51 protein-coding genes, 4 tRNA genes, 3 rRNA genes and 1 pseudogene (1 of these 59 cut by a window edge) are annotated in these 57,229 nt (G+C 62.3%); 27 read left to right on the top strand and 32 right to left on the bottom strand.

Features of this window, described 5'->3' with window-relative positions:
- On the top strand, positions 1-701 hold the 3' portion of the coding sequence (locus AC1DYO_RS23085; RefSeq protein WP_477266784.1) for an AraC family transcriptional regulator. 271 nt of this gene lie to the left of the window's left edge; only the last 701 of its 972 coding nucleotides appear in the window; its start codon lies beyond the left edge, outside the window; it ends in the stop codon at positions 699-701.
- A 166-nt stretch (positions 702-867) separates the two neighbouring features.
- Entirely contained in the window at positions 868-1,299 is a 432-nt protein-coding gene (locus AC1DYO_RS23080) for a DUF4437 domain-containing protein (RefSeq protein ID WP_477266783.1), read from the top strand.
- Between the two features lie 29 nt (positions 1,300-1,328).
- On the opposite strand, the gene AC1DYO_RS23075 is transcribed toward AC1DYO_RS23080, so the two are convergent.
- The 7 genes from AC1DYO_RS23075 to AC1DYO_RS23045 all read right to left on the bottom strand — a co-directional run bounded on the left by AC1DYO_RS23075 (position 1,329) and on the right by AC1DYO_RS23045 (position 8,047).
- Positions 1,329-2,432 (bottom strand): ABC transporter ATP-binding protein, encoded by a 1,104-nt coding sequence (locus AC1DYO_RS23075; protein WP_181059676.1) that lies wholly within the window; start codon positions 2,430-2,432, stop codon positions 1,329-1,331.
- Positions 2,432-3,535, bottom strand: coding sequence for an ABC transporter ATP-binding protein (locus tag AC1DYO_RS23070; protein ID WP_477266782.1), 1,104 nt, complete (start codon positions 3,533-3,535; stop codon positions 2,432-2,434). Before AC1DYO_RS23070 ends, AC1DYO_RS23075 begins: the two co-directional genes overlap by 1 nt.
- The gene (locus tag AC1DYO_RS23065) at positions 3,532-3,768 is read right to left on the bottom strand and encodes a hypothetical protein (protein ID WP_477266781.1); all 237 of its coding nucleotides are present in this window, start codon (positions 3,766-3,768) and stop codon (positions 3,532-3,534) included. The genes AC1DYO_RS23070 and AC1DYO_RS23065 overlap by 4 nt, the downstream gene beginning before the upstream one ends.
- On the bottom strand, positions 3,765-4,724 hold the full coding sequence (locus tag AC1DYO_RS23060; RefSeq protein ID WP_477266780.1) for a carbohydrate ABC transporter permease: 960 nt from the start codon (positions 4,722-4,724) through the stop codon (positions 3,765-3,767). The genes AC1DYO_RS23065 and AC1DYO_RS23060 overlap by 4 nt, the downstream gene beginning before the upstream one ends.
- Position 4,725: 1 nt before the next feature.
- On the bottom strand, positions 4,726-5,631 hold the full coding sequence (locus tag AC1DYO_RS23055) for a carbohydrate ABC transporter permease (RefSeq protein ID WP_477266779.1): 906 nt from the start codon (positions 5,629-5,631) through the stop codon (positions 4,726-4,728).
- A 67-nt stretch (positions 5,632-5,698) separates the two neighbouring features.
- Positions 5,699-7,015 carry an ABC transporter substrate-binding protein gene (locus AC1DYO_RS23050; protein WP_477266778.1) on the bottom strand — a complete coding sequence of 439 codons (1,317 nt, stop codon included), beginning with the start codon at positions 7,013-7,015 and terminating at the stop codon, positions 5,699-5,701.
- 360 nt (positions 7,016-7,375) lie between these two features.
- The gene (locus AC1DYO_RS23045; RefSeq protein WP_477266777.1) at positions 7,376-8,047 is read right to left on the bottom strand and encodes a TetR/AcrR family transcriptional regulator; all 672 of its coding nucleotides are present in this window, start codon (positions 8,045-8,047) and stop codon (positions 7,376-7,378) included.
- Positions 8,048-8,330: 283 nt separating this feature from the next.
- Between AC1DYO_RS23045 and AC1DYO_RS23040 the strand changes: the two genes are divergently transcribed.
- From AC1DYO_RS23040 to AC1DYO_RS23030, 3 genes are read left to right on the top strand one after another with little or no spacing between them, the layout of a single operon-like run.
- Positions 8,331-9,527: a Tm-1-like ATP-binding domain-containing protein gene (locus AC1DYO_RS23040; protein ID WP_477266776.1), complete on the top strand. Its 1,197-nt coding sequence runs from the start codon at positions 8,331-8,333 to the stop codon at positions 9,525-9,527.
- A 10-nt stretch (positions 9,528-9,537) separates the two neighbouring features.
- Entirely contained in the window at positions 9,538-10,392 is an 855-nt protein-coding gene (locus AC1DYO_RS23035; RefSeq protein ID WP_477266775.1) for a phosphoenolpyruvate hydrolase family protein, read from the top strand.
- A gap of 4 nt (positions 10,393-10,396) precedes the next feature.
- Complete coding sequence (locus tag AC1DYO_RS23030; protein WP_477266774.1) at positions 10,397-10,816, top strand: cupin domain-containing protein; 420 nt, start codon at positions 10,397-10,399, stop codon at positions 10,814-10,816.
- 55 nt (positions 10,817-10,871) lie between these two features.
- Here the strand turns inward: AC1DYO_RS23030 and AC1DYO_RS23025 are convergent, their stop codons facing one another.
- Entirely contained in the window at positions 10,872-12,062 is a 1,191-nt protein-coding gene (locus AC1DYO_RS23025; protein WP_477266773.1) for a M24 family metallopeptidase, read from the bottom strand.
- A gap of 364 nt (positions 12,063-12,426) precedes the next feature.
- Between AC1DYO_RS23025 and AC1DYO_RS23020 the strand changes: the two genes are divergently transcribed.
- The 6 genes from AC1DYO_RS23020 (at position 12,427) to AC1DYO_RS22995 (ending at position 18,391) form a co-directional block, all read left to right on the top strand.
- Complete coding sequence (locus tag AC1DYO_RS23020) at positions 12,427-14,031, top strand: ABC transporter substrate-binding protein (protein WP_477266772.1); 1,605 nt, start codon at positions 12,427-12,429, stop codon at positions 14,029-14,031.
- A 272-nt stretch (positions 14,032-14,303) separates the two neighbouring features.
- Positions 14,304-15,290, top strand: a complete 987-nt coding sequence (locus AC1DYO_RS23015) for an ABC transporter permease (protein ID WP_477266771.1) — start codon at positions 14,304-14,306, stop codon at positions 15,288-15,290.
- A complete protein-coding gene (locus tag AC1DYO_RS23010) occupies positions 15,287-16,117 on the top strand; it encodes an ABC transporter permease (protein ID WP_477266770.1) in 831 nt (276 codons plus the stop codon). Before AC1DYO_RS23015 ends, AC1DYO_RS23010 begins: the two co-directional genes overlap by 4 nt.
- Positions 16,114-17,103: an ABC transporter ATP-binding protein gene (locus AC1DYO_RS23005; RefSeq protein WP_477266769.1), complete on the top strand. Its 990-nt coding sequence runs from the start codon at positions 16,114-16,116 to the stop codon at positions 17,101-17,103. Before AC1DYO_RS23010 ends, AC1DYO_RS23005 begins: the two co-directional genes overlap by 4 nt.
- Positions 17,100-17,885, top strand: a complete 786-nt coding sequence (locus AC1DYO_RS23000) for an ABC transporter ATP-binding protein (protein ID WP_477266768.1) — start codon at positions 17,100-17,102, stop codon at positions 17,883-17,885. The genes AC1DYO_RS23005 and AC1DYO_RS23000 overlap by 4 nt, the downstream gene beginning before the upstream one ends.
- The gene (locus AC1DYO_RS22995; RefSeq protein WP_477266767.1) at positions 17,882-18,391 is read left to right on the top strand and encodes an L-2-amino-thiazoline-4-carboxylic acid hydrolase; all 510 of its coding nucleotides are present in this window, start codon (positions 17,882-17,884) and stop codon (positions 18,389-18,391) included. The genes AC1DYO_RS23000 and AC1DYO_RS22995 overlap by 4 nt, the downstream gene beginning before the upstream one ends.
- 17 nt (positions 18,392-18,408) lie before the next feature.
- Here AC1DYO_RS22995 and AC1DYO_RS22990 read toward each other — a convergent pair whose 3' ends face one another.
- Genes AC1DYO_RS22990 through AC1DYO_RS22970 form a run of 5 tightly spaced genes read right to left on the bottom strand, consistent with a single transcriptional unit; the run spans position 18,409 to position 23,446 of the window.
- Entirely contained in the window at positions 18,409-19,191 is a 783-nt protein-coding gene (locus tag AC1DYO_RS22990) for a DeoR/GlpR family DNA-binding transcription regulator (RefSeq protein ID WP_181059722.1), read from the bottom strand.
- Between the two features lie 2 nt (positions 19,192-19,193).
- Complete coding sequence (locus tag AC1DYO_RS22985) at positions 19,194-19,997, bottom strand: HAD-IIB family hydrolase (RefSeq protein WP_477266926.1); 804 nt, start codon at positions 19,995-19,997, stop codon at positions 19,194-19,196.
- A gap of 7 nt (positions 19,998-20,004) precedes the next feature.
- Positions 20,005-21,297 carry an iron-containing alcohol dehydrogenase gene (locus tag AC1DYO_RS22980; RefSeq protein ID WP_477266766.1) on the bottom strand — a complete coding sequence of 431 codons (1,293 nt, stop codon included), beginning with the start codon at positions 21,295-21,297 and terminating at the stop codon, positions 20,005-20,007.
- A 14-nt stretch (positions 21,298-21,311) separates the two neighbouring features.
- The gene (locus tag AC1DYO_RS22975) at positions 21,312-22,769 is read right to left on the bottom strand and encodes a xylulokinase (protein WP_477266765.1); all 1,458 of its coding nucleotides are present in this window, start codon (positions 22,767-22,769) and stop codon (positions 21,312-21,314) included.
- Complete coding sequence (locus AC1DYO_RS22970) at positions 22,769-23,446, bottom strand: beta/alpha barrel domain-containing protein (protein WP_477266764.1); 678 nt, start codon at positions 23,444-23,446, stop codon at positions 22,769-22,771. The genes AC1DYO_RS22975 and AC1DYO_RS22970 overlap by 1 nt, the downstream gene beginning before the upstream one ends.
- 163 nt (positions 23,447-23,609) lie before the next feature.
- Between AC1DYO_RS22970 and AC1DYO_RS22965 the strand changes: the two genes are divergently transcribed.
- The 5 genes from AC1DYO_RS22965 (at position 23,610) to AC1DYO_RS22945 (ending at position 28,060) form a co-directional block, all read left to right on the top strand.
- Positions 23,610-24,992: an ABC transporter substrate-binding protein gene (locus tag AC1DYO_RS22965; protein ID WP_477266763.1), complete on the top strand. Its 1,383-nt coding sequence runs from the start codon at positions 23,610-23,612 to the stop codon at positions 24,990-24,992.
- 66 nt (positions 24,993-25,058) lie between these two features.
- Positions 25,059-25,988 (top strand): carbohydrate ABC transporter permease, encoded by a 930-nt coding sequence (locus tag AC1DYO_RS22960; RefSeq protein WP_477266762.1) that lies wholly within the window; start codon positions 25,059-25,061, stop codon positions 25,986-25,988.
- A gap of 10 nt (positions 25,989-25,998) precedes the next feature.
- Complete coding sequence (locus AC1DYO_RS22955) at positions 25,999-26,832, top strand: carbohydrate ABC transporter permease (protein WP_181059742.1); 834 nt, start codon at positions 25,999-26,001, stop codon at positions 26,830-26,832.
- Between the two features lie 11 nt (positions 26,833-26,843).
- Entirely contained in the window at positions 26,844-27,899 is a 1,056-nt protein-coding gene (locus AC1DYO_RS22950; RefSeq protein ID WP_477266761.1) for an ABC transporter ATP-binding protein, read from the top strand.
- A complete protein-coding gene (locus AC1DYO_RS22945) occupies positions 27,896-28,060 on the top strand; it encodes a hypothetical protein (protein ID WP_477266760.1) in 165 nt (54 codons plus the stop codon). Before AC1DYO_RS22950 ends, AC1DYO_RS22945 begins: the two co-directional genes overlap by 4 nt.
- A gap of 6 nt (positions 28,061-28,066) precedes the next feature.
- On the opposite strand, the gene ggt is transcribed toward AC1DYO_RS22945, so the two are convergent.
- The 5 genes from ggt to AC1DYO_RS22920 all read right to left on the bottom strand — a co-directional run bounded on the left by ggt (position 28,067) and on the right by AC1DYO_RS22920 (position 33,705).
- On the bottom strand, positions 28,067-29,653 hold the full coding sequence (ggt, locus tag AC1DYO_RS22940; protein WP_477266759.1) for a gamma-glutamyltransferase: 1,587 nt from the start codon (positions 29,651-29,653) through the stop codon (positions 28,067-28,069).
- Positions 29,654-29,779: 126 nt separating this feature from the next.
- The gene (locus AC1DYO_RS22935; protein ID WP_477266758.1) at positions 29,780-30,580 is read right to left on the bottom strand and encodes an ABC transporter permease; all 801 of its coding nucleotides are present in this window, start codon (positions 30,578-30,580) and stop codon (positions 29,780-29,782) included.
- Complete coding sequence (locus tag AC1DYO_RS22930; protein ID WP_477266757.1) at positions 30,577-31,488, bottom strand: ABC transporter permease; 912 nt, start codon at positions 31,486-31,488, stop codon at positions 30,577-30,579. The genes AC1DYO_RS22935 and AC1DYO_RS22930 overlap by 4 nt, the downstream gene beginning before the upstream one ends.
- Complete coding sequence (locus AC1DYO_RS22925) at positions 31,485-32,570, bottom strand: ABC transporter ATP-binding protein (protein ID WP_477266756.1); 1,086 nt, start codon at positions 32,568-32,570, stop codon at positions 31,485-31,487. Before AC1DYO_RS22925 ends, AC1DYO_RS22930 begins: the two co-directional genes overlap by 4 nt.
- Before the next feature lie 97 nt (positions 32,571-32,667).
- Positions 32,668-33,705 (bottom strand): ABC transporter substrate-binding protein, encoded by a 1,038-nt coding sequence (locus AC1DYO_RS22920; RefSeq protein ID WP_477266755.1) that lies wholly within the window; start codon positions 33,703-33,705, stop codon positions 32,668-32,670.
- 249 nt (positions 33,706-33,954) lie between these two features.
- Here AC1DYO_RS22920 and AC1DYO_RS22915 point away from each other — a divergent pair, with 249 nt between their 5' ends.
- The gene (locus tag AC1DYO_RS22915) at positions 33,955-34,656 is read left to right on the top strand and encodes a GntR family transcriptional regulator (RefSeq protein ID WP_181059760.1); all 702 of its coding nucleotides are present in this window, start codon (positions 33,955-33,957) and stop codon (positions 34,654-34,656) included.
- Between the two features lie 36 nt (positions 34,657-34,692).
- On the opposite strand, the gene AC1DYO_RS22910 is transcribed toward AC1DYO_RS22915, so the two are convergent.
- Genes AC1DYO_RS22910 through AC1DYO_RS22895 form a run of 4 tightly spaced genes read right to left on the bottom strand, consistent with a single transcriptional unit; the run spans position 34,693 to position 39,618 of the window.
- Entirely contained in the window at positions 34,693-35,994 is a 1,302-nt protein-coding gene (locus tag AC1DYO_RS22910) for an NAD(P)/FAD-dependent oxidoreductase (protein ID WP_477266754.1), read from the bottom strand.
- 2 nt (positions 35,995-35,996) lie between these two features.
- Entirely contained in the window at positions 35,997-37,379 is a 1,383-nt protein-coding gene (locus tag AC1DYO_RS22905; protein WP_477266753.1) for a glutamine synthetase family protein, read from the bottom strand.
- Positions 37,380-37,385: 6 nt separating this feature from the next.
- Positions 37,386-38,669: a glycosyltransferase gene (locus tag AC1DYO_RS22900; protein ID WP_477266752.1), complete on the bottom strand. Its 1,284-nt coding sequence runs from the start codon at positions 38,667-38,669 to the stop codon at positions 37,386-37,388.
- A gap of 10 nt (positions 38,670-38,679) precedes the next feature.
- Complete coding sequence (locus tag AC1DYO_RS22895; RefSeq protein ID WP_477266751.1) at positions 38,680-39,618, bottom strand: GntR family transcriptional regulator; 939 nt, start codon at positions 39,616-39,618, stop codon at positions 38,680-38,682.
- A 236-nt stretch (positions 39,619-39,854) separates the two neighbouring features.
- Here AC1DYO_RS22895 and AC1DYO_RS22890 point away from each other — a divergent pair, with 236 nt between their 5' ends.
- From AC1DYO_RS22890 to AC1DYO_RS22845, 10 genes are all read left to right on the top strand, one after another.
- Entirely contained in the window at positions 39,855-40,919 is a 1,065-nt protein-coding gene (locus tag AC1DYO_RS22890) for a polyamine ABC transporter substrate-binding protein (RefSeq protein WP_477266750.1), read from the top strand.
- A gap of 227 nt (positions 40,920-41,146) precedes the next feature.
- A complete protein-coding gene (locus AC1DYO_RS22885; RefSeq protein WP_477266925.1) occupies positions 41,147-41,989 on the top strand; it encodes an ABC transporter permease in 843 nt (280 codons plus the stop codon).
- 186 nt (positions 41,990-42,175) lie between these two features.
- Complete coding sequence (locus AC1DYO_RS22880; protein ID WP_477266749.1) at positions 42,176-42,967, top strand: ABC transporter permease; 792 nt, start codon at positions 42,176-42,178, stop codon at positions 42,965-42,967.
- Positions 42,964-44,037: an ABC transporter ATP-binding protein gene (locus AC1DYO_RS22875; RefSeq protein WP_477266748.1), complete on the top strand. Its 1,074-nt coding sequence runs from the start codon at positions 42,964-42,966 to the stop codon at positions 44,035-44,037. The genes AC1DYO_RS22880 and AC1DYO_RS22875 overlap by 4 nt, the downstream gene beginning before the upstream one ends.
- 10 nt (positions 44,038-44,047) lie before the next feature.
- On the top strand, positions 44,048-45,322 hold the full coding sequence (locus AC1DYO_RS22870; protein WP_477266747.1) for a glycosyltransferase: 1,275 nt from the start codon (positions 44,048-44,050) through the stop codon (positions 45,320-45,322).
- Positions 45,319-45,669: a cupin domain-containing protein gene (locus tag AC1DYO_RS22865; RefSeq protein WP_477266746.1), complete on the top strand. Its 351-nt coding sequence runs from the start codon at positions 45,319-45,321 to the stop codon at positions 45,667-45,669. Before AC1DYO_RS22870 ends, AC1DYO_RS22865 begins: the two co-directional genes overlap by 4 nt.
- 79 nt (positions 45,670-45,748) lie before the next feature.
- Positions 45,749-46,090, top strand: coding sequence for a cupin domain-containing protein (locus AC1DYO_RS22860; protein ID WP_477266745.1), 342 nt, complete (start codon positions 45,749-45,751; stop codon positions 46,088-46,090).
- A 22-nt stretch (positions 46,091-46,112) separates the two neighbouring features.
- Complete coding sequence (locus AC1DYO_RS22855; RefSeq protein ID WP_477266744.1) at positions 46,113-46,457, top strand: cupin domain-containing protein; 345 nt, start codon at positions 46,113-46,115, stop codon at positions 46,455-46,457.
- Positions 46,458-46,477: 20 nt separating this feature from the next.
- A complete protein-coding gene (locus AC1DYO_RS22850) occupies positions 46,478-47,986 on the top strand; it encodes an aldehyde dehydrogenase family protein (protein ID WP_477266743.1) in 1,509 nt (502 codons plus the stop codon).
- 178 nt (positions 47,987-48,164) lie between these two features.
- On the top strand, positions 48,165-48,947 hold the full coding sequence (locus AC1DYO_RS22845) for a SapC family protein (protein WP_477266742.1): 783 nt from the start codon (positions 48,165-48,167) through the stop codon (positions 48,945-48,947).
- A 295-nt stretch (positions 48,948-49,242) separates the two neighbouring features.
- Here the strand turns inward: AC1DYO_RS22845 and AC1DYO_RS22840 are convergent, their stop codons facing one another.
- The 10 genes and pseudogenes from AC1DYO_RS22840 to AC1DYO_RS22795 form a co-directional block, all read right to left on the bottom strand.
- A complete protein-coding gene (locus AC1DYO_RS22840; protein WP_477266741.1) occupies positions 49,243-49,605 on the bottom strand; it encodes a RidA family protein in 363 nt (120 codons plus the stop codon).
- A 55-nt stretch (positions 49,606-49,660) separates the two neighbouring features.
- Positions 49,661-49,737, bottom strand: a tRNA-Met gene (locus AC1DYO_RS22835).
- A gap of 157 nt (positions 49,738-49,894) precedes the next feature.
- Positions 49,895-50,009, bottom strand: a 5S ribosomal RNA gene (rrf, locus tag AC1DYO_RS22830).
- A 277-nt stretch (positions 50,010-50,286) separates the two neighbouring features.
- A 23S ribosomal RNA gene (locus AC1DYO_RS22825) occupies positions 50,287-53,144 on the bottom strand.
- Positions 53,145-53,600: 456 nt separating this feature from the next.
- Positions 53,601-53,676, bottom strand: a tRNA-Ala gene (locus tag AC1DYO_RS22820).
- 50 nt (positions 53,677-53,726) lie between these two features.
- A tRNA-Ile gene (locus tag AC1DYO_RS22815) sits at positions 53,727-53,803 on the bottom strand.
- Positions 53,804-54,082: 279 nt separating this feature from the next.
- Positions 54,083-55,567, bottom strand: a 16S ribosomal RNA gene (locus AC1DYO_RS22810).
- Together the 16S, 23S and 5S rRNA genes with 3 tRNA genes alongside form the textbook arrangement of a ribosomal RNA operon.
- A 481-nt stretch (positions 55,568-56,048) precedes the next feature.
- On the bottom strand, positions 56,049-56,267 hold the full coding sequence (locus AC1DYO_RS22805) for a type II toxin-antitoxin system RelE/ParE family toxin (RefSeq protein WP_477266933.1): 219 nt from the start codon (positions 56,265-56,267) through the stop codon (positions 56,049-56,051).
- 78 nt (positions 56,268-56,345) lie between these two features.
- Positions 56,346-56,608: pseudogene (locus AC1DYO_RS22800) on the bottom strand (type II toxin-antitoxin system ParD family antitoxin); the annotation flags it as partial.
- A gap of 516 nt (positions 56,609-57,124) precedes the next feature.
- A tRNA-Met gene (locus AC1DYO_RS22795) sits at positions 57,125-57,201 on the bottom strand.
- Between the last annotated feature and the right edge of the window lie 28 nt (positions 57,202-57,229).

Below are 57,229 nucleotides of genomic sequence, written 5' to 3'. Positions count from 1 at the left end.
CGCCAGGCGTGCCGCCCGTCCCGATCGGCCGCTACTCAATCGAACCGGTATGCGAGAACATCTACGACGTCTCCAACGGCTGCGATGGCTGCAAGACTTTGTTGTTCTGCGGCAGCATGCATTTCAACCTCGACGGCTCGCACCCGCTGCTCGACATGATGCCCAATCTGATGCAGGCGCATAGACTGATGACCAACGCGCCGGGCATCCAACATTTGCTCGATGCCATGGCGGGCGAAGTGACGATGGACCGGGTCGGCTCCGGCGGCATTCTGGCGCGTCTTGCCGACGTGCTCGCCGCCACCATCATCCGCTCCTGGGTGGAGAATGGCTGCGGCGATGCCTCCGGCTGGATTGCCGCCGTGCGCAATCCCGATGTCGGCAAGGTGCTCGCCGCCATTCACCTGCAGCCCGACCGTGACTGGACGGTCGAGGCGCTGGCCAGGGTGATGGGCGCTTCGCGCTCGGCCTTTGCCCAGCGCTTCGCCACCGTCGTCGGCGAGACGCCGGCCAAATACGTGCTGCGCGTGCGCATGCATCAGGCCCGGCAATGGCTTACCCGCGACGGTTTGAGGGTGTCGGTGGCGGCGGCGAAACTGGGGTACGATTCGGAAGCTTCCTTCAGCCGCGCCTTCAAGCGGGTGATGGGCGTGGCGCCGAGCCACCTGCGCAACACCGGCGACGGCGACATTCACCCCTGAGATCCTGGCACCCCTGAGATCCTGGCACCCCTGAGATTCGGGAACTCCTGAGATTCGCGACGTCCCGCCAGCCCCTCCGCGGGTTGGAGAAATTGCCAAATCTTTTGGACGGCATGTCATTGCACGCCAACCGAACCGCCATAGTCTGGCAGGCGGAGGAACCGCCATGACCAATCGTTCTGCGTTTCTAGCGCTCGCCATTCTGTGCGTCTTTCCCGCACGGGCCTTTGCCCTCGAGGACAGCTACTTGACGGCCGACAAGATCCCCTATGTCGCCGAGGTGCCCGACCAGCCGCATCGCCTTGGCCCACTATGGGGCGATCGCGCCAAGGGTCCGGCCGGCACCTTGCTGAAAGTTCCCGGCAACTGGCGCGCACCCGTCCATGCACACACCGCCGACTATCGCGCGGTCGTGATCAAGGGACTGTGGGCGCATTGGCAGATGGACGGCGGCAAGGCGACCAAGGTCGAATTACCACCGGGGTCTTACTGGACCCAGAAAGCCAATGAGATGCACGACGACGCCTGCCTGTCGGAGACGGAGTGCGTGATCCTGCTGATCAACGACACGCCCTACGAGACTTACTTCCAGAAATAGTCCGGCAGTACCCGTCGTTCGACCGCAAACTAGCTGGCGTGCCGTAAACTCACGCCGCTGCCCTTGTCGAACAGCACGACCTTGTCCGCATTCCATGCGAAGCGCACCGATTGCTCGATCGCCACATCGGTTCGCGCCGGCACCGTGGCGCGCAGCGTGGTGTCGCCGACCCGCAGAGTCAGGATCTTTTCGACGCCATGGTTCTCGACGTCATGGACGCGCGCCTCGACCGGCGCGCCGCTCTCGAGATAGACGTCCTCGGGACGGATGCCGAAGACGAGCGGGCGCCCCTCCGTCGCCGCGCCCGTCTTGGCTCCCCCAAAAGTCTTGGCCCCGATTGTAAGCGGCAGCTCGAAATTCATCGGCGCCATCACCGCGCGGTTGTTGACCAGCCGGCCGTCGATGAGGTTCATCGGCGGCGAGCCGACGAAGCTCGCCACATAGGTGTCGCGCGGATTGTTGTAGATCTCATGCGGCGTGCCGGTCTGCACGATGCGGCCATGGTTCAACACGCCGACCTTGTCGCCCATCGACATCGCCTCGATCTGGTCGTGGGTGACGAACAGAAAGGTGGCGCCAAGCTGGATCTGCAGGTTTTTCAGCTCGGTGCGCAGCGCCTCGCGCAATTTGGCGTCGAGCGCCGACAGCGGCTCATCCATCAGGAACACGCGCGGCTTGCGCACGATGGCGCGGCCGATCGAGACGCGCTGCATTTCGCCGCCTGAGAGGCGGTCGGTCTTGCGGTCGAGCAGATGCTCGATCCGCAGTGTCTTGGCGGCGCGCGCAACGCGGTCCTTGATCTCGGCATCCGGCAGCCGGCGAATCTTCGGCTTCAACGGGAATTCGAGATTTTCGCGCACCGTATAGCGCGGGTAGAGCGAATACTGTTGCAGCACCAGCGCCACGTCGCGCTCGGCCGCGCCCCAGTCGGCGACATCGACGCCGTCGATAAAGACCTGGCCCTCGGTCGGCTTTTCGAGACCCGCGATCATGCGCAGTGTCGTCGTCTTGCCCGCGCCCGTCTCGCCGAGCAGCACGAAGAACTCGCCATCGCCGATCTCGAGATTGAGCCCGGTCAGTGCGGTGTGGTTGCCGAAGCTCTTGGAAATATTCTTGAGCTGGATATGAGCCATCAGAGCCTCACTTCGAGCGACTTGCCGCTTGCCGTGTCGAAGAAATGCGCCTGCGTCGGATCGATCCTGGCGAAGACCTTTTCGCCCGGGCCGCCGACGAAGCCGCTCTTGGTGCGGGCGCGCAGCATCTTGGAGCCGACCTTGAGGTCGACAATGTCGAAGGAGCCGAGCGGCTCGACGATCTGCGTCTCGACCGGCAGGAAGCCTTCAGCCGCTTCATGGCGCACCAGCACACCTTCGGGCCGGATGCCGAGCGCCAGCTGGCCGCCGGCATGGCCGTTGAGCTTGGACAAAAGCGCGCGCGGGAATTCGAAGCCGGCGGCAGCACCACCGACGGTGACCGACGCCGTATTGGCTTTCTCGGCCACCGTTGCGTCGGCGACATTCATCACCGGACTGCCGACGAACTGGGCGACGAACAGATTGGCCGGATGCGAATAGACCTCGTCCGGCGAGCCGACCTGCTGCAGCACGCCCTCATGCATGATGACGATGCGGTCAGCGAGGCTCATCGCCTCGATCTGATCGTGGGTGACATAGATTGTGGTCGAGCCTTGCTTGATATGCAGCCGCTTGATCTCCGCCCGCATTTCCTCGCGCAGCTTGGCGTCGAGCGCACCGATCGGTTCGTCCATCAGCATCGCCTTCGGACGCCGCACCAGCGCCCGGCCGATGGCGACGCGCTGCATGTCGCCACCCGACAGCGCCGACGGCTTCTTGCCCAGCAGATCGGTGATCTGCAGCGTCTTGGCGACCGAGCGCACTTCCTGATCGATCTCGGCCTTGCTCTTGCGCGTGGCGCGCAGTGGGAAAGCAACATTCTCGTAGACGCTCATATGCGGATAGAGCGAGAACGACTGGAACACCATGGCGATGTCGCGGTCGGCGGCCTTGAGATGTTGGACCGGCTTGCCGTCGATGAGGATGTCGCCGCCGTCGATCGTCTCCAGCCCGGCAATGGCCCGCAACGTCGTGGTCTTGCCGCAGCCTGACTGGCCGAGCAGCACGATGAACTCGTTGTCGTCGATCTTGAGATTGAGGTCCTTGATGACCTGGACGGCGCCGAAATATTTCTGCACGCCGCGAAGCTCGATCTGGGTCAATGCTGTGCTCCCGGATTTCCGGCCCCAGGATTTGCTCCTTGCCCGGTGCCGGCCTTCTCCTCCGGCGCGATCTTCGACGTGATGTTGAAGCCGATCAGGCCGATCAGGATGATGGTCACGCCGTAGCTGTGCAGCAGCATGTTCCAGGGCTGGCAGAGCGCGATGATGCCCAGCACCATCAGGATCTGCGAGCCCGGTTCCAGATATTTCTGGTTGATGGCGCGAAAGCTCATTTGCGGATCGCTCCGAAGGACATGCCGCGCAGCAGATGATTGCGGAGCAGAAAGGTGAAGATGGCGACCGGCAGCAGGAATAGGAAGGTTCCGGCGGCGATCACCGTCCAGTCCGGCAGGCCGGAGCCGATCTGGCTTGGGATGAAGGGCGGCGCCGTCTGGGCACGGCGGCTGGTCATGATCAGTGCGAAGGCATATTCGTTCCACGCCGTGATGAAGCAGAAGACGGCGGTGGCGGCGATGCCGGTGGCGGCCTCGGGCAGCACGATCTTGAAGAAGGCCTCCATGCGCGTATAGCCATCGACGAGCGCCGCCTCCTCATATTCCTTCGGGATCTCGTCCATGAAGCCTTTCATCAGCCAGACCGAGAAGGACAGGTTGAAGGCGGTGTAGAGGATGATCAGTCCGACATGGGAATCGTTGAGCCCGACCGCCCGGTACATCAGGAACATCGGGATGGCGACCACCACCGGCGGCAGCATGCGCGTCGACAGGATGAAGAAGAGCAGGTCTGCCTCTCCCTTCACCCTGAAGCGCGAGAAGCCGTAGGCGGTGAAGGTGCCCATGCCGACCGCCAGTACCGTCGAGGTGATGGCCACGATCAGCGAGTTCATGAAGCGGTTCGGATAGCCGGACCATTGCACCTGGCCCTTGCCGTCACGCACGATCTTTTCGCCGCCGTCGAAGACGACGCGCTCCCACCAGGGAGCGGCTGCATACTCCTCCGGCGACGCCGGGTTGCGCATCTGCGAGCGCTTGGCGAACAGCTTGACGAAGGGCGATATTTCCGGCTGGAAGACGACCGTCGGCGGGATGGTGGTGGCGAGATTGCGCGGCTTGAACGCCGTCGAGGCGATCCAGTAGATCGGCGCCAGGAAGATGATCGTCACCAAAAGGACGGCGACGATAGCGACGCGGTTGAAGCCGATTTCGGAAGAAGTGCGGACTGCGGCCATATCAGCGCTCCTTCACCTTGTTGAGGTATTTGACGTAGATGTTGGTGATGGCCAGCACCATGATCAGCACGATGTAGGCGAGCGCGCAGGAGCGCCCGGTCTGCCATTCCTGGAATGCCATCTTGTAAAGCCGGATCGAGATCAGTTCGGCCGTCGGCTGGCTGGTCAGGATGTATGCGAGATCGAAGGTCTTGAATGCCTCCATGGTGCGGAAGATGATCGCGATCATCAGGATCGGCGCGACCAGCGGCAGCGTGATGCGGAAGAAGGTGTAGAACGGCCCGGCGCGGTCGATCGCCGCCGCCTCGTAGAGATGCTTCGGCACTGCCGAGAGGCCGGCCAGCGACAACAGCATGACGAAGGGCGACCACATCCAGATGTCGGTCAGCGCAACCGCATAGAGCGCCATTTTCGGATCCGACAACCATTCGAAGGTGCCGAGACCGAGCGCATAGTTGATGATGCCGAAAGACGGATCGTAGAGCAGTTTCCAGAACAGGCCGACGACCGCCATCGACAGCATCATCGGCAGCAGCAAAAGCGTCGTCAGCAAGCCCTTCAACGGGATGTCGCGATTGAGCAGCATGGCGACGCCGAAGCCGACGAACAGCTGGCCGGCGACCGAGATGATGACGTATTTCGCGGTGATGGCGAAGTTGGACCAGACATAGGGGTCGTTGAGCAGGTCGCGATAGTTCTGCAGCCCGACAAAATTCGCCGGCGCATTGGTCGACGCACGGAAATCGGTGAAGGAATAGCCCAGCGAATAAATCAGCGGGAAAATGTTGAAGACGATCAGGAACAGGATCGTCGGAATGATGAAGAGGTTGCGGATCGAAATGTCGCTGAGACCGCGTGCAGCGGCCCGCGAGGACGTGTCCAGCGTGGTGATCATCGTGGTCGCCAAGACCCTGCTCCCGTTTCGGAAAAAAGAGCGGAGGAGGCACGGATGCCCCCTCCGCGAGAAATGCTGCTTATTGGCCGCGGCCGTATTTCTTGAAGGTCGCGTTCCAGTCGGCTGCAAGTGCGTCCAGCGTTTCCTTGGCGGTGCCTTCGCCGCCGATCATGTAGGGATAGACGCGCTGGTTGAGCTGCTGCAGCAGTTCGGCATATTCCGGCACCGCCCAGAAATCCTTCACCTTGAACATGGTCTCATAGAAGGCCTTGTTGTACGGCGTGGCGTTCTGGAATTCGGGCGATTTGAGCACGGCGGCGCTGCAGGTGTAGCCGCCGAGTGCCGCCCACTTCTTCTGGGTCTCGTCCTTGATGAACCATTCAAGGAACTTCGTCGCCTCTTCCTGCTTCTTGGAGTAGGAAACGATGGAGATGCCCTGACCGCCGAGGGCTGCGAACTGGTCGCCGCCGGGGCCGGGAGGATTGGCGAAGAAGCCGGTGTTCTTGGCGTTCGGGTTCGACGCCTCGTTGATCAGCGAGGGGAAGAACGCGAAATAGTTCATGCTCATCGCGGCCAGGTTTTCAGTGATCGCCTGGTTGTCCTCGACGAAGAACGACTTGGCCCAGCCTGGAGGCGTGAACTTGTAGAGTTCCTTGTAGGCGTCGAGCGCCGCGATCGCCTTGTCGGAGTTGACGAAACCATCGACCTTGTAGGTCGAATAGTCACCCAGTTCGCCGCCATAGGAAAACAGCGCGTTCTCGAAACCCATCGCCATCGCATCATAGGAATTGTCGGTGTAGATGGCGATGCCGTATTTCTTCTGATCAGGCCGGTAGAAGAATTCGGCGATGTCGCGCAGCGCCTTGAAATCCTTCGGCACGTCGAGATCGTAACCATACTTGGCCTTGAAGGCTTCCTTTTCCTTGGGGTCTTCGAACCAGTCCTTGCGATAGGACCAGCCGACGGCGTCGCCTTCGAGCGGAATGGCCCAGTACTTGCCGCTGCCGCCCGGATATTCGGCATAGTATTTCACCGTCGCCGGTGCCATCACGTCGCCGACCTTGTGCTTGTTGAAGAAGTCGGTCAGGTCGACATAGTGGCCACCGGTCGAGCCGGCGCCGAGCCATTGCGAGTCGCCGACGACCATATCATAGGCGTCGCCATGGGCGTTGAACTCGGTGAAGGCCTTGGTCTGGAAGTCGGGCCACGGTGTGGTTTCCACCGTGATCTTGACGCCGGTTTCCTTCTCGTACTCGTTGCCGAGTTCCTGCAGGTAGTTGGCCGGATCCCATTCCGCCCAGAAGATGGTGAGTTCCTTGTCCTGCGCGTAAACGGACGTTCCGCAGGCAAGCACTAAGCCGATACCAGCAAGCAGGCTGGTCATTGTCTTGCGCATAATGATTTCCTCCCTTGTGCGCATTCTACCTTGTCATGCGAGCCGGCGGTGAAGCCGGCCCTGGTAGTTCCTCCCGAGATCGCGCCTTTCCGGTTCCGGGCCTCCTCGCCCTGCCGGAAAATGGATCGCAGCTCTCACTTTCGATCCGCTTTTTCTGTCCTGATCTGGTATTACCAATTTTGGATAGCCGTCAAGCTCTTTCTTGGACCGCTACCGGAGCTTGTATAACCGGATTCTTCATGTATCTGACTGTTTTCCCTTAATTTTCCTACTCCTTGATATAGGATAGCCTTGTTTTGGCACCTACATCCTGGTTAACATCAGTAGTGGTCGCTCAAATCTGGTCGAACCAGATTGGCGCTATTTCGCCGCTGCCGCCGGCCGAACCGCATCCGATTCCGCCATCGCCGTGCGCACCAGGGCGCCCGCCGCCCATTGCGCGACCGACCGCATGCCGCGGCTATCGAGCCCCCATATGTCCTTCAGCACGATCAGCAATTCGACGCCGAACATCATCGACAGCGCCTGCGCCAGGCGCTTGAATTCGCGCGGCGGCAGTTGCCCCTTGAGCGGCGCAATGGCATCCTTCAACAGCTGGACGCGATGACCGCGCGTGAACTGCGGCTCACCGCCCAGCGTGCCCGCCTGGCGCTGTGCCCACTGGTCGAGCGACAGTTTCAGCGCCGCCTTGAAGGTCGCCTCGAAAGCCTCGATGCGCGGCATGGCGGTGTCGAACAGTTCGGCGACGCGGCGTTGCGGATCTTTCGAGGCCGATTGCCAGGTGAGGATCGGCCCGAGCCCCTCGTCGACCACCGCTTGCACCAAGGCTGCCTGGCTTGGGAAATAGCGATAGGCGGTGGCGCGCGAAACTTCAGCCGCTTCCGCGACTTCGCTGACCGAGGGCGTGACGCCCGCCTGCATCAGCCTTGTCGCCGTCTCCAGCATCAGCCGTTTTGTGCGGGCACGGGGGCCGCGTTCGGCAGCCTCATTGGCTTCGTCGTTCACTGCGGCTTGTTGACGTGAGACATTCATATCAATACGATACGCGCGTCTCAAAAAATTGCAATGGCCTCCCTAGTTTCGGAGTGGTTATGTTGACACTCTACGGCGCCCCCCTCTGTCCTGCCGGACATCTCCCCCACTTGGGGGGAGATCGAACTTCGTCTCCGCTTTCGCCAATCACCAACTTTGCAGAACAAGTGTTGTGGTCCGCGCCAGCCAATCTCCCCCCACGTGGGGGAGATGTCCGGCAGGACAGAGGGGGGCGCCGTAGAGCGCTGCATTCTCATGTGCCAGCCAGCACCGGGAGGCGCAGATGAAGCGCATCTACGTGGTGGGCACGGCCGACACCAAGGGCGAAGAGCTTGCCTTCCTGGCCGATGCGATTGCTGCCACCGACAGTTCGGTCGCCCGCGTCGACATCGGAACGCGCGGCGCCACCGTGCCGGTCGATATTCCCGCCGGCGAGGTCGCGGCACATCATCCCGGCGGAGCCAGCGGCGTGCTCGGCATCGACGATCGCGGCACGGCGGTGGCCGGCATGGGCGCCGCCTTCACCAGCTTCATCCAGTCGCGCGACGACATATCCGGCATCATCGGCATCGGTGGTGGCGGCGGCACATCGATCATCACTGCCGGCATGCGCGCGCTTCCGCTCGGCCTGCCCAAGATCATGGTCTCGACGCTCGCCTCCGGCGACACAGCACCCTATGTCGACGTCTCTGACATCATCATGATGCCCTCGGTGACCGACATGGCCGGCCTCAACCGGCTGTCGCGTGTCGTGCTGCACAATGCGGCGCAGGCGATCGCCGGAATGGCTGCCAAGCCGGCGCCCGCCGCAACCGGCAAGCCGGCGCTCGGGCTCACCATGTTCGGTGTTACCACCCCTTGCGTGACGGCCATCGCCGACCAGTTGCGCGCAAACTACGACTGCATGGTCTTCCACGCCACCGGCACCGGCGGCCGCTCGATGGAAAAGCTGGCCGACAGCGGCCTGCTCGCCGGCGTCATCGACATCACCACGACGGAGGTCTGCGACCTGCTGTTCGGCGGCGTGCTGCCGGCAACCGAGGATCGCTTTGGCGCCATTGCTCGCACGAAGCTGCCCTATGTCGGTTCTGTCGGCGCGCTCGACATGGTCAATTTCTGGGCGCCACCGACCATTCCCGAGAAAGATCGCGGCCGGCTGTTTTACGAGCACAATCCCAACGTCACGCTGATGCGCACAACAGCCGACGAATGCCGCAGCATCGGCGAATGGATCGGCGGCCGGCTCGCCCGCTGCGACGGTCCTGTGCATTTTCTGATCCCGGAAAAAGGCGTCTCGGCGCTCGACATCGAAGGCGGCGCGTTTTTCGATCCGGAAGCCGACGCTATCCTGTTCGACGCCATCGAGCGCACGATCAAGCCGAACGCCACTCGCCGCGTGACACGGCTGCCGCTGCACATCAACGATCCAGAATTTGCTAGGGCCGCAACGGCGGCCTTCCTCGACATCGCCAGACAGTGAGAGCCCAGACATGGCCGCCATACCGCGCAAGGACATACTGAAGAAGTTTAAGGCGATGATCGCCGACGGCGTGCCGATCGTCGGCGGCGGCGCCGGCACCGGCCTGTCGGCCAAGGCCGAGGAGGCCGGCGGCATCGACCTGATCATCATCTACAATTCCGGCCGCTACCGCATGGCCGGACGCGGCTCGGCCGCCGGGCTGCTCGCCTATGGCAATGCCAACGAGATCGTCAAGGAAATGGCTTATGAGGTGCTGCCGGTGGTGAAGAAGACGCCGGTGCTGGCCGGCGTCAACGGCACCGATCCGTTCGTCATCATGCCGCTGCTTCTCGCCGAGCTGAAGACGATGGGCTTTTCCGGCGTGCAAAATTTTCCGACCATCGGTCTGTTCGACGGCAGCATGCGCCAAAGCTTCGAGGAGACCGGCATGGGCTTCGGGCTCGAGGTTGACATGATCGCCGAGGCGCACAAGCTCGACCTTCTGACCACGCCCTATGTCTTTAACCCGGACGAGGCCCGCGCCATGACCAAAGCCGGCGCCGACATCGTCGTCGCCCATATGGGAGTGACGACCGGCGGCTCGATCGGCGCCACGTCGGCCAAGTCGCTCGACGACTGCGTGGTCCAAATCGACGCCATCGCCAATGCCGCCCGCTCGGTGCGCAAGGACGTGATCCTGCTTTGCCATGGCGGACCGATCTCGATGCCGGACGACGCCCGCTACATTCTCGATCGCTGCAAAGGCCTGCATGGCTTCTATGGCGCCAGCTCGATGGAACGGCTACCGGCCGAAGCCGCGATCGCCAGGCAGACGGCGGATTTCAAAGCCGTCACGCTTCACGACCAGAAGAAAAAGAAGGGATGAGACCATGACCGACAAGAGCAAGGTGTTTGTCTACCCGAAGGACGTCAGTGCCTTCGGCTTTGACTGGGGCAAGCTGGCGCTGACAGTGGCGCCGGAAGTGAATGGCGCGACCCGCTTTTCCGGCGGCGTCGTCGACCTGCCCTCGGGCAAGGGCCACACCCGCCACAACCACCCCGGTGCCGAAGAGATCATCTTCGTCATCTCAGGCCATGGCGAGCAGATGGTTGAGGACGAGCAGGGCAACCCGGTTGTCGCCAAGGTCGGTCCCGGCTGCACCATCTATGTGCCGGAAAGCCGTTTCCACTCGACGCTAAACACCGGTGAAGGGCCGATGCAGCTCTTCGTCGTCTACTCGCCGGCCGGGCCGGAACTGATGCTGCGGGAACTGCCGGATTTCAGGCTGATCCCAGCGGGCGGGAAGTAATCGCGAAAGGCCCCCTCATTGGGTTTGGAATGGGGGGTGGGGGGGCTGCCCCCAGCTAGGCCGCCCCACCCCTATTCCATCCCCGCGCCCGATCCCCAAACATCACATAACCGTCGTCCGTCACCGCCAGCGTATCCTCCAGCTTGATGAACCCTCGCGTCGGATGAAGCATGGTCGTCTCCACCGACAGCACCATGTTCGTCTCCAGCGGCTTGGCCGCATAGGTGCCTTCATACGTGACCGGGTGGTTGGTCATCAGGAACGGCGCTTCATGCGTGATCAGGCCCATGCCGTGTGCGAAGAAATCCGTGTAGGGCGCGACCTTCGAGGCCTTCAGCACGCCCTCGGCATGCGAAATCATGTCACCGCCGATTGTGCCTGCCTTGACCTTCGAGAACGCCGCCTGCTGCACCGTCTCGACCTCGGCCAGCAGATCTTCCAGCTCGGCATCCGGCTCGCCCAGAATACCCATGCGGCAGAGGTCGCCGATGTAGCCGTGATAGTTGCCGCCGGAATCGATCGACAGCACTTCGCCCTTTTTCCACGCCTGTGGCGAAGCGGCGCGGTTGTGGCTGGCGCCGAGCGTCAGCAGGCAATATTCGAAATGCGCGCCGCGATTGGTTTCCTCCCGCCTGAGCTGCTCGATCATTTCGGCCTTGGTCGTGCCTTCGCAAGCCCACTGAATGGTGGCCAGCATGGAATCGGTGATCAGCTCGGAAGCGATGCGCAGCTTTTCCAGCTCGGCCTCTGTCTTGATGGCGCGCATGCGCTCCAGCATGTCGGTCGCGTCGATCAGCTTGGCGTCCGGCAGCGCCTTGCGGATCAGCGCATAGGCGTCCGAAGGCAGGAAGGCCGGCTCGATGCCGATGCGGGCGCCGGCCTTGCCGATCTTGCGCACATGCTCGACCGCGAGGTTGGCGGCGTCGAGTGTCCCCCAGCAGGCGGCATGCAGCGTCGGTGTCCAGAACGGGTTGTTCTGGTGTTCCGCACCTTCCATGCGATTGCCGATATAGGCGGCATGGTCCGGCCCGCCCTTCTCATAGACGACGACAGGCAGATAGCGGCTGTGGCCGATCGCATCCATGGCGGCAAAGAAGATGAACTTGTAGCCACCGAGCAGGTATTGCGTGTTGTGCTTGGAGGTCGCGAGCAGAACATCGATGCCGGCCTCTTCCATCAGCCGGTCGACCCTCGCCTGGTCGAACGGGATATTGCTGACGGCATTCTTGCCCGGGGCAATGTTCATCTCTCTCTCCCTGAATTGTCCGGGATCGCCGGGCGCGCTGCGCCCGATCCCTTGGCTGTGGGTCAAATCTGCACTATTTTGTCCACTCTGGTCCAGCCAGAAACAGGTCAAATTGCTTCAGCAGCCGGTCACCAAGTCGTCATTGCTGCACATCAAGGCAATCTGGTCCTACCAGAATATCAGAATGAAAGGTCACCTCTGAAACTGGTCCAGTGGACGAAAATTTCAAAGCCAAGCAAGGATGCGCCAAATCCGTCTCTGGCGAAACCCTTGGCAAGGGCCATAATCGCCGCAAGGATGCTGGCGGGGCCGCCGGCATCAAGGGGCGCGCCCAATTGGGTCGCGGAGAGGACGGAGTTCGATCATGTCAGATATTTCCAGACGCACGCTGCTTTCGGGATCCGCCTTGCTGCTGGCCTCCACCGCCATGCCGGCGATGGGCTGGGCGCAGACACCGAAGAAGGGCGGCCGCCTCGTGCTCGCCGCCGATTCCGAACCGCGCAACCTCAATCCGGCAATCGTCGCCTCCAACGGCGTCTTCTTCATCTCCAGCAAGATCGTCGAAACGCTGGCCGAAGCCTCGTTCGACGGCAAGGATGGGTTGGAGCCGCGTCTGGCGCTCTCCTGGGAAGGCGCCGCCGATGGGCTCTCAGTGACGTTCAAACTGCGCGACGGCGTCAAATGGCATGACGGCAAGCCGTTCACCTCGGCCGACGTCGCCTTCTCTGCGCTGCAGATCTGGAAGCCGCTGCAGAATCTCGGCCGCACCGTGTTCAAGGATCTGGCCAGCGTCGACACCCCTGACGATCTCACCGCCGTGTTCAAATTTGCCAAGCCGACGCCGTTCCAGCTGATCCGCAACGCGCTGCCGGCGCTGTCGAGCGTGGTGCCAAAGCACGTCTACGAGGTCGGCAAGATCGAGGACAACCCGGCCAACAATGCGCCCATCGGCACCGGGCCGTTCAAGTTCGGCGAGTACAAGGCCGGCCAATATTACAAGCTGACCAGGAATGCGGACTACTGGGGCAAGGACGAGCCCTATCTCGACGAGATCATCTATCAGGTGCTGCCCGACCGCACCTCGGCTGCAGCTGCGCTCGAGGCCGAAGAGATCCAGCTCGCCGCCTTCTCCGCCGTGCCGCTGGCCGATCTCGACCGCATCTCCAAAGTGCCGGGCCTGAAGGTGATTTCCAAGGGCTATGAAGGGCTCACCTATCAGCTCGTCGTCGAGATCAACCATCGCCGCAAGGAACTGGCCGACGTGAAGGTCCGCCAGGCGATCGCGCATGCCATCGACAAGGATTTCGTCGTCAAGACGGTATTCCTCGGCTATGCCGCCACCGCCACCGGACCGGTGCCGAAGAACGATCCGCAATTCTACACCGCCGATGTGCCGACGTATCCGTTCGATGTCGCCAAGGCCAACGCCTTGCTGGATGACGCCGGCTACATCAGGGCCGATGACGGCAAGCGTTTTGCACTGAGGCTTTTGCCGGCGCCCTATTTCAACGAGACCAAACAGTTCGGCGATTATCTGCGCCAGGCGCTGGCAGCCATCGGCATCGACGCCCAGATCGTCAACAACGACTCGGCCGCGCACATCAAGGCCGTCTACACCGACCACGCCTTCGACCTCGCCGTCGGCCCGCCGGTGTTCCGCGGCGACCCGGCGATCTCGACCACCATCCTGGTGCAGAGCGGCATTCCCGACGGCGTGCCGTTCTCCAACCAGGGCGGCTACAAGAACGAGGCGCTCGATGCGCTGATCGCCAAGGCATCGGAAACGCTCGACACCGCGGCGCGCACCGATCTCTACAAGGAGTTCCAGAAGGAGGTAGCCGCCGACCTGCCGCTGATCAATGTCGCCGAATGGAATTTCATCAGCGTCGCGCGCGACACGGTTGGGAACATCGCCAACAACCCGCGCTGGGCGGTTTCGAACTGGGCGGACACGTATCTGGCGAGTTAGCACGATCTGCACGGGATGCTTGCGCATCGTTTGGACGAATGCTCATCATCAGGGATGAGAGTTCCTTCGCGCCCCCCTCTGTCCTGCCGGACATCTCCCCCACGAGGGGGGAGATCGGCTGTCACCGCCGCCGCGGACAATCGTCACCGGTGCAGGACTGACGCGGGTGCCGAAGCTGTTGATCTCCCCCCTTGTGGGGGAGATGTCCGGCAGGACAGAGGGGGGCGCCGTAGAGCGCAACTTCAGATGCTTGCGGGCGTCGTCCTTTCCCTATGACCCGTGCCCTCACCCTCATCCGCCGTCGCCTCGTCGGCAGCATCTTCGTGCTATTGATCGTCGTCATCGGCACTTTCCTTTTGCTCGAAGCCGCGCCTGGCGACGCCGTCGATGCCTACATCGTCTCAACCGGCGGCGATGCCGGCATGATCGAATTGCTGCGTCACCGCTGGGGGCTCGACCAGTCGGAACTGACACGGCTCGCCAACTATCTCTGGGCGCTGCTGCATCTCGATCTCGGCCAGTCCGTCACCTTCTCCAGGCCAATCCGCGACGTCATCCTGGAACGCCTGCCGACAACGTTGCTCCTGATGGTCAGCGCCACCGCGCTCTCCTTCAGCTTGGGCTCGGCACTCGGCATCTATGCCGGCGCCAGACCCGGCAGCTTTCGCGACCGCTTCCTGTCGATCGGCTCGCTGGCGCTTTATGCCGTACCGGGCTTCTGGCTCGGCCTGGTGCTGATCGTCGTCTTTGCCGTTGGCCTGCGCTGGCTGCCGATCGGCGGCATCGAGACGCTGGCCTCGGACAAGACCGGTCTGGCCCGCGCCGCCGACATCGCCGTCCATCTCGTGCTGCCGGTTTCCGCCCTCGGCTTCATCTACCTCGCACTCTATCTGCGCATGATGCGCGCCGGCATGGCTGAAGCCTGGCGGCAGGATTTTGTCCTCGCCGCCCGCGCCAGGGGGCTGTCGCGCCGCCGCATCGTGCTTGCCCATGTCGCCCGCAACGCGCTCTTGCCGCTCATCACCATGCTCGGCCTGCAATCGGCGCAGATGCTGGGCGGCAGCGTCGTCATCGAAAGCGTCTTTGCCGTGCCCGGCCTCGGCCGGCTGGCGCAGGAAGCGGTGGCCTCGCGCGACACACCGCTGCTTCTCGGCATCATCCTCACCAGCGCCGTTCTGGTCATTACCATCAACCTTGCCGTCGACATCGCCTACGCCTTCCTCGACCCGCGCGTCGGCGCCAGCGAGGCCGGCGCGTGAGCGCGCTCAGCCGGTTCCTGCGCCGGCCGGAAGCGGTCGCCGGCGCAATCATCCTGGCGCTGCTGCTCGCGATGGCGCTGTTTGCGTCGCTGCTTTTCCCCGGCGACCCGCAGGCCATTGCCGGCCCCGCGCTGCTGCCGCCCTTCCAGGACTGGTCGCTGCCGCTCGGCACCGACCGGCTCGGCCGCGATGTGCTGGCCGAACTTTTCCACGGCGCCCGCACCTCGCTGGCGGTCGGGCTGGCAGCGGCAGCCGCTTCGCTCCTCATCGGCGCGGTCATTGGTACGCTGGCCGGCTTTGCCGGCGGCCTCATCGACGAGGTGCTGATGCGCATCACCGACGCCTTCCAGACCGTGCCGAGTTTCCTGCTGGCGCTGGCCTTCGTCAGCGTCGTCGGCCCGTCGCACGGCGTCGTCGTCACGGCCATCGCGCTTGGCGCCTGGACCGGACCGGCGCGTGTGGCGCGTGCCGAAGTGCTGTCGATCCGCGAGCGCGACTACGTCGCCGGCGCCCGCGTCATCGGCATGCATCCGCTTGCGATCGCTTTCCGCGAAGTGTTGCCCAACGCTCTGCCGCCGGTGCTGGCGCTATCCTCGGTGATCGTCGCCGCCGCGATCCTCACCGAAGCAGCACTTTCCTTCCTCGGCCTCGGCGACCCCAACCGCGTCACCTGGGGCGGCATGATCGCCGAGGGTCGCACTGTTCTGCGCACCGCGCCCTTCCTGTCGATCATCCCGGGCATCGCCTTGGTGCTGACCGTGCTCGGCGTCTATCTCGCCGGCGAAGGCGTGGTCGAGACGACGGCCGTGCGGAGGAGCCTGTCGTGACCGCGCTCGCTTCGATCCGCGATCTCTCGGTGCACTATCGCCGCGATGGGGCCGAGGTGACGGCGCTAAAGGGGATAAGTCTCGATGTTGTTGCCGGTGAGCGGCTGGCGATCATCGGCGAGAGCGGTTCGGGCAAGAGCACGCTGGCGCTGGCGATTGCGGGGTTGCTGCCGGCAAGCGCCAAGGTCGAAGGCCGCATCGACTGGTACATATCGGAATCGTCTCATTCCTTCGCGCCCCCCTCTGTCCTGCCGGACATCTCCCCCACAAGGGGGGAGATTGGCAGCTCCGCCGCCGGCTCTCGGTCTGCAACGTTGGAGATTGGCGAAAACGGAAGCGACAATGCAATCTCCCCCCTTGTGGGGGAGATGTCCGGCAGGACAGAGGGGGGCGCGACAGAACGCGCCCTATCCGGCGCAAGTCCCCTTCCCGGCCGCGACATCGGCTTCGTCTTCCAGGACCCCTCCGCCAGTCTCGACCCCGTCATGCCGGTCGGCAAACAAATCGCCGAAGTCGCCCGCACCCATCTCGGCCTCGACTGGCCGCAGGCCTATGCCAAGGCAAAAACCCTGCTCGAACGCGTCCGCCTGCCCGACCCGGACTCGGCCATGCGCGCCTTCCCGCATCAGCTCTCCGGCGGCCAGAAGCAGCGTGTCGCGATTGCCGCCGCGATTGCGGCCGGACCGAAACTGCTTATCGCCGACGAGGCGACCAGCGCGCTGGATACCATCGTCCAGGCCGAGATCGTCGCCCTGATCCGGCAATTGGTGGCAGAGGACGGCATGACGCTGCTGTTCATCAGCCACGACATCGCGCTGGCCGCCGAACTCGCCGAGCGCATAGCCGTCTTCCGGCACGGTGACCTTGTCGAACTCGGCCCGACGGAGCAAATGATAAACGCCCCGCGCCACGCCTATACACGCGTCCTGCTCGACGCCCATCTCGGCCTCGACGCCTCGCCGCTGCTGCGACAGGCGCCGGCATGAGCCTGCTCGCCGTCTCCGACCTCACCAAGCGATACCGCCGCGGCGGCAAGACCATCGCCGCCGTCGACCGCGTCTCCTTCGCCATCGAACCCGGCGAAACGATAGCGCTGGCCGGGCCTTCCGGTAGTGGCAAGTCGACAATCGCGCGGCTGGTGCTGCGACTGATCGAACCAGATGCCGGAAGCATCGAGTTCGAAGGCGGCGATTTCCTCGCTCTGAAGGGTGCCGCACTGCGTGCGCGCCGCGCTCGCTTGCAGATGGTGTTCCAGGATCCGCTTTCCGCCTTCAACCCGCGCGCCACCGTGGCGCGCGTGCTCGACGATCCCTTGCGCATCCATTCCATCGCCTCTCGCGCCCAGCGCCCCGCCCGCATTGCCGCCTTGCTTGAGCGCGTTGGGCTGGCAGTCGATCTCGCCCCGCGCGCCATCCACGAAATCTCAGGCGGCCAGCGTCAGCGTGTGGCGATTGCCCGCGCCATCGCCACAAACCCGTCGCTGATCGTGCTCGATGAGGCGGTGTCGGCGCTCGATGTTTCGGTGCGCGGACAGATTCTCGAGCTGCTGCTCGACCTGCAAGCCAGGGAACGGATCGCCTATCTCTTCATTTCGCATGATCTCGGCGTTGTCAGAGCCATCGCCCACCGCGTCGTGCTTCTCGACGCCGGGCGGATCGCCGAGAGGGGCGACGCTCGCGCCGTCATCGACGCGCCGCAATCGGCAATCGGCAAGGCGCTAGTGGCGGCGGCACCAAGATTGAACAGAAGCAGCAGGCAGGTACCATGACCGACCCAGAAGCCAGGGCTGAAAAGCTTTCGCGAGAACTCGATTCCGCCTTCCGCAACCGCGCCGATCTCTATCGTCTGCTTCTCGACGAACTGACCGACGAACTCGGCGCGGAAAAAGCCGAGGCGATCATGATCCGCACCATTGAACAGCGCGGCAAGGAAGTGGCGACAGCGGCCTTTGGCCGCTTCGGACCCAACGACGCGCCAGCCATCGGCGAGGCGTTCCTGGCGGTCAGCCCGGATGGCGGCTTGATGTATCCGACCGATGTCGAGCGTGGGCCGGACCACATCGCCTTCAAGGTGAAGCGCTGTCCGCTGAAAGACGCCTGGGTCGAGGCCGGCGTCGGTGACGAAAAGCTTGCCACGCTCTGCCGCATCGCCGGCGCTTTCGACCGCGGCCTGTTCGAGGCGACGGGCGTGCGCTTCGACAATGTCACCTGGACGCCGGGTCACGGCTCCGGCTGCTGCCACATCGCGCTGACCAACCGGGATGCCGCCGGATAGGCCGCGGCAGTTGCTGATCAGTCGCCGGCAAACACATGCAGCTCCGTACCCGCTTGTTCGGCGGCAGTGCGCAGGTCGGCCTTCGGTTCGCTGTCGGTGACGATATCGGCAATGTCGTCAAGTCCGCAGATGCGTTCCAGGCTGGAGCGGCCGAACTTGTCGTGGGTCACCACCAGCACCGCGGACAGTGAACGCGATATCATCGCGCGCTTGACTGCCGCGGCGCCCGAGATCATGTCGCTCGGGCCGTCGGCACTTAGTCCCGACGCCCCGATGATGGCGACGTCGGCATTGTAGCGGCGCACGAACTCGACCGTGTCTTCGCCCAGCACGCTGCCTTCCCGGCTGTCATAGGTCCCGGGGCAAAGCAGCACGCGGAAGGTCGGATTGGCGCCGGCCACCGAGGCCACGCCGGTAGAATTGGTGATGATAGTCAGGTCGCGCTTCAACTGCGAAAGGTTGCGCGCCACTTCATAGGTAGTCGAACCGCCATCGATCATCACGATCTGGCCCTTCTGGACCAGGCCCGCCGCGCCGCGGCCGATGCGGGCGCGCTCCTCGACCAGTGTCAGGCCGCGCTCGGAAATCACCGGTTCGGACGTCACCAGCGAGATCGTCGCGCCGCCATAAGTGCGGTTGATCAGCCCGGCATCACCGAGTTCGATGAGATCGCGGCGGATGGTCTCGCCGGCGACGCCGATTCGCCGGGCGAGCTTGGAGATGCGTATGGACGCCGACCGACGCACTTCCGAAAGGATAAGCGCGTGCCGCTCCTTCTTCGTCAGTCGGCCTTGATCCATGACTATTCCATTCCCTTTGCAGCAATCAGCGCGTCGGCAAGCTCGGCAAATCCTTCCGCACCTCGCCCGCTTGTGACGAACGCGGGAGACGCAGGAAGTTCGCCGGCGAAGTCCAGCACATTAGCGACGCCGACGCTGTTGGGGAAGAAGCCGAACATTGGTGCATCGTTTGGACTATCGCCGACGAAGACAATGCTGTCCTTGTCGTGGTCTATGTCTATACCAAAACAGTCGCGCAAGAATAGCCGGCTTGTCGACAGTTTGTCGTATTTGCCGAACCAGCCATTGACATGGATCGACGAAATTTTCGCCGTCGCGCCACAGCGCTGGAAGATGCCGACGATCTTCAGCACCTCGGTTTTGGGCAGCGGCGCCACGTCCTCGCAGAAATCAATCGCCAGATCGGCCTCACGATATGCCTGGTCGGCGGCGACCGCCGCGCCCGGAATTTCCGCAAGCACGGTCTGCTCGATCTCCTTGAGGCGTGCGGCATCGGCCTGCCGTTCGGCAGCGCTTTTGGCGTGGTGGCGAACGATCCGCTTTTTGGCGTCGTCGTAGCGAAAATAAAAGGCGCCGTTCTCGCCGATCACGCCATCCACCGGCCATTGCCGCGCGATCAGGTCGCACCAGCCGGCAGGCCGGCCGGTGACAGGCGCGACGATGAATCCGGCCTGCTTCAGCCGCTCCAGCGCCGCATAGGCCTTTGCCGGCAGCCGTCCCTTGTCGGTCAAGGTGTCGTCTATATCGGTCAGCACGACGGCGATGTTGCGCCGGCCCAGGGCGGTGAAGTCGGCGAGCGGACGCAGCACCCCCTCAGGCTCCCGCCGCGACCGGTCCGAGCGAGGCGGCGGCGACATCGAGCATCGTGAACCTGTCGCGTATCAGCCGGGCATTGGCGACCGCCTCTTCGTAGAAGGCAGCGGGTATGGCGACCTCCTGCGGCGTCGTCGGCGCGCCGGCGGCACGCAGTGCTGCCGCGATCTCACGCGCCGGGCGGGCCACGCGGGAAAGCCTTTCGCGATACGAACGCCATTGCTCGGTCAGCATGGTGTTGATGGCAGTCGCCCGCTCATGGTCGAGCAGCTTGGGCTTGAACGCTGCCCAGCAGGAGCGTCCGAGGGTTTCGCCAAAGATCTCGATGAAACGGTCCGGTGTATCGGCGGACGGCGCAAGCTGCAGTTCCGGCAATGCCAGTACACGTTCCTGCAGCCGCGCCATCGTCAACGTCGTCACGGCTATGTGTTCACCGTGATGCGCCTCGGGCAGTCCCTGGCCGCGCATATCGATATAGTGGGCGATCAGATGTTCGCCCTGGCTGGCCGGATAAGAGCCGCCGCACAAAGTCATGCCGAGGCCGGACATGACCAGCGTGCGCACCAGCACTTCCATTGCCTCAAGGTCGCCTGTCCTGAGGTCGCCGGCCTTGGCGATGAGTGCCTTCTCGTCCTCGGTCAGAAGCATGAACGGCGCCTGTCTGTAGGGCGTGCCGATCAAAAGATGCGCCATCAGCCAATCGGTCTGGGCGGTCGGCCGCGCCATCGAATCGCCGAAGCCGGCGGCGATCAGCCGGTGCGGCGCCCGCGCCATCACATCGAGATCGAGGAATACGCCCACCGGCAGGCTCGCCGTCAGCGATTTCTTCAGACCTTCCTCGGTGATTGCCGCCGACACAGAGGTGTAGCCGTTCATAGACGGCGCGGTGCCGAACACCGCATAAGGTTTTTGGGTCAGATGCGCGGCATATTTGGCGATGTCGTTGATCGAGCCCGATCCGACCGCAACCAGGCCGCTGGCATTCTGCGTGCGGGCGATCACCGACCGCACGGCGTCCATGTCCGGATGCGGATGGCGCGGCAGGATGATCTTGTCGACATCGCTCGAGCCGCGCAGCGCAATCGACACCCTCTCGCCCAGTGCCAGGCGGGTGTCGGGATCCATCACCACGGCGAGCTTGCGGCCGAGCGGCAGCGGCTTGACCAGCGCATCGGCTTCGTCGCCGAGCCCGCGCCCGATGACGATGGTCTTCAGCGACACCGACAGCATTCCCTCACTATCCGGGTCGGGCAGGGTACCGGCAATGAGGCGATCGAGCATTTCCTTGGACATCGGGATGCGTCCAATCAATCAGCATGAAGCGGGGTCAAGGCGTCGAACAGGGTCCGATACCGGCGGTAACCTCTGTCGTAGGCGGCCTTGGCCGAAGGATTTGGGTCGATCGTCTCGATGCCACCGCCCAACCTTTCGGCCGCCTGCTGCACCGAGGAGGTAAGGCCGATGGCGGTGGCGGCAAGGATTGCCGCGCCGATCGGCGAGGCATCGGCGGCGTCGGCGATTTCCACCGGCCTGCCGCTGACATCGGCGCGGATTTGCGCCCACACCCGACTGCGGGCACCACCGCCGGAAAGCCTGATACGCCCCGTGGCGATGCCAAGCTCGTCCAGCCGGTCGACCACGTCGCGCATGGCGAAGGCGCAGCCTTCCAGCACTGCGCGGGCGCAAGCCGCTTTGCCGTGGAAGGATGTCAGCCCGTAGAAAGCGCCGCGAGCCTCGGCGATCCAGCGCGGTGCCATGGCGCCCGACAGCGCCGGCAGGAACAGCAGGTCATTGCTGCCGACAATGATGGTCGCCGCCAGCTCCGACATCGCCGCAGGCGAATCGACACCGAAGGTGGATAGAAACCACGTCACCGCGCCGCCTGAAAGCCATCCGGGATTGGAGACGAAATAACGGTCTCCGAGAAAACCATGCGTCTCGACCAGGCCGCCGGGGTCGAGGCGAAGCGTGTCGGACACTGCACCGACCACTTCGGCCGTGCCGAGATTGCAGGCAACGACACCGGGCACGACAACGCCGGTGCCGATGGCGGCGGAGAAATCATCACCGGTGCCGACTGCCAGCGGCGTGGCCACAGGCAGGCCTGTCAGATCGGCGCCGGCCGCGGTCAAGGCGCCAGCGACCGCCGATGCATCGTCGATGCCGGGCAATTTGTCGGCATCGATGTCGAAGGCGGCGAGCAGATCGCCGGCATAGTCGCGCTCCTTCAGCCCATAGAGCATGGTCGTCGAGGCCAGCGCATGGTCGATGACGGCACGACCGCACAGTGCCGCGACCACGAACGATACCGGCTGGTGCCAGAGCGCCACGCGGCGCGCTTCGGGCAGGTTGCGCGCTGCCCAGCGGACTTTCGCCGCCATATGGGTGGCGTCGAGGACGAGACCGGTGCGCTCGCGGATGAAGTCCGGATCGATGCCGGCGATCTCTCCCGACGCCCGCCGGTCCATCCAGATGATGCACGGCGCCAGCGCCTCACCGCTGCCGTCGACCGCGACGCAGCCGTCGAGCTGGCCGGCAATCGCCATGCCTTTGATGTCGGACGGTGCAAGCCCAGCCTTGTCGAGCGCGCCGGCGATAGCCGGCTTGAGCGCCGCCAGCCACAGCGCTGGGTTCTGTTCGGCCCAGCCCGGCGCCGGGAAGGCCGGCTGGTAAAGCACACTGGCCTCGCCACGTAGCCGCAATTCGTCATCGACGACGATCGCCTTCAGGCTTTGTGTGCCAAGATCGATGCCGATGACTGGCATTAGACACGCTCGCAATCCGCGAGAACATCCCGCAGTTGCGAGAGGATAGAACCTTTCGTCGGCGAATAGGAACCGTCGAAAACCGCTGTGCCAATGGTAAAAGCGTCTGCGCCGGCCTGCTTGATTGCCTTGATCCGATCGGCCGAGGCCACCGCGCCGGCGACGATCAGATGCCGTGTCGAACCAAGCCCGCGTCGGGCGGCGCGAACCAGTTCGGCAGGGTCGGCCTCGGTGGCGCGATAGGCGAGGACGTCGCATCCCGCACAGCCCTTCTCGGCAAAGGTGCGGCAGTCGGCCTCGACATCTTCCGGGGAGCCGCCGAGCTTGGTCGGATGTCCGACCGGCCGACCCGGAAAAGGGTAGTATTCGGTGTCGCTCCCTTCCAGCAGCGCCATGATCTCATCGACCTGGGTGCCGCCGAGCAGGCGTTGGATGCCGAGATCCCTGGCGATGCGCGCGGAATTGAGGCAGGCCTCAGCCGTCGTCGAGACAACTTCCATGTAGGTGGTGGCGCCTGTCCGCCCAATGGCGCCGGCGAGCTTTCGCAGCACATCCGGCGCGACGCCAACATCCTTGAAGCCGACATGCTTCAGGCCGACCGGCTCGATCAAATCGACCAGGTCGAGACAGTCCTCGACCGTGCGATCGTTTCGCGTCAGCATGAAGATGAAGTCCATCCGAAAGGTCCCTCGCCTGGTCGGGAAAGCCGGTTTACTGCCGGTCTGTTAACACCTCCCAACCATTTGTTGCAAGGTGCCACATTTTAATTTGCGGTACCACACATTTTGTGACAGAACGGGCGCCGGCCCGCCAGGCACGACTTTCTAGGGAGAAGGAAGAATGCTCAAGCCGCTGATACGTGGGAGTACCGCATCCGGGCTCCTCGTTCTCGCCGCCCTTATGTGGCAAATCACACAGGCTGCGGCGTGGGATCTGCAAGAGGCGTCGAAGCCCTATAGCGGTCAGACCATCCGCATGGTCGGCGAGGCGTTGCCGCCGCTCGAAGCGCTGAAGAAGATGGCGCCGGAGTTCGAAAAGCAGACCGGCATCCACGTCGAAGTCGAGATGTACGAGCACTCGGAAGCCGTCAACAAGGTGCAGCTCGATCTCAATTCGCACCGCGGCCGCTACGACGTCATCATCCAGCCGCATCGCGAACTCGGCAAATTCGCCACCAACAACCATCTGGTCGAAATCGCCAAGATGATGGCCGATCCGGCCCTGCGCGATCCGACCTTCGAGCCGGAGAAGCAGCTCTACCAGACGGCCTGGCACGAAATCTCCTGGTATGACGGCAAGGAGTACGGCTTCCCCTTCACCGTGCTCAACATGTTCATGTGGTATCGCTCGGACCTGCTCGCCGATCCCAAGGAGCAGGCAGGCTTCAAGGCCAAGTATGGCTACGACCTGGCTCCCGCCAAGGACTGGAAGCAGTATCGCGATATCGCCGAATGGTTCTATCGCCCCGACCAGGGCTTTTACGGCACCGCCCTGCAGGGCAAGCGCCATGAGGCGCTGTGGTATGAATGGCTCAACTTCCTCTATTCCTTCGGCGGTGACGTGCTCGATGTGAAGAGCGGCTCGGCCTGCGGCCCGGTCATCGTCAACAGCCCCAAGGCGGTCGCCTCGCTCGAATATTACAAGAGCCTGCTGCAATTCTCGCCGCCGGACAGCCTCAACTATTTCTGGGACGACGTCATGGCACTGATGCAGCAGGCCAAGGTCGCCGAGCTGATCATGTGGAACGACGCCACCTATGCCGTGTCGGTCGACACCACGGCCTCCACCGTCGTCGGCAAGGTCGGCTTCGACCTCGTGCCGCAAGGCGACGGCGGCAAGATCGGCCAGGTCGAGGGCTGGACCTATCTCATCCCGGTCTATTCGAAGAACCAGCAAGCGGCCTTCCTTTTCGTCCAGTGGATGATGGGCTATGACCGCCAGCTCGAGCAGCATCTCAATGGCGGCGCTTCCGGCCGGCCCGATGTCTATGCTTCGGCGGAGGTGCAGAAGCTGCCCTACGCCAAGGCATCGATGGAGGCCAACGAGCATGCGGTGCCGAAGGCGACATTGCCGCAATCGGCCGAGATGACCGACATATTGGTGCGCGAGCTGTCGTCCTACCTCGCCGGCGAGAAGGAAGCGCAGGCTGCCCTCGACACGGCCGCCACCGACATCTCGACATTGCTCGGTTCTTGCGCACCCATGACCTATCCGGCACGATAGGTCTCAGATGTCGCGCAGAGGCTACCCGCACAAGCGGGTAGCCGTTCTTGTCCGCAGGAAACGCCCGTGACGAACCGCACTCCATCGCCGCGCGGAATGCCGCTTCTCGACCGTGGGGTGGGACCGCTGCTGATGCTGCCGGCGACGCTGCTCGTCGTCGTCTTCCTGGTCGGCCCGTTCTACTACATGGTCTACACCGCGCTGACCGACCTCAGCTTCGCCGATGCCAGCCATGCCGGCGCCTTCGTCGGCTTCGACAATTTCCGCAAGCTGATGCGCAACGACCCGTTCTTCTGGGCGTCGTTTCTGCTGACGCTGAAATTCGTCATCATCGCCGTGGGGCTCGAATTCCTGCTCGGCTTTGCGCTGGCCTTCCTGATCTTCCGCTTCGTCGCCAGCCAGCGGCTTTTGACCACGCTGCTGCTCATCCCGATGATGATTGCGCCGATCGCCGTCGGGCTGATCTGGCGCCTGCTTTTGCAGGGCGATTTCGGCATGCTCACCTTCTACATGCGCAAGGTCGGCCTGCTGGCGCAGAACGCCGCGGTGCTTTCGGCGCCCGACCTTGTGTTTCCGACCATCGTTGCCATCGACGTCTGGCAGTGGACGCCTTTCGTCACCCTGATCATGCTGGCCGGGATGATGAGCCTGCCGCGCGCGCCGTTCGAGGCGGCAATGATGGATGGCGCCAAACCGTTCCAGATTTTTCGCGACGTCATGCTGCCGCTGCTGCGGCCCGTCATCGCGCTGGTGCTGCTGCTACGCGGCATCGACGCCTTCAAGGAATTCGACAAGGTGTTTTTGATGACCGGCGGCGGTCCGGGAACGCTGACCGAGCTGGTGTCAATCTACGCCTACCGCGTCAATTTCCGCAATTGGGACCTCGGCTACGGCGCCGCGGTCGCCTTCATGATCTATCTCGTCGTGCTGATCCTCTGCTCGGTCTTCTACAAGGCCGTCTACTGGTCGAGCCGCAAGCCGGCGGCGGCGTTTTGAGGGCGCCGCAATGATCGACCAATCCTCGAACCGCGCCTGGAAGAGCTTTGCCTGGGCGGTACTTCTGGTCGCCGTGGTGGTGGCGCTGACGCCATACGTCTGGATGGTGCTGGCGTCGTTCAAGAACCGTGTCGACCTTCTGTCGTCGGTGCCGAAATGGAGCTTCGCGCCGACGCTTGCCAATTACCCGGCCGTTTTCATCGACAAGGAATACTGGCCGCTGGCGATCAATTCGGTGCTGATCTCGGTGTCGTCGACGGTGCTGTGCATCGTCATCGGCGCGCCGGCAGCCTACGGCTTTGCCCGCTCGGATTTTCCGGGGAAGGAAGACCTGTTCTTCTTCTTCCTGACCACGCGCATGGCGCCGCCGATCTCGATCGCCGTGCCGCTGTTCCTGTTCTTCACTTCGCTGGGCCTGATCGACACCATCTATGCCGTGGTGATCGCCCACACCTCCTTCAACCTGTCGCTCGTCGTCTGGATGATGCGCGGCTTCTTTGCCGAAATCCCCAGGGAGATCGACGAAGCCGCGATGATGGACGGTCGCTCACGGCTCGGCGCGTTCTTGTTTGTCGTCGCACCGCTGGCCGCACCCGGCATCGGCGCGACAGCGGTGCTCTGCTTCATCCTGTCGTGGAACGAGTTCCTCTATGCCTTCATCCTCGTCGCCTTCGACGGGCGGCCGCTGACCGTTGGCATACCGGGGCTGGTAACGCCGCATGGCACGCTGTGGGGACAGGTCGCGGCGGTCGCTATCGTGGCGACGCTGCCGATCGTGCTTTTCACTTTCCTTGTCCAGAAACAGCTCGTCCGCGGCCTCACCTTCGGCGCGGTCAAGGGTTGAAGGGATCTTGCATGGCAATTGTTTTCGACGGCGTCACCAAGGCCTTCCCGGACGGGACGGTGGCGCTGCAGGCGCTGGACCTTGCTTTCGAGCCCGGCGAGTTCCTCGTCCTGCTCGGCCCGTCCGGCTCGGGCAAGACGACGGCCTGCCGGCTGCTCGCCGGCCTCGAACGTCCGACCGCCGGCCGCATCATGGTCGAAGGTCGCGATGTCACCGACCTGCCGCCGCGCCTGCGCGGCATGGGCATGGTGTTCCAGAACTACGCGCTCTACAGCCACAAGAGTGTCTACGAGAACATCGCCTATCCCTTGCGCATCCGAAAAATGCCGGCGGCCGAGCTCGACCGCTGCGTGCGCGCCATGGCGGAGCTGCTCGAAATCGGCCGTTACCTCGACCGGCGGCCCTCGCAACTGTCGGGCGGCCAGGCGCAGCGCGTCGCGGTGGCCCGCGCACTGGTCTGGCAGCCGAGCCTCTGCCTGATGGACGAGCCGCTGTCCAACCTAGATGCCTTGCTGCGCCTGCATATGCGCACCGAGTTGAAACGCCTGCATCGCGAGCTGAAGAAGACTTTCGTCTTCGTCACTCACGACCAGGAAGAGGCGATGACGCTGGCGACCAGGGTCGCGGTGCTGCGCGAAGGTGTGCTGATCCAGTATGACGATCCGCGCGAGATCTACAGGCGGCCGGCCAACCGCTTCATCGCCGAATTCATCGGCCGTCCGGCCATGAACACGTTCGACGGCGATGTCCGCGACGGCGTCTTTCACGCCACCGGCTTCGCCTGCCCGCTGCCGGGAAAACCGGATGGCCCCATCGTGCTAGGCATCCGCCCCGAGCAGATCCAGCTGGTCGACGCGTCCGCCGGCGATGCGATCCGGTTTGCCGTCGATGTCGTCGAACCGGTCGAGCCGGACGTGCTGATCTTCGCCAAGAGCCAGGCAAACGCACTGATCGTCAGGACAGTGAATGACGATCGCGCCTACAATCCCGGCCAGCCGTTGCACCTGCGCTTTCCGCCAGCGGCGCTCCACACGTTCAACACGGTGTCGGGAGCACGGCTGCCGTGAGCACGCTGCTCGCCTTGGTACCTCTGGCCGCCGCCGCAGTGGTCTGGCGGCTGTTCTACAGCTTCAACCGGTCGAGGCGCTGGTTCTCGACCGGTGAGCTCATCTTCTGGGACGCCATCGCACTGGTCATCCTGCAACTCGTCTGGCTGATCTGGTTCTAGGGCGGTTCAGTAGCCGAGCGCGCAGCCGTCCTTGCGCGGATCGGAGGCGCCGGTCAGCGTGCCCTTTTCCCAGTCGATCAGCACCAGTTGGCCGCCGCCATATGGCTCTTCTGCAATGGAAACCTGATGGCCACGCCGGCGCAAGCCGGCGATCGCATCGGCCGGAATGCCGCGCTCCGCCAGCACCGCATTGTCTTTGTAAAACACCCTTGGCGCATCCAGCGCCTGCTGTGGGTCCATGCCGAAATCGATCATGTTGGTGAGCAGATGGACATGGCCGAAAGGCTGGTAGCCGCCGCCCATCACCCCGAACGGCATCACCACCCGTCCGTTCTGCGTCGCCATGCCGGGCATGATGGTGTGCATCGGCCGCTTTCGCGGCGCGATGCGATTTGGATGGCCTTCCGTCAGCCGGAAGCTGCTGCCGCGGTTCTGCAGTATGACCCCGGTCTTGGGACCGACGACGCCGCTGCCGAACGAGCCGAAGGTCGAGTTGATGAAGCTGACCGCGTTGCGGTCGCGGTCGACCACCGAGATATAGACGGTGTCGCTGCGCGGAAGCTCAAGTCGCGGCAGATGCGTCATGGCGCGGGCCGGATCGATCGCGGCGCGCAGCCTGTCGGCATAGGCGCCGGACAGCAATTGCTCCACCGGCACATGGACGAAATTCCGATCGCCGATGAAGGTGTCGCGGTCCTGATAGGCAAGTCGGCCGGCTTCAATCTCGAGATGAAGCCGCTCGGCGCTGTTCGGCTGGAGCGAATTAAGCGCAAAGCCGGACAGGACATTGAGCATGATCAGCGCCGTCATCCCCTGATTGTTCGGCGGCATCTGATGGATGTCGTAGCCACGATAGGACGTATTCACCGCCTTGACGTAGTCGCCTTTCGTCTCGGCGAAATCGTCCAGCGCATGCAGCCCGCCGAGCGCGCGAAGACGCGCCACCAGATCGTCCGCGACTTCCCCCTCGTAGAAGCCGGCGCGGCCTTGGCTCCCGATGATGCGCAGGGTTTTCGCGAGTTCTGGTTGCCGATGCATATCGCCAGCTAGCGGCGCCTTTCCCTCCGGCAGGAACATGCGCGCGGCATGTTCGTCTGCAGCGAGCAGGGCGGCATCATCCGCCCAATCGAAGGCGACGCGATCGTGAACGACATAGCCCTGTTCGGCATAGCGAATGGCCGGTGCCAGCGCGGCGTCGATACCCTTCTTGCCGTGATCCTCGAGCAATCGGCACCAGGCATCGATAGCGCCTGGCACGGTGACTGCATGCGGTCCGGTTCCAGGCAGTTCCGCATATCCCCTGACGAGATACCAATCCGCTGTCGCGGCAGCGGGCGAGCGCCCTGAGCCATTGAAGGCCAGAACCTCGCCTTCACCCTTGGGACTGTAGAGGACAAAGCAGTCGCCGCCGATGCCGGTCGATTGCGGCTCGACCACCCCTTGCACCGCCGCCGCGCAGACGGCGGCGTCCATGGCGTTGCCGCCGGAGCGCAGCATGTCGATGGCTGCCAGTGTCGCCAGCGGATGCGATGTCGCCGCCATAGCTTCCGTGGCACGAACCGGCGAGCGGCCGGGGAACTGAAAATCACGCATGCACTGTCCAATCTACCGAGGAAAATTCCGAGCCTGTGCCACCCCGATGGAATTGGGATGGGCCTCTACTTTCTGTTTGAGCATGATCTTTTCCGAAAACCGGATTCCACTTTTTTGCGTCATGCTCTAACGCTTGCGGCCAAAAAGCTGTGCTGCCGAAAGCAGGACCACCGACAGCACGATCAGGCATGTCGAAATCGCGGCGATCGTCGGATCGATCTGATCGCGCAGCGCGCTGAACATGCGACGCGTCAGGGTTGTCGTCTCGCCGCCTGATATGAATAGCGACACCACCACCTCGTCGAATGAGGTTATGAAGGCAAACAATGCGCCGGACACGATGGAAAACCGGATCTGCGGCACGGTCACTTGCCAGAAGGCCGCCAGGCGCCCGGCACCCAGGCTGCGTGCGACGCGCTCCTGGTTCATGTCGTAGGACCGAAAGCCCGAAAGGACCGTCAGCACGACCAGCGGCAGCGCTTGCACCGTGTGCGCCAGCACCAGGCCGGTCAGCGTGTTGTTGAGGCCGATGCGCGCATAAAGAAAGAACGTGCCGATGCCGATCAGGATAACCGGAATGATCAGCGAGGCGGTCAGCACCGCATTGATGAAACCGGCGAGGCGCAGCGCCCCCGAATTGAGCGCATAGGCGGCGGCGACACCGATCGGTGTCGCGATCATGGTCGTCAACACCGCCGCCTTCAGCGAGACAATCGTCGCGTCGCGCCATTCGACCGACTGGAAATAGGCTTCGTACCATCGCAGCGACCAGCTTTCCGGCGGGAATTGCAACAGCGTCGAGCCGGAGAATGACATCGGCACGATGATCAGCGACGGCACGATCAGGAACAACAGCACAAGGGCGCCAACTGTATAGAGCCAAAGCCGTCGCCCGTGCGAAATCGGCAGGCCGAGATCGTCGTTCATCGCGCACCCCACGCGCTGGTCGCCCGCGCGCCCAACAGCCACCGGAACACGCCGAGCAAGCCGAGCGTGACGGCGAGCAAAACGACACCCAGCGCACTGCCGGCGCCCCAGTTGGAATAGAGGCTGGTGGTCTGCTCCATGCGCATCGCCCACATGATGACCTTGCCGCCGCCCATCAAGGCGGGGGTAACGAAGAACCCGAGGCACAGGATGAAGACGATGACCACGCCGGCGGCGAGCCCCGGAAGCGAAAGCGGAAAGAATATCTGCCAGAAAGTCGCCGTTGGCGGTGCGCCGAGGTTCATCGCCGCGCGCAGATAGTCGGCATCGATCGCCTTCATCGAAGCGTAGAGCGGCAGCACCGGGAACGGCAGCAATATATGCGTCATGCCGATGACGACGCCGGTGAAGTTATGCGCGAGCGGCAGCGGCTGGCTGATCACGCCAAGGTCCATGAGCCAGGTGTTCAACAGGCCCTTGCGCTGCAGGATCACCAGCCAAGCGTAGGTGCGCACCAGCACCGATGTCCAGAACGGCAGGATGACGAAGATCAGGCAGATGGAGGCGGCGCGCCGTGGCAGCTGCGACGGCATATAGGCCAGCGGATAACCGAGGAGAACGCACAGACCGGTGACGATGAACGCCACCTCGAATGTCGTGATGAAGGTCCTGACATAGGAAGCCTGCTCGACGAAGCGGGCGTAGTTCGCGCCGCTCAGCATTCCGGTCTCGTCGAACAGCGAGAGCCAGAACAGCCATCCGATCGGCAGGACGATGATGATGCCCACCAGGACGATACCGGGAGAGCACAGGCCAAGCAGAGCCAAAGACTCACGCCGGGCGTCGGCGCTCAGCACGTCCGCGTTCAGGCCGCCGCGGTCTGGAAGGTCTGCGGGGGCTGCGCTCATATCTCGTCCGCCAACAGGATCGCATCCTCCGGCTCGATGCGAAGCCGCACCGGTTGGCCGGCGCCCGGCAGACGGGTCAGCACGTCGCCACGGCAGTAATCGCGCAGCGCGATCTGCTGGCCATCCGCCAGCGTGGCGTAACAGATGAAGCTGTCGCCTTGATAGACGACATCGCGCACCGTGGCGTCGAGCAGGTTGGCATTGGCGTCTGGTTCGGCATTGGCGGCGAGCCGCACCCTTTCCGGCCTCACAACCAGCCAGTGCCGCCCCGGCGAGGGCAAGGGCGAAGCGGTGTAAACACGCTTTGCCGCATACCAGACACTGTCGTTGCGGCATTCGACGGGAATGAAGTTCGATTCGCCGATGAAGCCGGCGACGAACCTGGTGCGGGGCCTGGCGTAGAGCGTTTCGGGCCGGTCGAGCTGCTCGATGCGGCCTTTGTTCATGACCGCGATGCGGTCCGACATGGTGATCGCTTCGCGCTGGTCGTGGGTCACATAGACAGTGGTCATGCCGAGCCGGCGGTGCAGGCCGCGCAGCTCGATCTGCATATGTTCGCGCAACCCCTTGTCGAGCGCCGAAAGCGGCTCGTCCATCAGCACGATGCGCGGCTCGAACACGATCGCCCGCGCCAGCGCGACGCGCTGACGCTGTCCGCCCGACAATTGGTCGACGCGACGGTCGGCCAGACCCTGCAACTGCACCAGATCAAGCGCCTTCTCCACGCGCTCGGCCGTTTCCGCCGCGGGCGTGCGGCGCTGCTTCAACGGAAAGGCGATGTTGTGGAAGACGTTCATATGCGGGAAAAGCGCATAGTTCTGGAACACCATGCCGATGTTGCGCTTGTGCGGCGGCTTGGCGATGACTTCCTCGCCGCCAATGCCGATGCTTCCGGCATTGGCGCGGACAAACCCGGCCAAGATCATCAGCAGCGTGGTCTTGCCCGATCCCGACGGACCCAGAAGCGTCAGGAATTCGCCGGGAGCCACATCGAGGTTGAGGTCGCTGAGGACTGGCACGCTGCCAAAACGCTTGGCGATCCCTCGGATGTTGATCGGCGGCGCCGAACGCGCAATGGACAATTTCAGTGCTCCTTCGGATACTTGCGGCGCGAAGCGGATAGCGGGCCGATCGAACCTGCGTCGGCCCGCTGGATCAGCCAATCATCGATTGGCCTGCTCACTGCTGGATCAAATTGTCGAATTTCTCCGTGGCCTCCACGAGGTTGTCGCGCCAGAATTCCGCATCCTGCAGAACTTGTTTCTTGACGTTCTCGGGAGCGGAATTGATGTCCTTGATCCTCTCCTGCGGAATCTTGCCGGTTTCGAAAGCCTTCTCGTTCACTGGCCCATTGTCGACATACAATGGCAGATTGGCCTGGAGTTGCGGGCTCACGAACATGGCAAGCGCCTTCATAGCGATGTCCTTGTTTTTCGAACCTTTGGGAATGACCATGCAGTCTGCTGTCAGCACACCCTGATCGAACGAGAAGCTGACCGGAGCCCCTTCTTTCTTCAAGGTGCCGGCGCGTCCGTTCCAGATGCTTGCCATGTCGACTTCGCCGTCCTTGACCAGCTGCATGGCCTGGGCGCCGGAGGTCCACCAGGCATCGATATGCCCGCGGATCTTGTCGACGGATTTCAGCGCGCCGTCGACGTCTACGGGATAGACCTTGTCGATGGGAATGCCTTTCGCAAGCGCTGCAACGCTGAGCGTTTCTGTCGCCTGGCTTCCGCTCAGTGCACGCCGGCCGGGAAACTTCTCGACGTTCCAGAAATCGGCCCAGGTCTTCGGTCCTTTTTCGCCGAAGACATCGGTCCTGTAGATCAGCACGACCGAGGTATAGGAGATGCCAACCCAGTCATCATGCACAAGCTTCGGATTGATCCCGCTCTTGTCGATGACATTGTAGTCAAGCTTCTCGAACAGGCCTTCTTTGGAGCCCCGCGCGCATTCATCCGCGCCAAGCTCGGTGATGTCCCATTTGACGGCATTGCCGGTTACCTGAAGCCGGACGTCGTCGAGACCGTTGGTGGTGTCTTCCTTGATCGTAATGCCGAGCGCATCGGCGGTCGGCTTGAAGAACGCCTTGGCCTGCGCTTCCTGATAAGTACCGCCCCAGGAAGCCACCGCAATCGTATCTGCGGCAAGCGCCTGTGCAACAGGTATGGTTATCCCAATCACAGCTAACGCGCTGACAACTCTTGATTTTCTCATCGTCGTGTTCCCCTGAAGCCATTTGTTGATCTGGCATTCTATTTTGTATACAATTTCGAATGTAACTTGCTCAGAAAACGGATGTCAACTTGAAAGATCGCGCTTTTTCCAACAGGCTTGCCGCGCCATGGCGGAAGATGCACCTTGGTCTTCGCAGGGTTCGCAGCCACGCCGTCCGGGCGTGACTTCGTCAGCGCAAGGCCTTTTGGATCAGGCCTCGACGACCGGTACGGGAGACGGAACATCGCAATGCCCACGAGAAAAAAGAACACGCTTCGCGAATCCGTTTACGGATCGATGAAAGCGATGATCGTCACCGGACAGCTACCTCCCGGAGCGCGCGTCACCGAGAACGACCTGGCGATCAGGTTAAAGGTCAGCCGCACGCCGGTGCGCGAGGCGCTCAACCGGCTTGAACAGGACGGCCTGGTTGTCGGCCGCCCGCGCCAGGGCTACCTCGTCAAGGAATTCGACATCCATATGTTCCGCGAGGCATTCGAGATCAGGGAATTGCTGGACGGCTATGCGACCGAGCTGGCGACCGCCAAGGTCACGGCCGCGGACAAGGAGCGCCTTCGCGAAATGGTGCGGGAATGCGAGCGGCTGGCCGCGCTGCCGACACGCAGTTCGGATGACATGTTCCAGGAACTGCAGATCGGCATGGACATCCACCGCACCATTGCTCAAATCAGCGGCAATGTGATGCTAAGTGGCTTGCTGAACGGCATCCTCGACAAATGCCAGCACTATGTCTGGATGGAACTGCTCAGGCTGGACGAATGGGGAATAGCCCGCGACGAGCACTTCGAGATCGTCGAGGCCATCTGCGCTGGCGACGCGGCGCGGGCCGTCGAGTTGACCCGCGCGCACATCCGCGGATCACGCAACAACATCCTTCGTTTGCTGCAGGCAAAATCCGACTACCAGACCTTTCTTGCCCGCGCATCGTAGCGCGGCGCAAAACCTCTCCATCGTCTCTCCGCAGCCTCAATGCTTGATGCGGTCGCGCATGGCGTACCACAACATGCCCAGCACATAGAGCGGGCCGCGCAATGCAGTGCCGCCCGGGAACGGCATCGGGGTCAGCGTCGAGAACAGGTCGAGCCGTGAGGCGTCACCCGTGATCGCTTCGGCGAGCAGCTTGCCCGACAGGGTCGACAGGATGACACCTTTACCGGAATAGCCATGCGCGAAATAGACCTCGCCATAGTGCCCGACATGCGGCAGCCTGGAGGTCGTCACCGACACCAGCCCACCCCAGGCATGGTCGATGCGGCAACCCTTCAGTTGCGGGAACGTGGCTTCCATGTGCGGCCGCACGAAGCCGGCAATGTCGGCCGGCGGCGACGGCGTGTAGCGCTCGCCGCCACCGAACAGCAGGCGTCCGTCCGCCGACATGCGGTAATAGTTGACGACGAAGCGTGTGTCGGACACCGCGACATTGGCCGGGATGACATTGCGCTTGCCCTCCAGCGGCTCGGTGGCGACGATATAGTTGCCAACCGGCATGATGCGGCTGTTGACGCGCGGCTCCAGCCCGTGAAGCAGCGCATCGCCCGCCAGCACCACATGCTTGGCCCTGACCGAACCCTTTGAGGTCGAGACCCGGATCGAAGGCTCGCGCTCGAGCTTCGTTGCCACCGAATTCTCATGGATGACGACGCCGGCAGCCACGGCCGCGCGGGCCAGGCCGAGCGTGTAGTTCAGCGGATGCATGTGGCCGCCAAGCGGCTCATACATCGCGCCATGGTAAGGTGTGTCGACCTTGCCGCGTGCCTGCGCCGCCGACAGGATCTCGACGTCGCGGAACTTCATCACGCTTTCGAGGCATTTGGCCTCCTCTTCGAGATCCTTGAGATCGGAGCCGTTGACCGCACCGACAAGATGGCCGGTCAGCCTGAGATCGCAATCGATGGCATGGCGCTCGATGATGTCGAGCACCAGGCCGCGCGCCTCGAAGGCAAGGTCGAACAGCACCTTCGCCCGCTCGGGGCCGTAGAGCTTGACCAGCCCCTTGGCGCCCTTGCGCAGGCCGGGGATCATCTGGCCGCCATTGCGGCCCGATGCGCCCCAGCCGATCTTACCGCCTTCGAGCAGCACCACCTTCAGGCCGCGCTCGGCGGCGTGAAGGGCGGCCGACAGGCCGGTGCAGCCGCCGCCGACCACCACCAGGTCGGCGTCGACATCGCCCACCAGCGTCGGATGATCCGGCGCCGGATTGGCAGTGGCGACATAATAGGATTTGCCGATATCGAGACCGGAATTGAAACCCGTTGAACTGGAGCCCATGATCACACCTTCAAGAGCAGGTGGTCGCGTTCCCAGCTCGTCACCACGCTCTGGAACAAGTCGAGTTCGACGCTTTTCACGCGCAGATAGGTCTGGAAGAAATCCTCGCCGAGCAACGCCCGCACGGGCTCGCAAGCGGTGAAGCGGTCGAGCGCCTCTTCCATGGTTTTCGGCAACGTGCTCTTGATCTTGTAGGCATTGCCCGAGGCCTCGGCCGAGCGCGCCAGCTTCTGCTTGACGCCGAGATAGCCGGCAAGCAGCGAACCGGCGATTGCCAGATAGGGATTGCAATCCGCACCCGGCAACCGGTTTTCCACCCGCCTTGCGGCACGGCCGCCAGCCGGCACGCGCAGACCGCAGGAGCGGTTGTCATGCGACCATTCGATGTTGGCCGGCGCGCTGTGGTTTGGCCTGATGCGGCGGAACGAGTTCACGTTGGGCGCAAACAGCGGCATGATCTCGGGCACATACTTCTGCAGGCCGCCGATGAAATGGCCGAACATCTCGGTGTCGGCATCGTCGCGGTCGGCAAACAGTGCAGCGCCCGTCTTCTCATCGATGACGGACATGTGCAGGTGCATCGAGCTGCCCGCCTGCGCCGCGATCGGCTTGGCCATGAAGGTGGCGTGCATGCCGCTCTGTTGCGCCGCCTGGCGCGTCAGCCGCTTGAACAGCAGCACCTGGTCGGCCAGCGGCACCGCGTCGCCATGCAGCAGATTGATCTCCAGCTGCGCCGTGCCGGATTCATGGATCAGCGTGTCGAGCGGCAGGCCGGCCGCCGCGGCATAGTCATAGACGCGGCGGATCACCGGTTCGAATTCTTCCAGCGCCACCATGTCATAGGGATGCTGTGAACCCTCGGCGCGGCCATTGGCGCCGACCGGTGCAGTCAACGGTTGATCCGGGTTTGGGTTGGGCGCGGTCAGATAGAATTCAACCTCGGGCGCCACCACAGCGCGCCAGCCGCGCTGGCGGTAGAGATCGAGTACGGCGCGCAAGACATGACGTGGCGAGGCCATCCATGGCCTGCCGTCCATGTGGAAGGCATCGGCGAAGACATAGGCTTTGCCGGCACCGCCGCCCGGCGCCAGGCAGAGCGTCGAGACGTCAGGCACCATGCGCATATCCGGGTCCTGATAGGCAAAGCCCTCGTCGATCGAGCCGGAATAGCGGCCGTCAATGCTGACCAGGAAAGCGCTGCTTGGTAGATAGAGAGCGCGATCTTCGAGCGCCTTGAGGAATTTTGCTGTCGGCAGCGCCTTGCCGCGCAGCACGCCATTCATATCGGGAACCAGGCACTCGACTTCGTTTATCCCGTGCTGGGCGAGCCAGCTCTTGGGATCATTGCCGGTGAAGAGAGCGGTATTTGTATTTTTGTCCTGCATTTTTGTTCACGTCCGTATCAGAGAGAGTATGGCTTGCGCGGCCACATCCGTTCCAGGGGTCAGCGCCATCTTGGCAGCATTGTCCCTGAGGCGGGCGCGCATGGCGTCGTCGGCCAGCAGGCCGAGAATGGCTCTCTCCAATCCCCCTTCGGTCCAGGCGTCGCGGCCGATATGGTCGCCGACGCCCGTCTCTCCCGCGCGTTGCGCATTGTCGTGACCGTCCCAACAATAGGGCATGATCAGCGACGGCACGCCGAACCGCAGCGCCTCGCAAAAGCTGTTGTTTCCTCCGTGATGAATAAACAGGTCCGACTTCGCCACCACTGAAGGCTGCGGAAACCAGGCGTCGAGATAGACATTGTCCGGCACCGCGCGATAGGCGTCGCGCAGCCCGCCGGCATTGACGATGAAGCGAGCCGGCAATTTGTCGAAGACGGCGAGCATGCGCTCGATCAGCCCGACATCCATGGCGCCGAGGCTGCCGAAGCTGACATAAACCAGCGGCCCGCCATTGCGCGGAAACACCGGCACTTCGAACGGTCCTTCCGAACGCACGCAGCCTTCGAGATACACGAAGCGTGTGGGGTCGAGCGGCCCGGCGCGCTCACGCCGCACGATCGTTGGCGTCAGCAGCAGATTGAGGTCGGGCGATGTCTCCAGGAACAGGCCCTTGGGCAAAGGCGCCAGGCCGGCATCCGCGCGAAAACGGTTGAAGCGGTCATGCGCCGGCGCCGATGCCGAGAGATAGCGCGCTTCGAACGCCCCACGTTGCGGGTCATCGGCAGCCATCCCTGAGAGGTAAGGTGGCACCTCGGCATCCGGGAGTTCCGTTTCCGCGCAGGAGACGACACGCACCCACGGACAGCCGGCAGAGGCGATCGCAGGAAACATGATGACATTATCGAGCACCACCGCATCCGGCTTCAGCCGCGCCAGCAATTGCCGCAGCGGCGCCTCGGCGTTGACGGCGGTGTCGACGATCGCCTGCCAGGTCGGCGCGACATAGGTTTCGAGCTGGTCGATCGGGCTCAGCCGGAAATGCGGCAGATGCCGGCGCACAAATGCCTGCCAGTAGCTCTGGCGCTCGCTGTCGCTCAGCGGCTCGTCGGTCGGCAGTTGGTATTCCTGGAAACCGTAGTCGGCAAAGACGCCGGAGAAACCGGCATGGCAGATGAAGACGGGCCGGGCGCCCCGTGCGCGCAATGCCTGTGCGATACCGACGCAATTCAATGCGGCGCCGAAACTGGCTTCGGGAAACAGCGCGATGGTCGGGCTGGCTTTACGCGTCAATTATTCCTCTTCAGTCCGGCCGGCTGATCATGCCGAACAGTGCGGGAGCTCCGCGGCTGGCCGCTTGCGGTCGCTGGTTGCGGGAGAGCCGCAGGTGGATGCGAAGCAGATCGGCAGCCACCTCATACTGCCGGCTTTCAAGATAGTCGAGTATGCTCAGATGCTCGCGCAGCGATTGCCGCAGCCGGAAGACGTTGACGCCGGCATAGATGCCGGGCAACCGGCGCAGGCGGAGATGATCGGCCAGAGCATCCGACACAAAGCGGTTGGCGCAGCCCTCGGCGATCATTCCATGGAAATCCATGTCCACCCGCTGGAACTCGCGCGTGTCGAAGGAGGCGTCCGGCAATGCCGACAGCGCTTCCATGCCCTGGCGCAAGGCTGCCGCCCGCGTGCCGTCAAGCCGAAAGCCGGGTGTTAGGATCGCCGCCGGCTCCAGCAGCAGCCGAAACTCGTAGCTTTCGCCTTGCGCCTCCGGATCGTCGGGCGCGCGGCGGAACAGCCAGGACTGGCCAGGTGCGCGGTCCAGAAGATTCTCATCGGTCAGTTTGTTAAGCGCTTTTAGTACCGTCTTGCGCTCGGCATCATACCGCCGCATCAGCCCCGCGACGGTCACCGTCTGGTCCAGCCGGCGCGCCGAGCGGTCGCGCAGGATGGCTTCGGCGAGTTCGTCTTCCTCGGCGTTGGGAAGCTCGGCGGCGATGGCCGGCTGCGCAGCGAGGTCGATCGCCAGATGATAACCGGTATCGGCCTCCCAGCGTACCACGCCCCGCTCCGCGAGCAGGCTGAGTGCGGCCCGCACCGGTGTACGCGAGACATTACACAGCGAGGCGATCTGCTGTTCGGGCAGGCGGGCGCCGGGCTCGAAGCCGCGCTGGCGCGCCACATCCAGGATGCGCTGCGCCAGATCGAGGTGGTTGGTGCGAGGTCGTCGGGCTACGGCTTGCATGACAATTCTCGAATACGAATGTGACCGCATTGGTTTGGCCGACTGCCGGAACGGGCGCAATCGGCCAGATTCCTCGGTCGGTTGGCAAATTATGGATTGACGTACTTTTTTCTGCAATAGTACTGTCAGCACAATCGGCGAGAAAAGACCGAGGGAACAGGATCGAGGCAGCGGCACGGGTCGCCGGCTTTGGTCCGGCAAATGATTTCGACGATCAAACCGAATGGGAGTCTGCCATGACCGCTACCAGCCTGCGGCGCCGTGCGCTCAATATATCTTCAATCGCTCTCGGCTTCGCTCTGACGCTCTCGGCGCCGGCGATGGCCGCCGACCTCGTCATTTCCAACTGGGACGGCTACATGGCGCCCGACGCCATGGCCGCCTTCAAGACCGCGACCGGCGTCTCCGGCGAAGTGGTGGTGCACGCCACCAATGAAGAGATCATGGGCAAGCTGATTGCCGCCGGCGGCAAGGGCTATGACGTGGTCTTCGTCTCCTCGCCCTTCGCCGAGGTGCTGAACAAGCTCGGCCTGACCGAGCCGGTCGATCACGCCAAGATCCCCAACCTTGCCAACCTCTACCCCGAAGCGACCAAGCTGCCGCACGATGTCGGCAACAATTTCTCCGTGCCCTACACCTGGGGCACGACGGGCCTCTGCTACCGCTCGGACCTGGTCAAGACAGCGCCCACCAGCTGGAGTGACCTGCTGGCGCCCTCCGACGACCTCAAGGGCAAGACCACCATGTTGGCAACCGACCGCTGGCTGCTGGCCGCCGGGCAGCTCGACAAGGGCTATTCCGTCAACGAGACCGACCCGGCCAAGATGGCCGAGGTCAAGGACCTGCTGATCTCGGCCAAGAAGACGCTGCTCGCCTATGACGACACCACCTTCTATTCGAAGCTGGTCTCCGGCGAGGCGCTGATGGTGCAGGCCTGGGACGGCTGGTGCAATTACGGCATCGCCGACAAGCCCGAGATCAAATACGTCATCCCGAAAGAGGGCTCGGATCTCTGGGTCGACACGATGGTGGTGATGAAGGCGTCCGAGCACAAGGACGACGCCTTCAAGTTCATCAACTTCATGCTCGACGCCAAGAACCATGCCTGGGCGGCGCAGAACATCGACTACAAAGTGCCGAACAAGCCGGCGATGGAAAGCCTGCCGGCCGACTTCCTGGCCAAATTCCCCAACATGGCGATGCCGGTGGCCGACCTCGTCAAGTTCGAACAGCTGCGTGACGTCGGCGAAGCCCAGCGCGACTATTCCAAGATCGTCAGCGAGATCAAGGCCGCGCAGTAAGATCGATTGCTGGAAGCAAGCTTGCGTTCCTTCGCGCCCCCCTCTGGCCTGCCGGCCATCTCCCCCTCAAGGGGGGAGATTGGCTGTGGCACCGCTTTCGCTAACCTCCAGCGCCTTAAGGTGAGCGGAACGTCAAGGCTGCTAATCTCCCCCCTTGAGGGGGAGATGCCCGGCAGGGCAGAGGGGGGTGCCTCGTGAAGCATCTACCCTCCCGCTCCTCCCTGCTGATGGCCCCGGCGCTGGTCTGGCTGACCGCGCTGATGGTGGTGCCGTGCGCGCTGGTGCTGGCGCTCGCCTTCTTCCGGCGCGGCATCTATGGCGGCATCGACTACACTTTCACGCTGGAGAATTTCGGGTTGGTCTTCGACCCGCTCTATGCCGGCATCTTCCTCAAATCGGCGCGCATCGCCGGCACGGCGACGCTGATCGCGGTGGTGATCGGCTATGCCGCCGCCTATGCGATCGCCGCCGCACCGCGCCGGTGGCAGCCGGTGTTCCTGTTCTTCGCCGTGCTGCCGTTCTGGTCGAACTATCTGATCCGCACCTACGCCTGGATCGTGCTGCTCAACCGCGAAGGCCTGATTACGCAGCTCTTGCGCTGGTTCGGTTACACAGGCGAGCCGCCGTCGATGCTCTACACCGAAGGCGCCGTCATCGCCGGCCTCGTCTACAATTACCTGCCCTTCGTCATCCTCGCCTGCTACGCGCCGCTGTCGCGCCTCAACCCCGAGTTGGCCGAAGCCTCGCGCGATCTCGGTGCTTCCGCCGCCACCACATTTCGCCGTGTCATCCTGCCGCTGACGGTGCCCGGCATCGCCGCCGGCGCGGTCTTCGTCTTCGTGCTGTCGATCGGCAATTTCGTCACCCCGGCGCTGCTTGGCGGCGGCCGCTTCCAGATGATCGGCAACCTCGTCTACGACCAGTTCCTGACCGCCAATGACTGGCCCTTCGGCGCAGCGCTCGCCATGGCGCTGATCGCCATCATGCTGCTGGTGCTGATGGCACAGGCGCTCGCCGCCGACCGCGCCGCGGGACGGGCGGCAGAGGCGAAGGGTGACGCCGATGGCTGAGCGCGGCGCGATCCTTACCTTCTCCCCGTTCACGGGGAGAAGGTGCCCCGAAGGGGCGGATGAGGGGCMGCGTCAACCTTTGCGACGCTCAGCGCTGCCCCTCATCTGCCTGCCGGCATCTTCTCCCCGTGAACGGGGAGAAGGACTCTGGTCGTTCGCTTGCCTCCCAATTGTCGGAGGCCAGCGATGACCCATTCCTTCACCCGTACGCTCGGCATGCGGACGATCCTGATTCTCGTCTTCGCCTTCCTCTACATCCCGATCGCCGTGCTGGTGGCGCTGTCCTTCAACGAGGGCGGGCTGCCGACGGCGTGGTCCGGCTTTTCGCTGAAATGGTATGCCTCGCTGGCGGGCAATTCCGCCATCCTGTCCGCAGCGCTCAACACGCTGATTGTGGCACTGGTGTCGACGGCAATCGCCACGCTGCTCGGCACGCTGCTGGCCATCGGCGTCGAGATGCGCCGGCACTACGGCAAGGGTCTCGAAGCGCTGATCTTCGCGCCGATGATCATCCCCGACATCGTGTTGGCCATCGCGCTGCTGTCGTTCTTTTCCATGCTCAATTTGACCATGGGCCTGCACACCATCATCCTCGCCCATGTCGTCTTCAACCTCGCCTTCGTCTGTTCGGTGGTGCGCGCCCGTCTGAAGAGTTTTGATTGGTCGATCGTCGAAGCCTCCGCCGATCTCGGCGCCTCGGCCGTCACCACCTTCCGGCGCGTGACCTTGCCGGTCATCCTGCCGGCGGTGATCGCCGGCGCACTACTTGCCTTCACGCTCTCGGTCGACGAGTTCATCATCGCCTTCTTCACCGCCGGCGCCGGTCGCGCCTCGACCACGCTGCCGATGCAGATCTATGCCATGATCCGCTTCGGCATCACGCCGGAGATCAACGCACTGGCGACCATCGTCATGGCGGTTTCGATCACCGCGCTCACCCTGTCGCAGCGGCTCAACCGTGGGATCATCGGCCAATGAGCGAACCGCGCACGCTGCTGGCCATCGATCATGTGTCGAAGAATTTCGGCCGGGTCACCGCCGTCGACGGCATCTCGCTCGACATCAGGGAGAATGAGTTCTTCGCGCTGCTCGGCCCTTCCGGCTGTGGCAAGACCACGCTGCTGCGCATGCTTGCCGGTTTCGAGACGCCCACGGACGGCCGTATCCTGCTCGACGGCCGTGACATCGCGAGAATTCCGCCCAACAAGCGGCCGGTCAATTTGATGTTCCAGTCCTACGCCTTGTTCCCGCATATGAGCGTCCGCGCCAATGTCTCCTATGGCCTCGAAATGGAGCGCTTGCCAGCAGCCGAAATACGCTCCCGCGTCGATGCCATCCTGGCCACCACCGAACTCGTCCCATTCGCCGACCGCAAGCCGGAGCAATTGTCCGGCGGCCAGAAGCAGCGCGTCGCGCTCGCCCGCGCGCTGGTCAAGCGGCCCCGCCTGCTGCTGCTCGACGAGCCGCTCGGCGCGCTCGACAAGAAGCTGCGCGGCGCCATGCAGCTGGAGCTGAAGCGCCTCCAGCACGAGGTCGGCATCACCTTTGTCATCGTCACCCATGACCAGGAGGAATCGCTGGTCATGGCCGACCGCATGGCGGTGCTGAAGGACGGCAGACTGCTGCAATGCGACACCCCGCACGCGATCTACGAACATCCCGCCGACCGTTTCGTCGCCGACTTCATCGGGGTGATGAATTTCGTGCCGGGCAAGGTATCAGCCGATGGCGTGATCGCCACGAACGGCGCGCGCATTGCAGGCAAGGTACCCGCCACGCTTGCACCAAGCGCATCAGCGGTAGCCTCGGTCCGGCCCGAACGCATCCGGTTGTTCCCGTCACCCGAGACCGCCAACCGCACCACCGGCACGGTCGAGGCGCTGGCCTATCATGGGCTCGACCTGCAGTTGCATGTCCGCACGCCGTTGTCGCCAAAACCGTTCCTGGTGCGCGTCACCGCCGATGCCGCCGACCGCCGGCCGGTGTCGTCGGGCGACCAGGTCGAACTCGGCTGGGACGCCGCCGATGTCAGAATTTTTGAGGAATAGGAGAAGCTTGATGGCGCAGAAGACGATCGCCTTTTTTCCCGAAGCGGCCTACGGCCCGGCGCTCAATTCCGTCGGCATCGCCCAGGCGGTCGAGGCGCGCGGCCACAAGGCTGTGTTCCTGTCCGACCCCGGCTTTGTCGATGTCTACAAGGGCTACGGCTTCGAGGCGCACCCGGTGAACCTGTCGGAGCCGATGCCGCCCGAGCAGATGGCCAAATTCTGGGAGGACTTCATCAACGGCCACATCCCGAACTTCCGCAAATCGCCCTACGACCAGGTCGACAACTATGTGAAGGATTGCTGGACCGCGATCGTCGACAGCGCCAAATGGGCGCAGAAGGATCTGCCGCGCGTGCTGGCCGCCATCAAGCCGGATGTGATCTGCGTCGACAACGTCATCCTGTTTCCGGCCATAAAACAGTTCGGCAAGCCGTGGGTGCGCGTCATCTCCTGCTCCGAAAACGAGATCGAGGATGACGACATCCCGCCGCATCTGTCGGGCTGCGGCGAGAACGACCATGTCGGCCATCAGCGCTACCGCGACCATTTCAACGCGGTGATCAAGCCGATCCATGACGACTTCAACGCTTTCCTCACCGCCAACAATGAGGCGCCCTATCCGGTCGGCCAGTTCTTCGAGGCCTCGCCCTATCTCAATCTGCTGCTCTACCCCGAAGCGGCAAAATTCAAGCGCCGACACCCGCTCGACCCGGCGAAGTTCCAGTATCTCGAGGGCTGCGTCCGGCAGGAGAAACCCTACACGGTACCGACCTTCGCCGAGAACAATGACGGGCCGCTGCTCTATGTCTCCTTCGGCAGCCTCGGCGCCGGCGATGTCGATTTGTTGAAGCGCATCATCGCGACGCTGGGCAAGACCCGCTACCGCGCGCTGGTCAATGTCGGCGGCTACAGGGACCAGTATACCGATGTGCCCGGCAACGTCATCGTCGACAGCTGGTTTCCGCAGCCGTCGGTCATCCCGCAGGTCGATGCCGTCATCCACCATGGCGGCAACAACTCGTTCACCGAGTGCCTCTATTTCGGCAAGCCGGCCATCATCATGCCGTATGTCTGGGACGGCCACGACAACGCCACAAGGGTCCAGGAAACCGGCCACGGCTTCGGCATGCCGCGCTATGACTGGAGCGATGCCCAGCTGATCAGCAGGATCGAGACCTGCCTGACCGATCCGAAGATGAGGGCCAAGCTGGCGAAGACCTCGGCGCAGATGCAGGCGCAGAACGGTCCGCAGAAGGCTGCCGGGCTGCTGGAGAAGTTGCTGTGACCTCGTCGGCTCCGCACCTCTATCAGGCTTCCTCCCGCACCGACCTCGTCGACTGGGGCGTCCAACCGGATGCGCTGGACGGTGCTTCGTACTCGACGGGCAAGCTCGTTCACAAGGGGCCGAACAACCAGCCCGAATCCGGCATCTGGGTCTGCACGCCCGGCCGCTGGCGCCTCTCGATCCCGCGCGATGAATTGTGCCATTTCGTCGCCGGCCGCGCGACCTACCGATCGGATGTCGGCGAAGTGATAGAAGTCTCCGCCGGGACCGTGGTCATGTTCCCCGCCGGCTGGACGGGCGAGTGCACCGTGCATGAGACCATGCGCAACGTCTACATGCTGGCCTGAGCATGATCCCGAAAGGTGGGAACCGGTTTCGGACGAGATCATGCTCAAGCAAGGACCTGCAGCAACGGAGCTTCACAACATGCCGACACCGCATTTGCCAAAGGCCTCAACCGTGCAACTGGAGGATTGGGGCGCCGGCAGCAACACACTTGCCGGCTCACCGCGCGCCTCGGGCAAGATCCTGTCGCAGAACCCGGACGGATCGAGTGAATGTGGTCTGTGGTCGTGCACGCCGGGCTCGCGAAAAGTCACCTTTGCCGCCGACGAGTTCTGCCATTTCCTGTCCGGCCATGGGACTTATGTCCACGAGAATGGCGAGGAGGTCCCAGTCGAGGCCGGCACGCTTGTTTTCTTCCCCGCCGGCTGGACCGGCATCTCCGTCATCATTGAAACGCTGACCAAGGCCTTCATGTGCCGCTGAGCTCTTTTTCAAGGAAATCGCTATGACCACGCCCATCATGAAATCGCCGCTCGCCATCACCGACCTCGTCGACTGGGGCGTCATCCCGACCATGATCGAAGGAGAGTCCCACACTTCGGGCAAGCTGCTCTACAAGGGTCCGGAAGGCCGCTCCGAATGCGGCCTCTGGGTCTGCACCCCCGGCAAGTGGCACTGCCATGTCACCCGCGACGAGTTCTGCCACTTCCTCGAGGGCCGCTGCACCTATGTCCATGAGTCCGGCGAGGTCATCGAGATCGAGCCGGACACGGCGGCGTTCTTTCCGCAGGACTGGAAAGGCGTCTGCACCGTCCATGAGACGATCAAGAAGGTCTACATGATCCGCTGAGCGGACCTGAAAGGAAGACCATGGATTTCTCCGCTGACCGGCCGACCTTCTTCGTCAATCCGGACTACCGGCCGATGACCGGCGCGGCAAAACCGGTGATCAACCCCGCGACGCTGGAAACCGTTGGCGCGATTTCTGCGGCCAGCGACAGCGAGATCGACGCCGTACTCACCGCAGCGACCAAGGCGCAAGCCGCCTGGAAAAAACTCGACGCCAAGAGTCGGGCAAAGCATCTGCATGCGGTCGCCAACGCCATCGAGGCGGCCGATTTCACCCGCTGCGCCGAGCTGATGGTGCGCGAGATGGGGAAACCTTACCCAGAGGCGATCGGCGAGATCGCCAATTGCGCGCCGATCTTCCGCTACTATGCCGAAATGGCGCGCGACGATGCAGGCAAGGTCGCCGGCACGACTCAGGCCGGCTCGTTCCAGTATGCGCGCTACGAGCCGTATGGTGTCTCCGTCCACATCATGCCCTACAATTTCCCGATCCTGTTGATGTGTTGGACGGTCGCGGCCTCGCTTGCCGCCGGCAATGCCTGCGTCATCAAGCCGGCCGAGGCGACGACGCTGTCCACGCTCGACTACATGATGGTGTTCCGCTCGCTGCCGCAGGGACTTGTCTCCTGCCTGCCCGGCGCAGCCGCCACCGCGCAGGCATTGATCGCTTCCGACCGCACCCACGCCGTTGCCTTCACCGGCTCGGTCGCCGCCGGCAAGGCGGTGGCCGTCGCCTGCGCCGAACGCATGAAGCCTTGCGTCATCGAGGCCGGCGGCAGCGATCCGCTGATCATCAGCAAGCACGCCCCGTTGGACGTCGCGGCAGCCGGTTCTGTCACCGCCGCCTTCCACCTCAGCGGCCAGGTGTGCACTTCGGCCGAGCGCTTCTTCGTTGTCGATTCGGTGCATGATCGCTTCGTCGAACTGTTCGCCGAAAGAACGCTAGCGCTGCGCATCGGCAACGGCATGGAAAAGACCGAGATCGGCCCGCTGGTCAGCGAGGCCGCCCGGGCCAAGGTCATGCGCCTGGTCGACGACGCCATTCGCAACGGCGCCAAAGCAGTCACCGGAGGCCGCATCCCGCCAGCGCACAATGTGGGCTGGTTCTACGAGCCGACGATCTTGACCGGCGTCACCCCCGACATGGCGATCGTGCGCGAGGAGTGTTTCGGGCCGGTCGCCGCGATCTGCCGCGTGAAGGATTTCGACGAGGCGATCCGGCTTGCCAATGACAGTCCTTTCGGGCTCGGCGCCTCGGTGTTCACTACCGATCTCGCCGAGGCGCATGAGGCGGCCGAACGGCTCGAAGCCGGGATGGTCTGGGTCAACAATCCGCTGATCGACAATGACGCCCTGCCCTTCGGCGGCTGGAAGGCCTCAGGCCTTGGCCGCGAGCTCGGCCGGCAGGGGCTCGATGCCTTCCGCCGCTCGAAGATGGTGATCATCGACCACAAGCCGGCAATCCAGGACTGGTGGTATCCCTACCCCGACAGCTGGTTCCGCGAGAGCGGCGGCCGCAAGCACGTGTGAGGTGATGCGGCAGGGCTTTGCGTCAGCCGATGCCGTGCCGCTCGCTCGCCTTGAATTGCCTGCCTTGCCCGCAAATGTCGCCGCTCGGCGACAAGCTGCCCATAGGCGCTGGCAGCACATTGCACCCTAGCCGCTGCGGGCCTAAACCCGGGTTGGGCGCAAGAGGAGAGCAACGACGATGACCGATGCGAAACAGGAGACGGCCCCGGCCCCGGCGGTCAACGCGTTGCCATTGTTCTACGCAAAGCCCGAGGCACTCAATCCGCTGCGGCACGGTTCGCTTGGCTTGGCCGCGCGGGCCGATTTCTCCTTTGCCCGCACCGCGCACGCAATACCCGTGGTCGCCTCTGAAATGCCGGCGGCGATGCGCTCCTACCCCATCGTCTTCATTGGCGCCGCCAAGGCGCCTGTCATCATCACCGGCCTGCGCCAGGACCAGAACCTGTTCGTCGGCGCCAACGGCAAATGGGCGGAGCCGCATTACATTCCCGCCTATGTCCGCCGCTATCCCTTCATCCTCGCCGATGAATCGAAGACGACAGGCCGCCTGACACTGTGCATAGACCGCACCAGCGATCGCGTCGTTGATCAGGCATCATCGCGCGCAGACGGCGACAAGGTCGCGCCCTTCTTCGACGGCAATGAGCCGGCCGAGGCCTCGAAACAGGCGCTCGCCTTCTGCAGCCAGTTCCAGACCGACTTCAATGCGACGCGGGCCATGATCGACAAGATCGACGCGCACGGCCTGTTCGCACCGCGCCAGAGCAAGGTGACGCTGGAGGGCGGCGAGACCCTCAACCTCACCGACTTCCAGGTGATCGACGAGCCGGCCTTCAACAAATTGAGCGACGACGCATTTCTCGATCTGAGGAAATCCGGCGCGCTGGCGCTGCTCTATTGCCACCTCGCGTCGAGCAATAGCTGGACCTCGCTGGTCTATCAGGCATCGTTGCGGAATTGAGTGGCAACGGCCACAAACGAAAACGGCCCGCACAGAGCGGGCCGTTTTGGATCTGAGCCAGGATCAGAAAGTAAGCCAAGCCTTACTGATAACGCTGGTTGGCGCTATGCGGTCGAGGCGGATTTCCTGCCATGCTGCAGGGATGAAGCCGCTCCGACCAGATCGGCGACGTCTTCGGTCGTGGTAGAAGTGAAACCCGAGGTCGAGCAGACCGCTGACAAGCGGCTTCGGCAGGCGGCAGAAAAGGATGTTCGCTTCAGGCGACTTTGGCGGCTTGACGCGTCCTCACTTAGCCCTAGGAGTCGATGACCGCGATCGCATCGACCTCTATCAGGTAGCCAGGAGACATCACAGCTATGCCGACCACCACGTTTGCTGGCTTGTGCTCCCCGAACAGCTCGATCTGGGCCTGTTCGATGACCGGCACGTGTTCGTCGCGTTTGTAATCGACGATGTAAATTGTGATCTTGCAGACGTGCTCAGGCCGCGCGCCGACGGCGGCAAGCGCACGGCCAAGGTTCCCGAACGCCAGGCGCGCCTGGACTGCGAAATCACCATGGCCAACGAGCTTGCCGTGTATGTCTTCCGGCTGTTGGCCCGAGACGAACACCAGCTTGCTTCCTGTCGCGATGACGACCTGGCTGTAGATTTCCGGCACCGGCAGATCACACCGCCAAATACAAAAAGGCCCGCACGAGGCGGGCCTTTTGATTTGGTTGCGGGGACAGGATTTGAACCTGTGACCTTCAGGTTATGAGCCTGACGAGCTACCGGGCTGCTCCACCCCGCGTCAACCTTATAAGTAAGCCGGAGCCTACCGGATTAGAAGAGCCGCCAAATGAAAGGGCCGCTTGCGCGGCCCGAACTCCCGTTTGGCGGGCCTATCGTAAAAGAGAAGATTCCACTCCATCCAATTTCTGGATGTGAGTTCAACGTGCGTTTGGCAGACCTGGCAGCGACCTACTCTCCCGCGTCTTGAGACGAAGTACCATCAGCGCTGGAGCGTTTCACGGCCGAGTTCGGAATGGGATCGGGTGCAGCCGCTCCGCCATAACCACCAGGTCGGCAAAACGCACGTTGTTCGAGAAGCTTTTTGAGCGAATAGCGATGAGGGAGTAGCGAATAGGGAAGTCCCTACTCTTGCTCTCTCGGAGCTGTTCGCTGGTCTTTGTGTGCCTTGGACGTTCTTTGATCTTGGCGCCTTTCGAAGCGAAGCTCCGCAAGGTCGACCGACCGCCGGCGCTGATGCGCCGCACCCACGTAGCGCCGCCCGCAGGGCGGAACAAGCGTGAGTGAGAACAAACCATTTGACTTCGTCAAATGAGCATAAGGAATGAGAACGATCAAGCCGATCGAACTATTAGTACCGGTAAGCTTCAAGCGTTGCCGCTCTTCCACACCCGGCCTATCAACGTGGTCGTCTTCCACGGTTCTCAGGGAATACTCGTTTTAAGGTGGGTTTCCCGCTTAGATGCCTTCAGCGGTTATCCCGTCCGGATATAGCTACCCTGCTATGCGGCTGGCGCCACAACAGGTCCACCAGAGATCCGTCCATCCCGGTCCTCTCGTACTAGGGACAGATCCTTTCAATATTCCTACACCCACGGCAGATAGGGACCGAACTGTCTCACGACGTTCTGAACCCAACTCACGTACCGCTTTAAATGGCGAACAGCCATACCCTTGGGACCTGCTCCAGCCCCAGGATGCGATGAGTCGACATCGAGGTGCCAAACAACCCCGTCGATATGGACTCTTGGGGGTCATCAGCCTGTTATCCCCGGCGTACCTTTTATCCGTTGAGCGATGGCCCTTCCACGCGGGACCACCGGATCACTATGACCGACTTTCGTCTCTGCTCGACTTGTCAGTCTCGCAGTCAGGCAGGCTTATGCCATTGCACTCAGCGAACGATTTCCGACCGTTCTGAGCCCACCATCGCGCGCCTCCGTTACTCTTTAGGAGGCGACCGCCCCAGTCAAACTACCCACCATACATTGTCCCGGACCCGGATAACGGGCCGCGGTTAGACATCCATAGTAATAAGGGTGGTATTTCAAGGGTGGCTCCACCTGAGCTGGCGCCCAGGTTTCAAAGCCTACCACCTATCCTACACATGCCACTACGAATGCCAATGTAAAGCTATAGTAAAGGTGCACGGGGTCTTTCCGTCTAACCGCAGGAACCCCGCATCTTCACGGGGAATTCAATTTCACTGAGTCTATGCTGGAGACAGCGGGGAAGTCGTTACGCCATTCGTGCAGGTCGGAACTTACCCGACAAGGAATTTCGCTACCTTAGGACCGTTATAGTTACGGCCGCCGTTTACTGGGGCTTCGATTCAGAGCTTGCACCCCTCCTCTTAACCTTCCAGCACCGGGCAGGCGTCAGACCCTATACGTCGTCTTGCGACTTCGCAGAGCCCTGTGTTTTTGATAAACAGTCGCTACCCCCTGGTCTGTGCCACCCTCCTCTACTTGCGTAGAAAAGGGTCACGCTTCTTCCGAAGTTACGCGTGCAATTTGCCGAGTTCCTTCAGCATAGTTCTCTCAAGCGCCTTGGTATACTCTACCTGACCACCAGTGTCGGTTTCGGGTACGGTTTATAAGGAGGAGCTATTTCCTGGAACCGCTCCGCTGCCCGTTCAATCCGATAAGATTGGACAACTTGTGCGATCCGTCACTACCTCCAAGCCCACGAATATTAACGTGGTTCCCATCGACTACGCGTTTCCGCCTCGTCTTAGGGGCCGGCTAACCCTGCTCAGATTAGCTTTAAGCAGGAACCCTTGGTCTTTCGGCGGGGGAGTCTCTCACTCCCCTTACGTTACTCATGTCAGCATTCGCACTTCTGATACCTCCACCACCCCTCACGGGTATGGCTTCATCAGCTTACAGAACGCTCCGCTACCGCTTGGCCCTTGCGGACCAAACCCTAAGCTTCGGTGTATGGCTTTAGCCCCGTTACATTTTCGGCGCAAAGACCCTTATTTAGACCAGTGAGCTGTTACGCTTTCTTTAAATGATGGCTGCTTCTAAGCCAACATCCTGGTTGTTTTGGGATCCTCACATCCTTTCCCACTTAGCCATAACTTGGGGACCTTAGCTGTAGGTCAGGGTTGTTTCCCTTTTCACGACGGACGTTAGCACCCGCCGTGTGTCTGCCGACTAGTACTCCCAGGTATTCGGAGTTTGGTTAGGTTTGGTAATCCGGTGAGGACCCCTAGCCCATCCAGTGCTCTACCCCCTGGGGTATTCGGTCGACGCTCTACCTAAATAGATTTCGCGGAGAACCAGCTATTTCCGAGTTTGATTGGCCTTTCACCCCTAGCCACAAGTCATCCCGAACTATTGCAACAGTTATGGGTTCGGTCCTCCAGTAAGTGTTACCTTACCTTCAACCTGCTCATGGCTAGATCACTCGGTTTCGGGTCTAATGCGACGAACTGAACGCCCTGTTCAGACTCGCTTTCGCTGCGCCTACACCTATCGGTTTAAGCTTGCTCGTCACACTAAGTCGCTGACCCATTATACAAAAGGTACGTGGTGACCCTTGCGGGCTCCCACTGTTTGTAGGCAATCGGTTTCAGGTACTCTTTCACTCCCCTTGTCGGGGTGCTTTTCACCTTTCCCTCACGGTACTAGTTCGCTATCGGTCATGCACGAGTACTTAGGCTTGGAAGGTGGTCCTCCCAATTTCAGACAGGATTTCACGTGTCCCGCCTTACTCGAGGACGATTGATTGCATTACGCGTACGGGGCTGTCACCCACTATGGCCCTACTTTCCAGAAGGTTCCGCTTGTCTCTCAATCGCCACTGGCCTGGTCCGGGTTCGCTCGCCACTACTTCCGGAGTCTCGGTTGATGTCCTTTCCTACGGGTACTTAGATGTTTCAGTTCCCCGCGTTCGCCACTTTATCCCTATGTATTCAGGATAAGTTACCTATTATCGATACTTGGAAACCACAGCAGCAAGTCTGCGCGATCTCAAAGAGATCGTCGCTTAACACTCAATCCTTTTGGGATTTCGCGTCACCCTGCAGCTCTGATTTTCCAAGTACCTTAGGTGGGTTTCCCCATTCGGAAATCTACGGATCAAAGGGTATTCGCACCTCCCCGTAGCTTATCGCAGCGTATCACGTCCTTCATCGCCTGTGCATGCCAAGGCATCCACCAATTGCCCTTAAGACACTTGATCGTTCTCATTGCCAATGCCCACCCGCGCAATCCCGAAGGGATTGTCGCTTCAGCCTTCCCCTTGCGAGGTTAGCGTCCGCGCAATTCCGAAGGAATTGTCGCCTGAACCAGATCCTGTGCGGGATCCAATTCGATGTCATTGGCACAAAAAGACCAGCTTCTCGAGATCGGTTCGAGGGCGCGGTTAGGCAAACCCATCATATGCGGGAGATTGAGCGTCTCCCGCGACAAATCACGAACCTTTCGGCTCATGAAGTTCGAACAAATCTTCTCTTTACGATGTCAAAACAGAACAGGCGGAGAGCTAGTTGCTCGCCGCAAACCTTTTTTACGAATGACTTTTGTCTCATCTCTACTCGACACCTCTTCCGAAGAAGACGCGACAATCCTTGCGGATTGCGCGCTAGCCAAACCGCGACGTGGCGGCTGGAAGCGACAATCCTGCGGATTGCGCGAGTGGTGGAGCCGGACGGGATCGAACCGACGACATCCTGCTTGCAAAGCAGGCGCTCTCCCAGCTGAGCTACGGCCCCTGATTGTTTTCCCGATAGAACCATCAAGAAGATGGCAGAGATCGAGGAGATGGTGGGCCTGGGAGGACTTGAACCTCCGACCTCACGCTTATCAAGCGCGCGCTCTAACCAACTGAGCTACAAGCCCTTAGACTGCGCCGTAGATCGGCTTTCGCCAACGAGACGCACGTCTCGCAAGGCCAACCGGCCGTCGCGGCTCGTGCCGCGCCCTCGCGGAGCGCCAGGCCGAAGGCCGGTACGGCGCGCGAGCGCAAGTCAAAGTCATTCGCTGAAGAAAGAGAAACGAAGGCGGCAGACCCGCTTAAGGTATGCGCGACGGTCAAAGTGACTCTTTGCCGTCTTGTTCCAAGAGAACCGAAAGGCAGAGGCTCAACGAGTGAGCGTTTCCATTAAGGTTCTTCCTTAGAAAGGAGGTGATCCAGCCGCAGGTTCCCCTACGGCTACCTTGTTACGACTTCACCCCAGTCGCTGACCCTACCGTGGTCGCCTGCCTCCTTGCGGTTAGCACAGCGCCTTCGGGTAAAACCAACTCCCATGGTGTGACGGGCGGTGTGTACAAGGCCCGGGAACGTATTCACCGCGGCATGCTGATCCGCGATTACTAGCGATTCCAACTTCATGCACTCGAGTTGCAGAGTGCAATCCGAACTGAGATGGCTTTTGGAGATTAGCTCGACCTCGCGGTCTCGCTGCCCACTGTCACCACCATTGTAGCACGTGTGTAGCCCAGCCCGTAAGGGCCATGAGGACTTGACGTCATCCCCACCTTCCTCTCGGCTTATCACCGGCAGTCCCCTTAGAGTGCCCAACTTAATGCTGGCAACTAAGGGCGAGGGTTGCGCTCGTTGCGGGACTTAACCCAACATCTCACGACACGAGCTGACGACRGCCATGCAGCACCTGTCACCGGTCCAGCCGAACTGAAGGTTCCCATCTCTGGAAACCGCGACCGGGATGTCAAGGGCTGGTAAGGTTCTGCGCGTTGCTTCGAATTAAACCACATGCTCCACCGCTTGTGCGGGCCCCCGTCAATTCCTTTGAGTTTTAATCTTGCGACCGTACTCCCCAGGCGGGAAGCTTAATGCGTTAGCTGCGCCACCGACAAGTAAACTTGCCAACGGCTAGCTTCCATCGTTTACAGCGTGGACTACCAGGGTATCTAATCCTGTTTGCTCCCCACGCTTTCGCACCTCAGCGTCAGTACCGAGCCAGTGAGCCGCCTTCGCCACTGGTGTTCCTCCGAATATCTACGAATTTCACCTCTACACTCGGAATTCCACTCACCTCTCTCGGACTCGAGATACCCAGTATCAAAGGCAGTTCCGGGGTTGAGCCCCGGGATTTCACCCCTGACTTAAATATCCGCCTACGTGCGCTTTACGCCCAGTAATTCCGAACAACGCTAGCCCCCTTCGTATTACCGCGGCTGCTGGCACGAAGTTAGCCGGGGCTTCTTCTACGGTTACCGTCATTATCTTCACCGTTGAAAGAGCTTTACAACCCTAGGGCCTTCATCACTCACGCGGCATGGCTGGATCAGGCTTTCGCCCATTGTCCAATATTCCCCACTGCTGCCTCCCGTAGGAGTTTGGGCCGTGTCTCAGTCCCAATGTGGCTGATCATCCTCTCAGACCAGCTATGGATCGTCGCCTTGGTAGGCCATTACCCCACCAACTAGCTAATCCAACGCGGGCTCATCCATCTCCGATAAATCTTTCTCCCGAAGGACGTATACGGTATTAGCTCCAGTTTCCCGGAGTTGTTCCGTAGAGATGGGTAGATTCCCACGCGTTACTCACCCGTCTGCCGCTCCTCTTGCGAGGCGCTCGACTTGCATGTGTTAAGCCTGCCGCCAGCGTTCGTTCTGAGCCAGGATCAAACTCTCAAGTTTTGAAACTTTGATTGGCTTTTATCTGGTCACGCTTTGAATTGACGAGAACATTCACACCTAGACACTTGCGTGCCTTGGTAGACTTTATTCTCTCAAAACGTGTCCGCCAAAGTCTCGTTCGAACCTCTTATCCCTGGCGGAATAAGAGGTTCAGCCCGAGTGTCGCTTACGCGGCTCTCTTGAATTCTCACAAGGGCTTATTCAGAAGCAAACTGCTTCGCCGCCAGCGGCGCACCGCCCTCGTTCGTGAGGCGTATATAGTCGCCACCCACTCAAACTGTCAACTCCATTCCACGATGTTTTTTCGATTTCTCGCGGAGATATCCACGGGGCTGAAATTCGTGAGTTGGCTTGGCTGAAATTATGAGTGGTGCTGCGCTACGGAGGCTCCCCCCTTCGGCGGCGGACGTGTGCCATCAGCGTCAAAATCACCTGCCCTGCTTTGGCGAATGTCGCCGGCCACGCCAACCTGAGCAGCGCTTCAGAGCCGGCCTTCCAGCAATTCCGCCATGATGTTCCGGCCGGCGGGAAAGCCGCCCGGGATCAACGCATCATCACCATCGAATGCGAGCGACGCTGACGGCGCGCCGGTAGCCGACAATCCGCGGGCCAGACTTGAACCCACTGTGCCGCGGTGCGGAGAAGTCGAGAAGCCGAAGCAATGATCGCGGATGCCGACAATGAAATTCGAAGCGATCACCGGCGACGCGCGGTCAGCTATGTCGTCATAGAGCTGTCCGAGTTCAGCCTTACGCCCTGGGTGGAAGACGATCCGATACTTAGCTTTCAACTGCTTCGCGCGATGCCGCGCCTCAAGTCGCGAAAAACTGTCTCGGCAGGAATACCCTTCGACGGATCCTGTTGGAGCTCGGTCAGGCGCGCCGGGATTTCCTCGCGCAGCCATCTCTCCCGCTCCGCCTCGAAATCCTCAAGCATACGCAGGCCGGCGCGAACAACCTCACTGGCATTGTTGTAACGCCCTGATTCGAGCTGCTTCCTGATGAAGCCCTCGTAATGGTCGTTCAGAGCGTCGTAGGGCATGGCGACCTCCTGGAGATTCTGATGGCGACCAGGACCAATAGAAATAGATGGCGATAATTAGCGGCACGCTCGCATTCCTACGATCTCCCGGCGAGATAACCATCCGCCGCCTGGTTCCGCGACATCGAAATGCTGCCGGTCACAATCGCGCCGGCGCGGATCGAAGATTCACGCCTGGTCACCAGCCGCCATTCTCGTCGCAAACAACGGTCGCGGTTGCCGTGTCGGGCAGAGCCGGGAGCCAATCGGGTTCACTGCGATCTAATTTTCGCTTGGGTGTGATGGCGACTGCGAACATCAGCCTGGACCCATTCCAACTACGCGCCGGACTGCAAGGGCCACCGACAAGGAAGTTCGTTTCGAGAAATTCGGCGCCGGAAGACTTGGGGAACGGGGGAGTTTTTGTTGTGGAGCGTTTTAGCGGCGTTGGCTCCCCGTCCTTGTGGACCTTGGCGAGGACTCAAGTCGGCCGACCGCCAAATACAAAAAGGCCCGCACGAGGCGGGCCTTTTGATTTGGTTGCGGGGACAGGATTTGAACCTGTGACCTTCAGGTTATGAGCCTGACGAGCTACCGGGCTGCTCCACCCCGCGTCAACCTTATAAGTAAGCCGGAGCCTAC

This window comes from Mesorhizobium sp. P2_F5, from assembly GCF_056403715.1.
Note: the sequence above shows the minus strand (reverse complement) of the source record. Positions and strands in the feature narration are given on the sequence as shown.

Coding starts and splice junctions, on each gene's coding strand:
- AC1DYO_RS23080 (WP_477266783.1), top strand. CDS start 868: ATGACCAATCGTTCTGCGTTTCTAGCGCTCGCCATTCTGTGCGTCTTT.
- AC1DYO_RS23075 (WP_181059676.1), bottom strand. CDS start 2,432: ATGGCTCATATCCAGCTCAAGAATATTTCCAAGAGCTTCGGCAACCAC.
- AC1DYO_RS23065 (WP_477266781.1), bottom strand. CDS start 3,768: ATGAGCTTTCGCGCCATCAACCAGAAATATCTGGAACCGGGCTCGCAG.
- AC1DYO_RS23060 (WP_477266780.1), bottom strand. CDS start 4,724: ATGGCCGCAGTCCGCACTTCTTCCGAAATCGGCTTCAACCGCGTCGCT.
- AC1DYO_RS23050 (WP_477266778.1), bottom strand. CDS start 7,015: ATGCGCAAGACAATGACCAGCCTGCTTGCTGGTATCGGCTTAGTGCTT.
- AC1DYO_RS23045 (WP_477266777.1), bottom strand. CDS start 8,047: ATGAATGTCTCACGTCAACAAGCCGCAGTGAACGACGAAGCCAATGAG.
- AC1DYO_RS23040 (WP_477266776.1), top strand. CDS start 8,331: ATGAAGCGCATCTACGTGGTGGGCACGGCCGACACCAAGGGCGAAGAG.
- AC1DYO_RS23035 (WP_477266775.1), top strand. CDS start 9,538: ATGGCCGCCATACCGCGCAAGGACATACTGAAGAAGTTTAAGGCGATG.
- AC1DYO_RS23030 (WP_477266774.1), top strand. CDS start 10,397: ATGACCGACAAGAGCAAGGTGTTTGTCTACCCGAAGGACGTCAGTGCC.
- AC1DYO_RS23025 (WP_477266773.1), bottom strand. CDS start 12,062: ATGAACATTGCCCCGGGCAAGAATGCCGTCAGCAATATCCCGTTCGAC.
- AC1DYO_RS23020 (WP_477266772.1), top strand. CDS start 12,427: ATGTCAGATATTTCCAGACGCACGCTGCTTTCGGGATCCGCCTTGCTG.
- AC1DYO_RS23015 (WP_477266771.1), top strand. CDS start 14,304: ATGACCCGTGCCCTCACCCTCATCCGCCGTCGCCTCGTCGGCAGCATC.
- AC1DYO_RS23000 (WP_477266768.1), top strand. CDS start 17,100: ATGAGCCTGCTCGCCGTCTCCGACCTCACCAAGCGATACCGCCGCGGC.
- AC1DYO_RS22995 (WP_477266767.1), top strand. CDS start 17,882: ATGACCGACCCAGAAGCCAGGGCTGAAAAGCTTTCGCGAGAACTCGAT.
- AC1DYO_RS22990 (WP_181059722.1), bottom strand. CDS start 19,191: ATGGATCAAGGCCGACTGACGAAGAAGGAGCGGCACGCGCTTATCCTT.
- AC1DYO_RS22980 (WP_477266766.1), bottom strand. CDS start 21,297: ATGTCCAAGGAAATGCTCGATCGCCTCATTGCCGGTACCCTGCCCGAC.
- AC1DYO_RS22975 (WP_477266765.1), bottom strand. CDS start 22,769: ATGCCAGTCATCGGCATCGATCTTGGCACACAAAGCCTGAAGGCGATC.
- AC1DYO_RS22970 (WP_477266764.1), bottom strand. CDS start 23,446: ATGGACTTCATCTTCATGCTGACGCGAAACGATCGCACGGTCGAGGAC.
- AC1DYO_RS22965 (WP_477266763.1), top strand. CDS start 23,610: ATGCTCAAGCCGCTGATACGTGGGAGTACCGCATCCGGGCTCCTCGTT.
- AC1DYO_RS22955 (WP_181059742.1), top strand. CDS start 25,999: ATGATCGACCAATCCTCGAACCGCGCCTGGAAGAGCTTTGCCTGGGCG.
- AC1DYO_RS22950 (WP_477266761.1), top strand. CDS start 26,844: ATGGCAATTGTTTTCGACGGCGTCACCAAGGCCTTCCCGGACGGGACG.
- ggt (WP_477266759.1), bottom strand. CDS start 29,653: ATGCGTGATTTTCAGTTCCCCGGCCGCTCGCCGGTTCGTGCCACGGAA.
- AC1DYO_RS22935 (WP_477266758.1), bottom strand. CDS start 30,580: ATGAACGACGATCTCGGCCTGCCGATTTCGCACGGGCGACGGCTTTGG.
- AC1DYO_RS22930 (WP_477266757.1), bottom strand. CDS start 31,488: ATGAGCGCAGCCCCCGCAGACCTTCCAGACCGCGGCGGCCTGAACGCG.
- AC1DYO_RS22920 (WP_477266755.1), bottom strand. CDS start 33,705: ATGAGAAAATCAAGAGTTGTCAGCGCGTTAGCTGTGATTGGGATAACC.
- AC1DYO_RS22915 (WP_181059760.1), top strand. CDS start 33,955: ATGCCCACGAGAAAAAAGAACACGCTTCGCGAATCCGTTTACGGATCG.
- AC1DYO_RS22910 (WP_477266754.1), bottom strand. CDS start 35,994: ATGGGCTCCAGTTCAACGGGTTTCAATTCCGGTCTCGATATCGGCAAA.
- AC1DYO_RS22905 (WP_477266753.1), bottom strand. CDS start 37,379: ATGCAGGACAAAAATACAAATACCGCTCTCTTCACCGGCAATGATCCC.
- AC1DYO_RS22895 (WP_477266751.1), bottom strand. CDS start 39,618: ATGCAAGCCGTAGCCCGACGACCTCGCACCAACCACCTCGATCTGGCG.
- AC1DYO_RS22890 (WP_477266750.1), top strand. CDS start 39,855: ATGACCGCTACCAGCCTGCGGCGCCGTGCGCTCAATATATCTTCAATC.
- AC1DYO_RS22885 (WP_477266925.1), top strand. CDS start 41,147: ATGGCCCCGGCGCTGGTCTGGCTGACCGCGCTGATGGTGGTGCCGTGC.
- AC1DYO_RS22880 (WP_477266749.1), top strand. CDS start 42,176: ATGACCCATTCCTTCACCCGTACGCTCGGCATGCGGACGATCCTGATT.
- AC1DYO_RS22875 (WP_477266748.1), top strand. CDS start 42,964: ATGAGCGAACCGCGCACGCTGCTGGCCATCGATCATGTGTCGAAGAAT.
- AC1DYO_RS22870 (WP_477266747.1), top strand. CDS start 44,048: ATGGCGCAGAAGACGATCGCCTTTTTTCCCGAAGCGGCCTACGGCCCG.
- AC1DYO_RS22860 (WP_477266745.1), top strand. CDS start 45,749: ATGCCGACACCGCATTTGCCAAAGGCCTCAACCGTGCAACTGGAGGAT.
- AC1DYO_RS22855 (WP_477266744.1), top strand. CDS start 46,113: ATGACCACGCCCATCATGAAATCGCCGCTCGCCATCACCGACCTCGTC.
- AC1DYO_RS22850 (WP_477266743.1), top strand. CDS start 46,478: ATGGATTTCTCCGCTGACCGGCCGACCTTCTTCGTCAATCCGGACTAC.
- AC1DYO_RS22845 (WP_477266742.1), top strand. CDS start 48,165: ATGACCGATGCGAAACAGGAGACGGCCCCGGCCCCGGCGGTCAACGCG.